Here is a 57,671-nt window from a genome sequence, read left to right on the forward strand (position 1 = left end):
GTGGGCCGCGACGGTTCCATGGATTGGCTATGCCTGCCCCGCTTCGATTCGCCCGCCGTGTTCGCCGGCCTGCTCGGCAGCGAGGAACACGGCTCATGGCGCGTCGCGCCGCTCTCCGGCGGCCCCGCGACACGCCGCCGGTATCGCGGCGACTCGCTGATCCTCGAATCGGAATGGGAGACCCCCAGGGGCACCGTTCGGGTGATCGATTTCATGCCGCCGGCCGACGCCCTGGTCGGCGCGCCGGTGGTGGTGCGGATCGTGGAGGGCGTGTCCGGCCAGGTGCCGGTGCGCTCGGAGCTGCGCATGCGCTTCCACTACGGCAAGGTCGTGCCCTGGGTACGCCGCGAGGCGGACGGCCGCACCGTCGCCGTCGCCGGGCCCGACGCGGTGTGGTTCGACAGCGACACCGAGACCTACGGGCGCGGGCTGACCACCTATTCGGACGTCACCCTCGGGGAGGGCGACCGGGTCACGTTCACCCTCACGTGGCATCCCTCGCACGTCGACGGCCCCCTGCGCACCGACGCGCTCGCGGCGCTGGCGGACACCGAGGCGTTCTGGGCCGACTGGATGACCCGCTGCACCTACCAGGGCCCGTGGCGCGAGCCGGTGGTGCGCTCGCTGATCACGCTCAAGGCGCTGACGTACGCCCCCACCGGCGGCATCGTCGCCGCGCCGACCACGTCGCTGCCCGAGGACGTGGGCGGCGTGCGCAACTGGGACTACCGCTACACGTGGCTGCGGGACGCGGCGATGACGCTGGGCGCGCTACTCAAGACCGGCTTCGTGGACGAGGCCAAGGCGTGGCGCGAGTGGCTGCTGCGGGCGGTGGCGGGCGACCCGGAGAACCTGCAGATCATGTACGGCGTGGGCGGCGAGCGCCGGCTCACCGAGTACGAGGCGACCTGGCTGCCCGGCTACGAGGGCTCGCACCCGGTACGGATCGGCAACGCCGCCGCCGAGCAGTTCCAGCTCGACGTCTACGGCGAGGTCATCGACGCGCTGCACCTGGGCCGGCAGGCCGGCATGGAGGGCAACGACCACGCGCACGCGCTCCAGCTCAAGCTGATGGACTACATGGAGCAGCACTGGCGCGACCCGGACGAGGGCATCTGGGAGGTGCGCGGGCCGCGCCGGCACTTCGTGCACTCCAAGGTGATGGCGTGGGTCGCGGTGGACCGCACCATCAAGATGCTGGTCGAGCAGCCCCAGGCATCCGACACCGACAAGATGCTGGAGCACCTGAAGGGTGTGCGCGAGGAGATCCACCGCGAGGTGTGCGCGTACGGCTACGACGCCGAGCGCAACACCTTCACCCAGTACTACGGCTCCACCGAGCTGGACGCCTCGCTGCTGCTTATCCCGCAGGTGGGCTTCCTGCCGCCGGAGGACAAGCGGGTGATCGGCACGATCGAGGCCATCCAGCGCGAGCTGACCGAGGACGGCTTCGTCCGCCGCTACCCCACCAACGGCTCCAGTGTCGGCCTGGACGGCCTGCCCGGCGACGAAGGCGCGTTCCTGGCCTGCTCGTTCTGGCTCGCCGACGACCTGGCCATGATCGGCCGGGTCGAGGAGGCGCGCGAGCTGTTCGAACGCCTGCTGGCGCTGCGCAACGACCTGGGCCTGCTCGCCGAGGAGTGGGACCCGCGCCTCCAGCGCCAGGTGGGCAACTTCCCGCAGGCGTTCAGTCACGTGCCACTGATCGACACCGCACTGCGACTGACCGCGATCATGCGCATCGAGCCGGAAACGGCTGTGGAATCCCGTTCGCCGTGTCCCAATCCGCGAACCGATGTCCAATCTATGGACGAGGGGACGCCGTAAGCGGAAACCCTGGTCAAACGCTCGTATCCGAACCCGAAGGCGGCTACGGGCCGAGGAAATGGACAGCGAAACGGGACGAAGACCAGTGGACAAGTGGCGGGACTCGCACGAAAGCCGCCGGTCAGGGAGATGCCGTTGGACAGCCCGCCGCGAAACCTGCAACGGCTGTGACGTCCAAAGTTGATGGCCTTGTTCGCGAAGCCTTCGGTGTGTGTCCGCGCGGAGCACGTCACCCCGCCCGACACCCGGGGACGGAACATGCGCCGCAGGGGTCCACCGTTCACGACACCGAACGCCGGTCCTCGATGCCGGTGCCCGCATGCCTGTTCCAGATCGTCATGGCGGGCTCCCGTCGGCTGCATCTCACAGGCACGGCAGACGCCCCCCGGGGCGCCTTCGCGTCATATCCGCAATCGTCACCCGTCCGTGTCCCGTACACGAGGAAACATTCGTGCCATCGCCTCTGAGGCCCCATCAACTCCGCGCCGTCGAAGACCTCTTGCGCACGCTGACCACACATCCCCGCGGGCTGTTGGCCATGCCCTGCGGCACCGGAAAGTCCCGCACCGCCGTAGCCGCGGCCGACCGCATCGCGTCCGTCCTCGACCCGCAAGACGCCCGCATCCTGATCGTCGTCCCCTACCTCACACTGGTCAGGCAACTCCTGGGCGAAGCGGCCGAAGCCGTCGGAGCCGACGAACTGGGCCGCGTCATTGCCGTCTGTTCCGACCCGCACATCCTCAGCCCTCTCGCTCGTGACGGCGGCATCCGCGGCCGCGTCACCTCCCGACCGGATGAACTCGTGGCCCTTCTCGCACCCCCGGGCCGGGCCACCGTCGCCTCCACCTACGACAGCCTTCCCACGCTGGCGGCCGCCCACCGACTGGGACTACGCCCCTGGACGGTCACCATCGCCGACGAGTCCCACCGCAGCGCCGGCCGCGAGAACAAGCCCTGGGCAATCATCCACGACGACGACACCATCGCCTCCCGACGCCGCATCTACGCCACCGCGACCCCCTGGATCGCCTCCGGCACCGGCATCGTCGGCATGGACGACGAGGAAGTCTTCGGCCCTCGCGCCCACACGCTGACCTCCGGCAAGGCCGTTGCCGAGAACCTCCTCGCCCCCTGCCGCACCCTGGTTCCCGTCATCACCGACGCAGCCCTCCGCGACGCCGCCAGCCGGGCCTCCGACGACGGGGCAACCTACTACCGCCTCGGCCCCGGCGCCGCGCTCGCCCCCGACATGCTCGCCAGCCAACTCGCCATCCTGCGTGCAGCCCACCAATACGGCATCCGCCGCCTGATCACCTACCACCCCTCCATCGCTCAGGCCCGCGCGTTCGCCACCACCCTCGAACAGGCGATACGCCTGCTCCCGCACGACGAACGGCCCACCGCACTGTGGGCCGGGCACATCGACAGCACCCAACCCCGCGCCGAACAACGCGCGACGCTGGACCGCCTGCGCACACCCACCGCGGACGACAGCACCCTGGTCGTCGTCGCCAATGTGCAGATGCTGCGCGAAGGCATCGATCTGCCGGCCGTCGACGCCGTCGCCCTCTTCGGCGCCTGGTCCTCCCACATCGCCGTCACGCAAGCCATCGGCCGCGCCCAGCGCCGAGGCGACCCCCGCGTTTCCAAGGTCGGGTACATCATCGTCCCCGCCGTTCTCGGACCCGACCAGGACCCGGCCGCCGCGCTCGAATCCACGCAGTGGTCGACGGTCGTACAGGTGTGTTCCGCACTGGCGGCCGCGGACGAGGACCTGGCGGCCGAGTTCATCGAGGCACGTCGCGCCCAGGGCAGCGCCCCCCACCCTAGCGCCCAGCCGCGTCTGTCCACCGGCGAGCCGCCGTCCTGGCTGCGTATCACCGGCGTGCCCGCCCCCGAGGACTTCGCCCGCGCGGTGACCGTGCGCGCCATCCACGCCTTCACCAGTTCCTGGGACGAACGCTACGGCGCCGCGCGCGCGTTCTTCCTCGAACACGGCCACCTGGCCCCGCCCGACGACCACGTCGCCCCCTCGGGCGTGCGACTGGGGGAATGGCTCAAACAACTCCGCCGGCCCCGCACGACCGTCACCGCGCATCGGCGCCGACTGCTGGACGCGATCGGCATGTGCTGGACGCCCCACGACCGTGACCGCGCCCGCCTCCTCGCGGACCTGTCCACCTTCCACGCCGAACACGGTCACGTGAACGTACCCCACGCATACGTGTGCCCCGGACCCGACGGACAGCGACTCGACAGCCGCGTCAACAAGCTGCGGACCCGAGGGCGCGCATCGGTTCCCGCCCCGTATGCCCGGCAACTGGAGTCACTGGGCTTCGAGTGGACACCCGCACAATCCCATCGCGCGCAATTCCTGGCCGACCTGCGCGCCTACAAGGACGAGCACGGCGACCTTCTCGTGCCCGTGGCCTACACCACCGGCGACCCGCCCCGGGCCCTGGGACAGCAGGTCAACAACGTGCGAACCCGGCACGCCCGCGGCGATCGGGTGGACCCCGAACTGGACGCCATGGGGTTCGTCTGGAACGACGCCGAAGCACGATGGCAGACGAAGCTCGCCGTTCTGAAAACCGACGGCACCGACCCGCAAGACATGTCCGCTCGGTACGCGACCGGCGACGGCATGGAAATCGGAAGGTGGTTGTGGGCGCAGCGCAAGGCGTACCGGGTCTGAGCGTGGTCGGTGTATTCGTGGATTGTCGGTGCGTCGTCGAGGACGACGCGAGGTTCTGCAGAGAAATGCGGCGAGGTCCGGTGACACGAATACGAACGCGTTCCGTGTGCCACCCGAGGCCGGCGCACACCGATCGACTCGCGCTCGTCGGCCCGGGGGAGGAAACACGGCACCACGGCGAGGCGTTGCGCGTACCGTTCGAGGATTCCGCGTCGCAGCAGGGGCGGATCGGCGACGCACGCGCCGGCGTGCCACGAGTTCGGTGATGGCTGCGATACGCGACGGCCGAAGAAGGAGCCTCCATCCTCGAAAGGGAACCGGCCGCCTTGCGGAACGGATCCGCAGAAATGGCCGACCTCGGGAAACCGCTGGGGAGGCGGACGTCACAACGTCGGCGAAATAACCAATACCGACATACTCCGCTGCGAACGCGACTGCGCCGCCCCTCGTCTTCGCCGCGGCACGGAACCCGGGAGGCCGTGTCGTCTCCCCATACCGGGAAGCGTTCTTCGGGGCGCCACGCGTACACAGGAAGGACAGGACAAGCACAGCACGGGTTGAGGCCCCCGATCGTTCACTCGATACCTTTCGGCACGATCGCCCCCACGGCCATGGGAACCGCTTCCCGAACGGCTGAGGGCGGCAACAGAAGCCCGCGCGCACCGAATCGACGCCCCGGTGGACACGGCTCGGCCTGTCCCAACATGAAGGTGCAACAGCCGGCGTCGACAACGATGTTCGGGCAGCGCCACGTCCGCCCGTGATCGCGACGCCGCCTCAAGCGACGCGTCCCCTCCATGGGCGTAATGGCCGGTGGCATGAGTACGAGCGGTGGGGCGGACGGTTCTTTCGATTCACCGAGAACGGGCGTTCGATCCACGCCCTACGGCTCGACACCGCCCGCGCAAGAAACCCGCTGCGAAGGGGTTGCGATCCGCCTTGCGCCAAGTGACGTTGCGCAATCCTCATGACAAGCGCCTGCGGATCCGATAGGAACATCCATGGAAAGGGCCTGTGGGTCAGGTCCGTTGTAGGATCTTCGAACTGCGAGACAAAGGGGACGGGTATGGCTCGCCGCGTGATTACAGAATTCGTCGACGACATCGACGGCAAGACGGGCGCAGGAGTCCAAACACACACGTTCGCGCTGGACGGTGTCCACTACGAGATCGACCTCGGGGAAGACACCTTTCAAACGCTGCTGGATCGGCTCGGTCCGTATTTCGGAGCCGCTCGGAAGATCGGATCGCGTTCGCACGCATCCGGCAAGAGGCCCCGTGCGGCGGCCTTGGGACCCAACCCGGCCGACGTGCGGGAATGGGCCAAGAAACACGGAATCGACGTCAACGCCCGGGGCCGCGTGCCCAACGACGTCATTCAGCAGTACCAGACCGAGAACTGACCGGATCGCACGGGAATCTCGATCTCGGGATCGGACCCGGGGCGTACAGCACCGCTTCACGCCTTGGGCCTCCCGGGAACACCTTCCGGAACCCAGCGGGTTGGCAACGAAGGGAACTCGCACGCTCCGGTCCCGCTTCGAGGGTTTCGGAGTTTGAGGCATCTGGTGGGTACCGACGACCTGACCGTGAGCGGTCAGGTATCCGAAAGCGACGTGGACTTTGCGGACCGTGGGCGAGGTGAGCGGGCGGCGCCGAGCGTTGTCGTCGCGCCGCCCGCTCGGCGGTCGTCAGAAGCGGACGCGATGAGGCGCCCGTTGACGGGCGGAAACCGCCGTTCCTGACGTTCACGTGAGCATCCGTTTTGCCGCAGACCGGAGTTGGGTGTCCATCGGTGTTTCGGTGGGCGGTGCGAAGATGTCGTCGGTCAGCACGCGACGGTCGGTGGTCGCCCACTGCAGGAGGCGCGGTCGCAGGCGGGACGGGTAGGGCCGCCCGATCGCCAGGAGGATTTCGAGCGTGGCCAGGGGAAGGGTTTCGGCGAGAGCGGTCAGCACCGGAACCGCTGCGGAGCGGTCGCCGGTGATGCGCCAGTGGGCTTCGGCGGCGCGCAGTCGCGTCCATTCGTGGCCGTTGTGGAGGAAGCCCTCGATCAGGGGGAGCAGCGGCGCGGCCGTCGGCCCCAGACGCCCCGCTTCCTCCAGGCACCGTGCGTCGTCCTCGAGGCGATGTGCCAACAGGTCGAGCGCCGGGGCCGGGTCGGCGCCGAGGCGGGCGGCGGCCACCGTTGCGGCGGAGGCGAGTTCGCCGGGGTTTCCGCGGGAGTTGAGGGCGAGCAGGCGGATCAGTTCGGCGTCGCGGATGCCCCAGTCGCCGAATCGTCGTACCAGCGCCACGGTGGGGCGTCGACGCAGCACGTTCTTGAGGTCCCCCAGGAGGGCGCGGGCGGCGTGGGGGGTCAAGGTGGCGAGGAGTTCGTCGGGACATGCGTTGCGGTGGCGCAGCGCGAGGCGTTGGTGGTCGAGGTCTTGGGTGCGGGTGGCGAGCGCGACCAGTGGCCTGGGCTCGGGGTCGGGGACGGTGGTGACCAGGCGTTCGTCGCCGAGGAGGCCGAGGGCGAGTTGGGCGAGTTCGGCCGTGGTGGTGTCGGCGAGCGCGTGCGGCATGAGGTTGTCGCCGAGCGAAGGGTCTGGGTCGATGGTCCCGGGAACCCAGGAGATGACGGCACAGAGGAGCTCGGACAGGTCCCAGGGCGTGGTCGGGTGGGGGAGGGCGGCGGCGAGGAGGGCGAGGGTGTCGTGCTCGCGGTCGCGCCAGTGGGTGGAGAGTTCGTGGGCTCGGCGTGCACCGCGGCCTTCGGCGTTGCCCTGCGCGATCCAGGCGCGGGCCACCGTCGCGGTGGCGTCCGGGTCGTGGGCCAGGACGGCGGCGACGCGGGAGTCGGTGTCGCCGATCCCGGGAAAGAACTCGAGCCGGTTGACCGCCAGTTCGCTGTCGCCCCCGGCTTCCGCCAGGACCGCGACCAGATCCGCCGGATACGGGGCCTGTTCCTGTTCCAGGAGCGCCAGGGCGGCGACTGCGCGGACGGCCGCGACCGGGTCGATGAGCGCTTCATGGAGGCGCCGCGTGCGGGCCGGCGGGTCGGGATCGATGCGGGTGAGGACGATCAGGGCCTCCGCGCGGACGGCGGGGGGTGCGTCCGTCGCGTAGGTCGCCGCAAGTTCGCGCGTCGCCGCCGGCAGGCTCTGCGCGCTCGCGCGGCGGGCCACGCGCACCGCGCTGCGGCGCACCCGCGGGTCGTCGTCGCCGAGCAGGTGCAACAGGCCGGCGACTTCCACCCCGACCGCCGCGTGCCCCTCTTCCTCGTCGCCGGCCCACGGCGTGGGGCCTTGGCCCCCCGCGCCCGCGAGCAACGCGAGCACACTCGCTCGTCCGTGAGGGGCCTGCACGGCGGCGTGGGCGAGGAAGGGCACGGCCGCCACGGTCGCCGGATACACCGTTCCCTGGTGCAACACATGGTTGAACAGCTCGCTCAGGGCCGTGTCGGCGCGATCCGCGTCGTCGCCGTACAGGGCCCGTATCCGGTCCGGGACGTCGGTGCCGTCCCCGTAGGCGTGGTACAGCGACTGCCAGTCGATCGTGTCGAGTTCCTCGGGTGATCTCACGCCGGCGAACAGTAGCGCCCCGGACCGCCATCCCAGGGCGCACGGATGACCGCAACGAAGAGGCGCGGTGCGGGCGTTGCCTCCAGGCCTGCGGAGCCTGATAACGGGACGCCTGGTGGCGCCGTTGTGGTCCGCAGGCGCCACGGCGAACCACAACGTGGGCCTGTTTGCCCGACAGCCTGGCCCGGACGACCCCATATCCGTACAGTGATTCTTGGCATACTCGGTGTGCCCGAATTGGGGAGGGCGTATGCGTTTCCAGGTTGTCATCGCGAACGAGAGCCAGGATCCGGACAAGACCGACCATCCCGGTCAGCCGTGGACACCCCCGCAGAATCCGCCGTCGCCCGACGGCACCACTCCGGACGGCTCCGGCAAGCACAAGAAGTGACCCTCGCCGCAAACCACTTGCGCCCCGGCCGAGCACGACTGCACCGCGCGCTCCTGGAGTCCGCGGCCATGCCCTCGGCCTGGTCGTCCGCATTCGAAGCGATCGACCGCGCTTGGTTTTTGCCCCGGGTGATGTGGCCCTTCGACATGACCGGCTCCGCCAGCACCGTCCGCGACCGTGACACGGACCCCGATGCCTGGTACGAGGCCGCCGACGCGAACGTCCCCATCACCACCCAGTGGGACGACGGCCGACACACCGGCCCCGCCCCCGGCCGCGTACCGACCTCCTCGGCGTCCATGCCCAGCGTCGTCGCGTCCATGCTCGGCGATCTCGACGCGCAGCCTGGCCACAACGTGTTGGAGATCGGCACCGGCACCGGCTGGAATGCCGCCCTGCTCACCCACCGCCTCGGCGCCGGCCACGTCACCACCGTCGAAATCGACCCGGCCGTCGCCGCCGACGCTGAAAAGGCCCTGCACACCCACGGCCTGCACCCCACCGTGATTACCGACGACGGCCTCCTCGGCCATCCGCCGTCGGCGCCCTACGATCGCATCATCGCCACCGCGGGCCTGCGCCGGGTTCCCCACGCGTGGGTGGAACAGACACGCCCGGGCGGAGTGATCGTCGCCCCGTGGGGGACCCCGATGACCAACGCCGACCACATCGTGCGCCTGATCGTCGCCGACGACGGTCGCAGCGCGTCGGGTCGGTTCACCACACCGGTCGAGTTCATGAAAATCCGCTCCCAGCGCCCGCGACACTTGGACCAGGCCGCGTACCTGCCCGACGGATTCCCCGGCGACGCCACCACGAGCACCACGACGCTGACCGCACGAAAAGCGGGTTTCGAGGATCCGCTTCGACATCCGGTCATGACGGCCGCCTCCCTGCTCGTTACCGACTGCGCGCTCCTGAGCGACCGTCGGGAGACGGCGGTCAGTGTCTGGCTGTACGGACTCACCGACCGCTCCTGGGCAGCCGCGATCCTGCACGACACGCATCCGAACGGCGTGGTGTACCAAAGCGGCCCTCGACGCCTGTGGGACGAGATCGAAGCCGCCCACCGCCGATGGACCACGATGGGCCGCCCGGCCTCCGACCGCTTCGGCCTCACCGTCGACGCCGACGGCGAACACCCGTGGCTCGACACCCCCACCAACCGACTTCACGGATAGCCATCGGCCGCAACGCGAACCGCCGCCGACCTCATCCCGTCGACGAACGAGGTCTACCGTCGGAGAACATCCCGCGGTTCCGTCGGAAGTCGAGGTCGCCGCACTGTCGGATCCTCTCCTTCGCGAGGTCCCGGCCAGCTTCCACTCGATCGAAGGTGGTCTGCTCCCGCCCGGAGCGCGCAAGAATCGGGTCACCCCGGCCCGCGAGATCTGGCTCCACGTCCTGGTCCGCGCACACGCGGAAAACGAATCCGACCACTGGCCGCCGTGCGGACACGCACCACTTGCGGAACCGTCTATATCGGCATCCTCAACGCACCACCCCGAGACAGGACCTACGGCAACTACCGCAGCCCGACCGCCTCCCTCTCACGATCAACGCCCGAAGCAACACCGCTTGATGAAGGTCCTCCGTCCGGTCAACTCCTGGTGCCGTTGCGGGAGACGTCGTCGAAAACGTGGAGGTCTCGGGCATGGCAGCGCTCGGGACAGCGGCCGAGTGGCGTCACCGAGTTCCACCCGTGCCGACAGCACGCTTCGTAAGACCGCAGAACCAAAACACAATCCGAATCGGACAGCATCCGTCCCGTTCCGAAACAACCCTCCGAATACGTACAACCGGCGCGTTGACGGCAAGCGTTCCGACCGATCGTCGTGTCGCGCGACACCGGACCACGGCGTACGGAATTCTGTGTGACATCGAGGACACACGCGAGCGCGACTCCCCTGCGACCGTGCGGGTCGGTCGCAGCGTCCGACGGCATGGTCGTGCCGGTTCGCCGGCGAAGGGAAACGGATCGGCGTGGAACGGATCGCCTGGGATGCCCTGTCGGTACGCACGCGCACGGCCGTGCACGCGCTGACCGGACGGATCCACTCGGCCCGGCCCGTGGAAGGAGGACACCACAGCGCGCTCGCGGTGCACCTGGACACCACAGACGGGCCGGTGTTTGTCAAAGGGATACGCGCAGACCACCCGCTGGCTTCGGCGCAACGACGCGAGGCACGAATCGGTGAGAGCCTGGCAGGTGTCGGGCCCCGGGTGCTATGGCAGTTGCTCGTCGACGGCTGGGATCTGGTGGGATTCGAGTTCGTGCACGGACGTCACGCCCAGTATCACGAGCACTCCCGTGACCTGAACCTGCTGGCCGACACGCTCACCGTCCTGGCGAACCTTCCCTTGCCGGCCGCCGAGGTGCCATCCGCAGCGACGCGGTGGGCGGTCCGCCCCGAAGACACGGACCTTCGTGCGGCATTACAGGGGCACACGCTGTGCCACGCCGACTTCAATCCGGAGAACATCCTCGTGACTCCGGACAGGCTCGTGCTGGTGGACTGGGGATGGGCGGTACGCGGACCGGCGTGGCTGGACCCGGCACTGGTTGTCATCCGTCTCATTGCCACCGGCGGCCAAACACCGCCAACCGCACAATCGTGGGCGATGCGGATGCCGGCGTGGCGTGGAGTGCCCGATCGAGTGATCACCGACTTTGCCAAGGCCGAGGCCCGGCTGTGGGACGACATCGCCGAGCGCCGCCCGGAGCCCTGGTCGCGCGCGCTGGCCGACGCCGCGCACGCCTGGGTTGCCCACCGTATGTCCTGAACAAGGCGAACAGGCAGCTCGGCCAACCGGCCGTTCGAGCCCGGCGGTTCAGGCGCCCTTCCCGCGCCGCAACCGCGGCGCCCGCCCCTGCCGAAACCTTCAGGCGGGCCCGACCCTTCGGGAGGGCATACGTCGGCCGCCGATTGAGGGAGAGGCTTCCTGCGGGAACCTGACCCGCGGAAACCACGGCGCGACCAGGCAGGTTGTTTGTGCAAAGCGTCACAACCGCGCGTTCGCATCGACGCGGCACCTTCCCACACACCGATCGCGTCGGCTCACCGTGCGTCGGCACTCGGCCGTCGCGGTTGTGTTGTCACTCCTCAGCGAGGGAACCCGCTGGCACACTCCCTCAGGACCACCCGGAGGGGAAGGTCTCGACCCGAACCCACGCCCACGGTCCGCCGAATCACTCCAAGAAGCGTTCGCGAAAGCCCGGATCACGGCGTCGGCCAGATGGATCTCCAAGAACGCCGTGACGCGGCTCTCGAATTCGTCCAGGGTCGCATCGGGATACGACTCCCACGTACGCGCGACAAGGTCGACGTGCTCGGACCAGGCCACGTCCAATTCGGAACGAGAAGCCTCGGCGCATGCGATGCGCCCCCGTCCCTGCGTCCGCGTAACCGCTCCGTGTAGCGGCGGGCGTGCGAGTCCACCGTCACGGAGTGCCGCAGGACGCGGTACGAGCAGTCCAGGCCGCGCGTCGCCACGTCGAGCAGAGCGACGATGTCCGACGGCGATCCCCGCTCGGGCGAGACCGTCGCCCGCAGCGCCCGGCAGCGCTCCTCCGACTCGGCCAGTACCTCCCATCGACGCAGTTGTACCGCCATGTGGCGCGCAGCCGACCCCATCACCTCCCGGTACCGTGCATCGACGACCCGGGACTCGGCGGGACGCAGGTCCACGACCCCCAGTCCGAAAACCTGACGACGAACGGCCCCGTAGGAAACCGACGAGCGGAGCCCCCCGTATGGCCGTGTACTTGCGGACATACGCGCGGACGTTGCCCACATTGACGATCCTCTGGCGCTCCTCGAGACGAAGACCCACCCGGGCGGCCAGCGCCTGGTGCAGCCCGGACTCGAAGCGCGAGGCCGCCACAAGCGCCGGATGCGGACCAAGCCCCGTAAGAGCGACCATCCTTGGCTGCGGCGAATCGATCGCCGCGACGAACGAGGCAGCAGCGTGGTGGCGTTGACCGGGCAGACACCGATCGTCGATCCACGTCGATTGCGCGAGCCGAACTCGGTGCGGCTCGTGCGCGGATGTCGAAACGCGGCGCCGTCCCGAACGTGGTGGGTGTGCGTCGGACGCGCAGGAGGCGGGATGGCCCAATGCCTTCCGTCGTGCCGGACGACGCCCTCACTTCGCCGATCGTCCGCGTTTGTATACGCGGGCGGCACTGAAGACGAGGGAGCCGGCTGCCGCAGGAGCCATTGCCTGGGGGATTACGCCGATGCGTCGCTGGGAGTCCAGATGGTCGCTCGTTCGATCATGGTGATGGCGCCCGGTACGTTACGCGTGGGATGGAGATTGAACACGCCCGTCGCGCACGTGGCAAGGGTCGCCGGCTCCACGCGCCAGTCAGTGCTCCAATCCGGCAGCGGTAGGGCCGCCGGAGCCCCGTCGGGTCCGATGAGCCGGGCGAGTTCCTCCAGCAGTCGGCGGCGCCACTGGCGTTTCATGGGGCCGACGTCGTTGTACCGGGCGTACTCCTGCCCGTGGGCGCTGTCGCGGACCCACCGACCGAAGAGCCGCATGACGATGGTGGCCGTGTGCTCGGCCGCGGCCAGAACGGCGGGCAGTTCGACGGCGGCGCGGGCCACGCGTCCTGCCGGGCCGGACAGGTCCCAGCCGTGGCGGCAGATCAGGAAGTCCTCGGAGAACGCGGACGTGTCCACCCCGTAATTTTGGGCGATGGTCGCGACCATTGACTGACGCAGGTTCCCGTGGCCGCCGTTGTCGTACACCCGGAACCGGATGTATCCGCATTCACGAACCATACGCAGCCGACCCTCGGCGTACGCCAACGTCATGCGCGGTCCGGACCAGTTCCGCACCGACTCTCGTGCCCAATCCTCCAGCATGGACAACGTCATTGGGAAACTCTCCGTCTCATGCGCGCCGTCCGGCGCAGGATCGACTGCAGTGGTGATGGTGTCGGCGGTGGAGCGCACCGGAGGAGCACAGGGAACGCGGCTGCCGCGTGTACCCCGCGTCGGCGGGCGGCCCGTAGGGACCGGTCTTCGACACGCGTCCGCTCCTCGGGCGAAAGGATCGTGCTGTTCGCTCAACCCAGAGCGGCGGAAGCCGCAGCGTTGTGCGGCCACGTGACGTGCGGCGGCCGGGGCGGGCCCGTTGCGGTGAAACCGCGACGCCGATGTACCCAGACACAGGTGTCGGGACCCGGTTGCCTGTCGGACCCTGCGGTTGTGCCCCTTCAGCAATGTTGCCGGGCAACGTGACATGGGGACACTGGTCTGCCCCCCTCCCGGCGCCCGGCGTCACGGGGAGGGGTGGGGTGGGCTTCGTCGGGCGCCCGCTTGCACACGGGCGCCCGACGAAGCCGTCACACCTGGGGGAGCAACGACAACCTCTCCAGCAACCGCAGGTGCTCCACGGCGCCGGGCGTTCCGGCGGGCGCGGCGAACAGAACGTCCTCGATCGCGGGATCGGTGACGATGGTCAGGTGCGCGCTGTGCCGGGTGAGCAGCACGCAAGCCCGACCGAGATCGGTGGCGAACGGACCGATGCCCCGATGCCCGATCAAGGGATGCAGCACCACAGTCGCGGGTCGTTCGGAACCCTGGAGTTGGTTCGCCGTGCCCACCACGACGCCGGGGTGGGCTTCCAAGAGTGCGCGGACGGCGGACGACTGGATCACATGCGGGCACACCACCGCGATGTCGGAAGCCTCCAGGGGGCGCGTGGGGTGCCCTTCGCGTTCCAGAACGTGTCCGTCGAGCAGTTCGTCAACTCGCCGCGCAACGGCTGCCGTCGCGCGGGGATCCGCACGCCCCGCCGAGGCAGAAACGGTGCGACGCACGACTTCGGGCAGAGCCTCACCGTCCGGTCGGCGAACGGCGGTGGGGGGACGGCGGGACGTGAAGGGTTGCTGCGGATAGAACACGGGTTGGATCAACGCCGTGGTGTCCGACCCCAGACGCCATGTATGAGGCAGATCCACTACGGTCGTGACTTCGGGAAACTTGCGCATCAGGACCTCGGGAGACGGCAGATGCGGCGCGTGCGGATCACGCTCCCAGCGGGCGGGAATCTGGGCGGTGACCATCGGCGGGATCTGCCCGGGATCCCCCACACACACGATCTGTTGGGCAAACGCTCCGAGGGGTTCGAGTTTGGCTGCGGACATCTGCCACGCTTCGTCGATCATCATCACGTCGCAGGCCATGGCGTCGGCGTTGCGGTACATCCAGCTTTCCGCCGTGGCCACGATGACGCCCCCGTTGCGGAACCGGGACGTGACGTGTCGGGCGGTGACCACCCGCAGCCCGGGTATACGGGGTGTTTCGGGATCGTCCTGTTTCCAGACGAGAACGACACGGTCGGTCAAGGCGGCCACTCGGGTGGCGAGTTCGATCGCCTGCATGCGGGTCTGTGCCGCGAGTCCGACCCGCAGGCCGGCACGGGTTCCCAGTGCGGCGGCGGCCAGTGAGACGAATCGGGTCTTCCCGGCTCCGGGGGGCGAACGGACGACCGTGGCCGGATCGCCGCTCCAGATCGCCTGCAAGGCCCGTGCCGTGTGCGGAACGTCCAGGAGTTCGTAACCGGCCCACGGCCGAAGAAGCGTTGCCGGCTCCGATTGCGGGATGACGGGCGTGGACGGCGGGGGTTCGCCCACGGCACCGGCGGGCTCACCGGAAGGTGAAACGTTGATCAACATGGGTGTTCCTGTAGGTCGGGGCGGGCTCCGCGAACACGGAGCCCGCCGATCACACGTCGGTGTCTGCTGCTGCCCAGACCACTTCCATGGGCACGTTCCGCCCGGCGCGCGAGGGAGGTTTCCGGGTCGTGAGCCAGGAACCGCGTCGCCGCAGACTCTCCGCGACGCGCCGGCCGTGTGCCTGCATGGCTGCGACCACGGGCGTGGGCATGACCGTGACCCGCGCGCCCGCGTGTTGCGCGGTGACGCGACTCGTCCGCAGGTTGAGGACAAGGCGACCCCTGCGGTTGCCGATGGACTCGATCGTGGCGGTGAACGCCGCTCGCGACGTGTCGCCGTCCGGAAGACCGATCCACCCCACGACACCCTGCCCCGGTCGCAGACGCGACTCCAGCCGATCGGACTCCAGGACGTGCCGCTCCACCTTGTTCTTCGTCTGCGCCGCAACGGGGGCGAGCGTGCCGTGCACCACGTCCCCGGAGTGGACGTACCGGGCACGGATCAGGGGATCGGCCATGAGACCGGATTCGAGAAGATCCGTCGCATCGCAGCGCAGACGCAGTTCGAGCGCGGCGGCCGATCGCGGGGCAACGGTCGGCAACCCGTCACCGAAGCGGGCGACGGCATCGTCCCAGGCAAACTGCTCGCCTTCCGCCATCACGCGCAGAACCGGCAAGGGAGTTCCCACGGTGACCTTGTCGTACAGATCGAACAACGCCTGCGCACCGGTGCCGTGCACCCGCAACCAGTCGAGCCACACACCCGGATCGTGATCGTGCTCGGGAGAGGTCCCGCACACCCAGCGCCGACCGCACGCACGCACCACGTCGACCACGGACACGCTGACCGGGAACTCCGCCTGCCGCTCCCACCAACGCACCACCATGTTCACGTCCGCGTCCTGGATACGCTGCGCCGCCAGGGTGCGCAGTGCTGCGGAACCGGCGGTCACCAGCGTGGGCGGCGCCGCACCGGGGCCGATCCCCAGATCGGACAGCACGGCGACCGCGCCTGCCGGTCGGACGTGCGCGTCCGCGCCACGTCCGACGATGCGCAGACCGGGGCGTCCCCCTCGCGGCTGGTAGGCCACGGCGATCGGGTCCGTGCCCCGCAGTACGGGCGCGTGGACCATGCGTGGCGCGGGTCGGCCCGTGCGTTGCGCGTGCAACCGCTGTGCGAGATCGAAGAGTTCCACCGTCATCGTGCGCCCTCCTGCTCGGACGGCGTGGTCGTCGCGACCACGGGGATCGATGGGGGGTTCGCGGAGCGGGCCCAGCCGTCCCGCAAGGCGTCGGTGATCGCCTCCGGGGTGTCGGCCGGCCCGCCGCTCGCTGCGGTTTCCGCGCGTGCCACATCGAGTCCCGTGCCGTGCAGGACGAGCGTGGCGTGAGCCCGGAGCGCAGATCGATCGCGCAAGCGCGTCATGCGGCCACCGCCTCACGGACACGCACGGTGCTCATCCATGGCGGAGGCTCCTCGTGTGATGCATGCTTGCCGATGAGCACCGCGATCACCCGCGCCGTCGTAGGGACTTCCGGCCACGGGGTGTGGCCGTCGGTGAGCACGACGATCACCTCCGGTCGTGACGGCAGTCCGGCGGCGGCTGCGATGCCCACCCTCATGTCCGTCCCGCCGCCGCCGACGAGTTTGACGCTCTCGCTTCCGGTATAGGTCTCGACATGCGCCTGCGCGTCACAGGAGACGACTGACATGCGGGTTCGGTCCACACCCACACTCGTGAAGATGCCGGCCGTCTCCGCCATCGCGGTGTCGAGTTCGGACTGACCCATCGAGCCCGACGTGTCCACGACCACGGCCACGGACAGGCGCGGCCCCCGCAGCGACGGACGAAGGAACTCGTCGTCCTGACAACGCCGCGACGGACGCCGACGATCGAAATCCGTGGCACCCTGGGCACGCGCGACCGTGGCACGGACCGATCCGGCCAAAATTTCCTGCCACGGCACCTGCGGCGGGGCCAACTCCCGCGACGCCCACCGCCGCAGGGAATCCGGCATCGTGCCGCGCGCTGTGCCGGAGAAGTACCGTTGCGCGGCGCGCGCAACGCTCGCGCGCACACTGCCCCGCTCGCACGGGCCCAACCCGGGCGCCCGCCCGGCCGTGGCTTCCCATATCGGGCCGGGCATTCCCGCGCCCGAACCGCAGCCACCACCGAGGCTCCCCGAGGTGCGGCCGGGCGTGCGCTGCACGAGTCGGGCGTAGTACTGCTCCTCGATTCCTCCTTCGGGCAGCCCGAGGCCGGCCGGGGTCACCACCTGATCCGGCAGGACGACGCCCGCCGCCAGCAGCCCCTCGTTGATCGCGGCGTCCGTGGCGAGGTTCCAACAGGCGCCGTCGAAGGGGTCCAACGCCCTCGCGCGGTCGTGGTGATTGCGCAACAGATGCCAGATCTCGTGCAGAAGCACACCTCCGACCATGGCCGCAGGCCACTTGTCCGGCCCGACAAGCAAATCGGGGTCCACGTACAGCCGCCACGCGGCATCGACCGCGAACGTTCCCAGCCCCTCCGCCGCGAGCGGTTTCAGGGCGTAGGCGGCCGATGCCGCGTACGGCTGCAATTCCAACGACACGAACCGCCCCGTCTCGTACGCCCTCGACTCGTCGGGTCCGAGCGCGCGAATCGTGCGGGGAATCACTGCTGCGCCCGAATGAGACCGGCGTCTTCGAGGACCTTCCCGAACGCACGCGCCGAACGAGGAATCGCCGTGCCCTGCGGACGGATCCGGATGAGATCCTGAACGGCCGAGGCCACAAGCGACGGCCGCACGTCTGCGGCGATCACGAACGGTCGCCATGCCTGTAGCCAGGCGGCCTTCGTATCCTGGCCCTGAGCCCAGGCGACCACGCCCCCGAGAATCGCGAACAACTGATCCTCGCGCAGCGCCTCCCAATCGACCGACGCGGGATCCGACAGGACCGTTTCGGTCTCCGGCAGGTCGCATTCCTTCAGCCACGTCAGGAAAGCCGAGCCCACTACCGCACCAACGAGTCCGTACACCACGGTGGTCAACGCCTCCGTGTCGTCGGGACGCAGGTGCGGAGCCACCTTCGTGAGCATTTCCCACGTGCGGGGCGACGGCCACGCCTTGCTTGCCTCCGCCGTCTGCTTCGGAAGCTGCATCAACGCGTTTCCTTGCCTCTTGATGTAGCCGGCCACCCATCCCGCCCACTCACGCTCGGACTCCCGAGAACCCCGCAGTGCCCGGGACGTGGGCGCCTGGAATCCGCCCAGCATTCCGCTGATCCATTCCTCGGTGTCGACGCAGTGCATCACGTGGAGGAACCGGTTCGACAAGGGTGCGCTCAGGGGCCACCCTCCGGACATGCTCGGGGGTTGGCCGCCGCCACGATCTGTACACCGTCAGGGAGTTCGTGGTCCCCGACCTTGCGGTCGAGAACGACACCGAGGAGCGCGGCTTGCACGGCCGGCGGTGCCGTCGTGATCTCGTCCAGCCCGAGAAGGTCGTCGGGCTTCAGGTCTGTTGCCCACCGGGGCGGCAACATGACCATGCCTTGCTCGGTGCGCAGGGGCAGGCCTGCGAAGTCACCCGGTTCGCGGACGGAGCCGATGACGATTTCGGCCCGCGCCTGCCGGGCGTTCGCCACGGCCCGCATCAGGGACGACTTCCCGATGCCGGGGTCTCCCCACAGCAGAACCGGCACGCCACCCATGTAGGCGGCGTCCAGAACGGTTGCAATGGTCTCAAGTCCCGGTGTGGGCAGGGTGGCTGCGTTTTCGGGCTCGTTCGTCACGGTGGTGCCTCTCCCTTGGGGGATGGGGCTGTTCAGGCCCCGCCGGGTGATCCCGGTGATTCGAAACTAGCCGCGACAGGCATGCTCCCGGAGCCCCGAAACCCCCTTCCCGCGACGGGCCGAGGCGGGCCGGCGCGGGGAAGGGGGCAGGGGGCGCGAGGACGGCGGATTCGTCGGGTACACCGGCCCGGAGAAGAACCCGGGGGCGGTTTCTCGGCGGCCGGTACGAGCCGATCGTGCGTGACGCGAACGGACGATCGGGGAAGGGACACGGCACCGAGGTCGGCAGAGTCGGGCGATTGCACCTGAGGAGCAGCCGACACGCGGGCCGACGGGCGACCTTCGACACATGAAGGCTGCGGAGAAACGAGCCCGAGCGGACCTCGTCAGCCCAACTCGCCACCACAGTGGGGGCACACCGACACAGCCTGCGCGGGCTCTGCCACCCGCCACTCGCCCCGATCGACGGGGGCGGGGCGATCGACGACCTGCTCGGGCAGGTGGGCCTCGACGACCCGGGCGTCGGACGGCGCCGCGGGCGCAGGGGTGTCGACCCCCGCCTCCTTCCGGGAACGCTCCGGTACGCCGCTTCTTGCCGCACGGGTGGCCGCGTCGAGAACGCCCGGCACCACCTCGCCGATCAACATGGCCTGGTCCACATCGTCCCGTCCGGCGCGTCGCAGGATTTCGTCGACAAGGGCCGGTAGTTGTGGCTTGAGGAGTGTGGACGCCGGTCCCGCGCTCGTGGCCGCGGCGATGCCGCGGATCTCTTCGATGGTCGTTGCGCCGGCGGCCGCGGCCAGGCGCTCGACGACCAGCGCGTAGTCCATGACACGTTGGACCTGACTCGATCCCACGTCCAAGAGAGCGGCGAGGGCCTTGCGCGACGACGCATAGCCGCACAGTCCGGGCCCGCCCCGCACCACCCACACCACGATGTCCGCATGCGTACGACGAAGTGCGAACCTCAAACGCTGCAACTCCTCGACGGCCGCCGAGGAGTCGTGGAAGCGGCCCACGGCCGCAAGAGGTTCGGGGGGCATCACCCGACCGGTCACGACCTGTTCGACTGGTGCCTGGGGCGACGTGTCGGTCACGAGCTGCTCCGGATTCGGTTCGACCGGGTCCTGCCCGCCGGGCTCCGACGAGCAAGCCCCCGCAACCGTTTCGCACGACCGGCATGGACTACCGATGACAATAGAACGTATATACATTATTGACTTCGGTGGATGTCACGACAGATTGTTCCCGCCACGGAATACGGACGTCCCCGTCGAATCCGCGGCCGCCACGGGCGGCCCAGGACGGAGGAATGCGGCGTGAACGCCGACAGCCGATACACAGCCCTGGCCCGCGCCGGCTGGGAAGCACGCAACCCGGACATCGCCCTGGACGACGCCTACTTCGAGGAAGTGGGACGACTCATCGATGCGGAAGTCCGCGCGACTGCGGCAGCCCTCGCGGCGGTGACACCGTTCACCGGACACGGCCAAGGCTCCCCGGGACACTTCGCCCGCCTCGCCCGACGAGCCGAAACCACGGTCCTCGACGGCCGCGACCCCACAGGCGAACTCGCACGATCCGCAACACCGCCGCGACCCCCCGACGGAGTCCCCCGCGCGCTGTACGCCACGGTCGTCGGCGGGGTGATCGAACTGTGACGACCCCCACGGAAATACTGGGCTTCGAACCGATCACCCGCGTCAGCGCCGAACAGGCCCGCGAAACACTCAAATGGTGGGACCCGAACGTCGTCAACGCCGAACGCCACGAAGTCGCCGCAGCCCTGCGCCGACTCAACTCCGTACTCCTCGCCGCAGACCCGACTACACAGACAGACACCATCCACGCGATGAGGCTCATCACGGAGATGCTCTGCGAACGAGCCGCGCTGCTCCCACGCGCCTCCGCATCGACCACGCCAGGCCCCGGCGAACGCTGCCCGGTCGGCGGATGGTCCAACGCAATATCGAGCCCCCTGCTCTTCTCCGTCGACAACGGCTGCGTGCGAGCCGACGGAAACTTCCTCGGATCACAGGAGGGCGTCACCGGACGCGCCCACGGCGGATCCATCGCCGCAAGCTTCGACGCCGTCATATCCGCCGGCCAGATCCACCTGGGATGGTTCGGATACACCCGACGCCTGACCGTGGAATACCTCGCTCCCGTCCCCCTGGGCCGGCGAGTCAACTTCCACGTCGCCGTCCGCGACATCGCCCAGGACGACCGCTCGGCCGTTCTCCACGCACACCTGCGCTCGGACGACCGCCTCCTGGCGCAGGCCACCGCAGACATCGTGCGTTCCGGACGATGGTGACGAGAACAGGCCCCAACGAGGACCCGACCCCACCGAGACATCGCCTGGTTCGCCACATCGCAACCACGCTGCGCACGCCCGTGAGACGGAACTCACGATGGCGAGCCCCCCACGATCGATCCCTGACCGCGATCCCCCTGGAGCGCTGCGAGAACGAGCCGTTCTTGCGCCGAATCGACGCCCTGGCCGCCGGCGTGGCTTCGCCGGCCGCCCGGCTCGGCCTGGTCCTCACCGCGATCGCACTCGTCCCCCTGGCGACCGGCCGTACCGTCGTCAGCGGGTGGATCGCCGCAGGTTGCGCCTTCACCGTTGCCGCGGCCGCGACCGTCGTTCGCTGGCGATGCGAAGCCCACCGTGGCGTCAGATGGGTCCCTACGGACACCGTCGAGTCCCTGACAGCCCTCACAGACCTCTACGACGCAGTGCTCGACGTCGGCGATGGTTTGGACCCCGACAACGCACAGGAGACACGGACCCGAGTCCGAGCGGCCCTGTCCGCGGGGCTTTCCGCGACTCGAATGATCCGAGCCCATCGAGAACGAGGTGACACGGCGGGAGCCGACCAGGCGCGCCGAGATCTCGACATGGCCGTGAAGGACGCCGAATCCGTGTGGCTGAGGTGCGCCGAACTCATCGCGACGGCGCCACCCGCAGAGCAACCTACCCCCCACCCGCCCCATTCGGGACGGCTCCAGGACAACGTCGATCGATAGGGAGAATCGTCAGCCCCCCGCAGGTGGGAGCGTCAATGCGACACCGGTGGGCGCAGATCCGTCGAGATGATGCCGATGTTCGCGCTCGCCATCGGATCAGTCGAGCGCGGTCGGCACACCACGGCTCGATACGCGGCGGCCCACGAGGCGGGGAGGCAGCGAGGTAACTGCCCGGACTTGTGCGGCATCGGATTTGGTGATGTCGTGCCCTGTCTTCCCGCCCCGGTAGCGGCTCCCCGCCCGCCGACATCGGCGTGCCCGGAGAGAAAGCGCCGTTGGGCCGCCTTCGCCCGCCGTGCTCTGGCATAGTCGGGCCATGGATCCCGAACTGGTCGCCTTAGCCTCGGCGGGCGGAACAGCATTGGCCGGCGTGATGGCCACCGACTCCTGGAACGCGGCACGGCAGATGGTGGCGCGGCTATTCTCGCGCCAGGGTCAGGACCGTGAAGCGGCGATCGAATCGCAACTCGACGGCAATCAGGCATTGGTCCTTGGTGCCGAGGACCCGGACCGGGCCCGCGCCGACCTGGCCCCGTTGTGGGAGACGGAGTTGTCCGCCCTGCTCGCGGCCCACCCGGAGGCCGAGGCCGATCTGCGTCGTCTGGTGGACCAACTCCAGGCCGCTTCGAGGAAATCCGGCCGGGCGTGGATGCAGACCAACACAGCCCGCGATAATTCCCGCCTATTCGCCGCGCAGGGCGGCAACGTCGTGGTACACGGAGCCGAGTCGCCGCAGCGCGAGCGATCGCCAACCGACGAGCCGGACGTCGGGCGGTGAGCGCTCCCGGGAAGACGCCCGGGCCGCGACAGGAAGTGCACGCCGTGGACGGATTCGCCTACGGCGTCATCGGCGCGGACCTGCACGTGCTCCCGGATCGCGGGCCGGTCTACCTGCTGTACCGGCACCGGCCGGAATCCCGGACGTCCGACCCCGCGTGGCTGATGCTTCAGCCCAGCCGGCTGCTCGACGCCCGGCACACGGTGGTCGGCTTCACCGGCCGACAACGCGAACTCGACGAACTGTCCGGGTGGCGAGACGGTTCGTCCTCCCGGATCTCCGCCTGTTGGCTGCACGCTCCGGGCGGGCAGGGCAAGACCCGGCTGGCGGAGGAGTTCGCCCGCCTCAGCGGCGAGGCCGGCTGGCGGGTGGTCACGGCAGCGCAGGGCCTCGGCGTGGTGCATCCTCGGCCGGGCAGTCAGGATCTCCGCCCGGACGGCTCGTCCGGTGTTCTCCTGGTGGTGGACTATGCCGACCGATGGCCGGTCTCGCACCTGACCTGGTTGTTCAGCAACGCCCTGCTCCACCACGAGATACCGACCCGGGTGTTGTTGATCGCGCGCTCCGCACACGGCTGGCCTGCGGTTCGCGCTGCGCTCGCCGCAGTCGGGGCGGAACTCGGCGATCGGCACCTGGCCCCCTTGCCGGACGATTCAGCGGCCCGACACCACATGTTCCGGGCCGCCCGAGACGCCTTCGCCGAACGCTACGGCGTCGACCCCCGCCGCGTACCGTACCCGGATCGGCTGGACGGATCGGACTTCGGCCTGACCCTGGCGCTGCACATGGCGGCCCTGGTGGCGGTCGACGCGGTGGTGCGGGACGCTCGCCCGCCCGAGGATCTGGCCGGCATGTCCGCGTATCTGCTCGATCGCGAACTCGGGCACTGGCGCGCGATGTACGAGAAGCGCGTGGAGGGGGTGGACTTCGCCACCTCGCCCGCCGAACTGGCCCGCATCGTGTTCACCGCCACCCTCACCGGCCCGGTCGGTCACTCCGACGGCGTGACCGTGGTGAGCGCGCTGGCCGCGAGCGAACATCCGCAGCGAGCCCTGGCCGACCACGCGATCTGCTATCCGAGTGCCGATCCGGGGCGCGGCGAGGTCCTCGAACCGCTGTATCCCGACCGGATCGCCGAGGATTTCCTGGCGCTGACCCTGCCCGGGCACGATCTGACCGCCTATCCGTCCGATCCATGGTGTGTGGGGACGCCCGCCCGGCTGTTGGCGGTCGAGCCGCGCCACACGGCTCGCGCCGTCACCTTCCTGACCGCCGCGGCAGCACGCTGGCCACACCTCGCACGGCGGCACCTGTACCCATTGCTGCGCAGCGATCCCACGCTCGGTGTCCGGGCGGGCAACGCGGCCCTGTCCGCCCTGGCGCAGTTGTCCGACGTCCCGGTCGACGTGCTGACCGCGGTGACGGAACGGTTCCCGGAGCATCGGGACATCGACCTCGATTCCGGTATCGCCTCCGTCACCGAACGCCTGATCGCCCACCGGCTCGCCGAGACGGACGACCCGGCGCAAACTGCGGAACTGCGCAATCTCCTCGCCCGACGACTTGCGTACGCCGGCCGCGGCGACGAGGCCGTCACCGCGGCCCGCAAGGCCGTGGAGGACTGCCGACGGCTTCCCAGGACGGTCCCGGCCTCTTCGATCTCCCTCGCAGTCTCCCTCACCAATCTCGCATCACACCTCGGCCACGACGGCCGGCCGTCCCCCGAAGCCGTGGAGCGAGCCTTGGAGGCGGTGGCACTTCTGGAGCGGCTGGTCACCGTCGGGCCGGAAGCCTTGCTGAAGGAACTCACCACCGCCCGTGCCGTGTTGAGCGTGGCGTACCAGGCCATGGGGCGACACGACAGCAACGTTCGTACCCTGTCGAAGCAAACGATCAGTTCGTATCGGGCACTGGTCGCAGTCGACCCGCGGCAATACGAGCCGTACCTCATGCACGCCCTGCACAACGTTGCCGTGCACCATCGCGAGGCCGGCCGGATTGCGGATGCGCTCGCATGCAGTGGCGAAGCGCTGGAGATCGCCGGCCGGCTGTCCGCGGCCGCTCCGGCCACCCACCTGCCGAGCCTGGCGCAGGAACTCTTCATTCACGGCAACCTGTTGATGGAGAGCGGTCGGGCCGACCTCGCCCTGCCCGTCGCCACGAAGGCCGTCGAGGTGATCCGGAGGATGCAGCGCAGCGACGTGCGCGCCCACGAGCCCGACCTGGCCCGAGCGCTCGACCTGCTCGGCAATTGTCGGCAGCTGGTAGGACAGGTCGACGAAGCCATCGAAGCGACGGAGGAGGCTGTTCGGATCGGCCGGCGGCTCGTGAGACGCGATACTCGCGCGCACGAGTGGTTCCTGGCCATGGTCCTGGACAATCTCGGCACTCGGCAGGCGGCCCACTCCATGTTGCGTCAGAAGGCGGGGTCGCCGGAGTCGATGGAGCACAGCGCGGAGGCAGTCACCATCCTACGCCGATTGGCCGACGCGACTCCGGAACGATTCGATCCCGAACTCGCCCGTGTGCTCAGCAATCTCGCCGTCCGGCAGATGGAAAACAGCCGAATGGACGACGCGCTCGAGACCATGCACGAAGCCTTGGCGCTGCGAGAGCGGCTGGTCGAGCGGAATCCGGCGGCCCACCGATTCCGACAGGGCTGGGACCTGGGGAACCTCGCACAGATCCTGCTCGAGAGCGGCGCGCCCGCGAACGAGTCGGCGCACGCGGCCGAGCGCGCGGTCACCATCTATCGGGACGCCGCACGGGAGAACCCGCGCGAGCACGAGTTGCAGCTCGCGAAAGTCCTCATGTTCCTGGCCTACGCCAGGGCACAAATCCCGGACGAAACGGACCACGCAAGGCAGCACGCGGCCGAGGCCATCGAGATCTGCCGCCGCCATCTGGACCGTCTTCCGAGGTTCGTCCAGCCTTTCCTGGTCGAAGCGCTGGCACTGCATAGGCAACTGGGCGGAGCAAGCGGGCACTGCGAAACCGCCGCAGTGGGTGTGTCGCTGGCACAGGCGGCCCTGGGAGGCGTCGTGTCGGTCACGCAGCCCGGCACCGGACGCGAGATTCGCCTACGGCTGCCGGCCGGTATCCGCTCCGGACAGCGGGTCAGACTCGACGGCCTGGAACTCACGGTCGCGGTACGCCCGCATCCCACGTTCCGGCGCGACGGCGACGATCTCCGAATCGGCATTCCCGTGACCTTGGCCGAGAGAGCAGCCGGCCTCGTGCTGCGGGTACCACTACTGGAAGGAGGCTCGGTCACAGTGCGTTTGCCGCCGGCCGCTCCCGTCGACCGTCTACTGCGGATACCCGGCCGCGGATGCCTACGCGCCGACGGGACCCGCGGGGACATGCTGCTCTCATTGGACACCACCCGCGACAATGTCGACGCCTCCACCCTCCGCGACTCGCTACTGGCATCGAATCCGTGGGGCGGATCCACGGAATGAGACAGATCGTCGTGCGCACGCCTTCGACGGCGTGTCACGGTCATGCGCTACTCGATACGGCAAGTTCAGGCCCACCGCGCCCGAACAGGGCTCCGTCTCGGGTTCGCGCCGGCTCGATGTGCTTTCGGGGGTGAGTCGCCTCGCCATGAGGTCACGCAGGTCGTGTTTCGGGCGGGCAGCCGATATCCAGGCCGCGGTTGCCGCGTTCGCTTCCGGTCACGGCACTACCTTCGGTTCCTTCTGTCCGCGACGTCGAGCCACGCCAGATTCTCACCCGGGCGCGCACCGTCGCGCAACGCAGCCACGATCTCCTGCCACGTGCCCGTCTGTTTCCACCTGCGGAGCCGTTGATAGGCGGCTTGCCCGCTGATGCCGAGATCCGCAGGTGCCAGGGCCCACCTGAGGTCCGCGGTGTATCTCCACGCGATGACGTCGAGGACCTCGCGCGCGTTGGAGGATCGTCCTTGTGTGTCCGGGACGTGAGGCCGTACCCGGGCCCATTGCGCCTTGGTCAGCCTCGGGGCACGCGACCGACCCGAGGACCCCGTCACGCTGCTGCGGTTGCGGTCGCCGCCTGTGATCTGGCTTGCGCTGAGGCGGACGCCTGCGTTCGAAATCTCCCGCAAGGCCGCCTCCGGGTCCCTGGGCGTACCTTTGGCGTACCGGCGGAACATTTCCTCGACGACAGGCGTCAGTGCGAGCCCCTCCCGCGCGGCGCGTGCCTCCGCTCTCGCCACGACATCCTCGGGGAGCCGGAAGATCTTGGACACTCGTCCGCCGGCCAGGTCGGCCATCGTGGTCGGCAGCAGGTCCTCGGACATGTCCGCATCGCTCGATTCCAGGCGCTTTCGGCGGTAGAGGCGGATCGCCTCCTCGTCGGAGACGGGGCCGCGGAGCGCCTTCTCGTCACCTCCTGCTGTCACGATGTGCCCCTTTCCGGGTCTGTGCACGAGCCATGCAGCATGCATGCTAGCGGGCGCCGTACACGCTTCGTATATATGAGATAGCGCTCATTCGCCCGATAAGGGTTGTTTCAATTCAGCCATGCCAGCGTCCACCACGGCGAACCCGCCACGGTGGCGCACGTCACCCAGACGCCGAAGGCGGCGAACCCGGTCGCGGCGACCACGCTTTCCGGTACCGATCCCGTCCGGCCCATCACCGGAAGGCAGATGCGACGGCGAGAGAAGGGCAGGAACAGCGGTACGCCACCGAGGGTGCACATGTCCCCCAGGATGTGGATCAGCATTCCGCCGCCGACCGCCCAGGTCATCCACCACCAATCGCCGCGGCACACGAACCCCCCGGCGCCCGTGACGACGGTCGCCTGCGCCACGAGAATCACGTCCCCGGCCGGCCGCCCCTTCCACGCGGCGAGGCCCAGCGTGAGCATGGCGACGTACGCCAACACGAACAGGATCGCGACCATACCGACCGTGCCCGTCTTCACCCGCAGCAGCCCCGTGACGGCACCGACGGCGACACACGCCATCAAGCAGTGAGTGCCCTTGCGATGTCCTCCGGCGAGCGCCGCCACAGCCCTCGCGAGATTGCCGGTGACCGGACCCAGGGTCCGTGCGAGCGTGGCCCGGGGGTGGTCCAGGTCCGGCAACAACGCTGCTCCCGAGGCTGCGAACGCGGACAAGGCCAACGACCCGCCCGACAGTTCCTGACCGAGTCGGTCAGCGAGCGAGGGCGCCGCGGCAAGCCACAGCGCCGCGCCCATCACGGCGTGAGTACGACCCATGCACACGGGCATTGCCTCCGGTCAGTGGTCCCAGACATGACGCGCGCTCCACTCGGACAACGCCTTCGACCAGCGTCGAAGATCGTCGATGCACGCGGCGGCGTCCCAGTGGTTCCCGGCGAGGAATCCGCCCACCACCAGGACGACCAGCAACCCGCCGACGATCTGGGCCACGACGAACCTCACGTCTCCTCCTCCGTGTGCGCCGGCCGCGCAGGCCGCCGACGGGGCGCGAACGTCGTGACCGGACGAACGCACCACGACCCCCGAGCACTTGCTCGTCCGCGCTTTAACACCCGTCCCCCCGCATTGCGTTCGTCCGCACGAAGGAACCGGCCCGCCCGGTCGAGCACCCCCGATGCGCCCATGGCGGCATGGCGCGCGTGAAGGTGTGCGCACGTTCGCTCGTCACCGTCCCCCACGCACTGGGTGGACCCGCGCTCCGACGTCGGCCGTCGAATGCGGGATGCCGCACGTTCATCGGTCCCCGGCCAGCGTCTCGGTGCTCCGCGGCAGGTACTTCTCAAGATCGGCGGCAGCATCAGGGTCGCCGAACCACACGTTCTGGATGGCGGTGAGAGGCAGACCGGGGGCTGCACGAAAGATCGCGCGGCCCTGGATGCGTCGTCCTGTGGCCGAGGTGACGGCGAGTGCGGGAGTACGCGTCTCGTCCAGGACCATGCGGCGCGTGACCACGTCCATCTCGCCGCAGGCGAGCCGGCCCCCGAACTGTGAACGCAGGGGCCCGCCCATGATCTCGGTATCCGGCCGCTGAATGCCCAACATCAGGAACACGCCCATGGCCGCGGCCTCGACGGCCAGGCGCTGGGAGATCGACAGGATCTGGTCCCGTGCCGCGTTCCGTTCCCGGATCCGCGGGTCCTTGCCCTTCTCCTTGGCCACCAAGGCCAGGAACTCGTCGATGATCACAAGCCGGGGGACGAAGACCTTTCCCGAAGGAAGGTTAGTGAACCGCACCACGCCGTGCCGACCCAACTCCAGCTTGCGACTCTGTACTTCCGCGTCGGCGCGCTCCAACAGGTCCCGTATCGCGAACACCGGTGACTGCTCCGGGTCCTCGAGGTCGAGACTGGCCACCGGTTCCACCAGGCCGACTCGTCCGTTCCACCGCAACCAGTGCGTCTTGAAGTCACCGATCTGCAGCTCCCAGCCGCGGGCAGCCGCCTGTGCGGCGATCGATTCCATCGCCGACGACTTGCCCGAGCGGGTCTGTCCGGCCACCAGAAGGTGCGGGGATTCGGTGTTCACATCGAATTCGACCCAACGCCCCGTGTCCAGATCGCGCCCCATCAGAAACAGCGACCACGTGGGCAGGACCAGGCCCTGCCACCGCACGTCCTCCGGATCTGCCGGCACGAAAGGCGTGAGGTCCACGTAGCCGCGACCGTCCCAGGACGCATGCCAACGCAACCCCGGGTCGTCGGCCGACGGCGGACACACCTTGTAGTTCCACTCGTCCAGGAGCGTGCGCCGCAGCCCCGCGTCGGTGACGTTCAAACCCGTGGGATACACCACCCGCACCGCCGCCGGTACACCCCCCGGCCTCCACGCACGCACGCGTATGTGCGTCCAAGGACCCATCGCCGGACGGTCCTTGCGAGGCTTGAAGTGCGCCGTGTACTTCAGAATGCCGGCGGCCGTCGCATACATGACCGCCACCCGGGCCCGCCGCGGCCGAGCCACCACCGCACCCCGCACCCACGCCAGTGCCGCCCAGGCCGCCATCGGCGCCGCGGCCCCGATGATCGTCCGCGACCTCGTCGATGTCCACACGGCCGCCACGAACAACAGCCACAGCGACCAGCGCCACCTCCGCGAGTCCTCGCGCAGCAGCAACCGCGCCCACTCCCGAAACATCAGACGGAACGGCTTCACGCCGCGCCCGGCCGGATCGAACACCTTGCGCGTCATCAGCCACCATCCGCCCGCGAGGACCCACGGTGCCCCCAGACACCCAATCAGGACGGGATGAGCCAGCAGATAGCGTCCCGTGTCCTGCGGGTGGGTGAACAGCCACACACACGCCCCGACGAGCACGGCACAGTACGTCAGGCGAACCGTCCGCCGCGCCACCGTCGCAACCCGTGAGCCGCGATCCTCCTCCGCCGGGACGACCGTCCTCAAACCCGCCACCACGGGTTCACCGCCCGGAACCGACGCGATCGCAGCATCCGCAGAAGGCGTCTCGCGTACGGACGGCAACGCCACGACCCGGGGCGTCTCGCCGTCTTTGTCCGCAGGCCAGCGCAACGTCCAGGCGAACCCTTCTGAAAGCACGGCATCGCTGTTCCAGGCCCGATGAAGCGTGCGCATCGCCGCGATCCCGGGAAGCCCCGGTGCCCGGGGGATCAATACGACTCCCGGGGCCGCGAGGTCCCATCCGGTGACCCGTAGCTCACCCGCGATTCCCGCGAAGTGGTCGCGACAACACGACCGCATCGCCCCGAGCATGCGCCTACGCTGCCTGCGGATCGGTTGCTCGCAGGCGATCAGGACGATTGGCGCTCCCCACAGCGCCACGCACGCCGGCCACCACAGGACACGGATCCACAGACCCACCACCAGAAACACCGCGAAGCACGCGGGCGCGACGAGAACACCGATCCTGCACCACGGCGAACGCCGTCTGTCCCTGGCTCGCCCCCACGCGGCCGCCACGAGAGTCGTCAACGGTTCACCAGGGACCGCGGCGGCGGAGCGAAGCCGCGCCCGACGCCACTGCCCCCACCCGAATCCGCCACCGATCCCGACCACGATCGTCACGACGAGAGGCCACGCGGGCGAGGTGGACGCGCCGGCCGTCGACAACTCCATGACGTCGGTCAGCGATCCTCGTTCGAGAGCGTCGTCGCCGGATCCCCCTGAACCCCGGAGCCCTGGATGCGCAGGCCGGTGGCTGCGGACCGGCCGAGGGAGGCACCAACGTCCTCGGCAGTGAGCTCGACGGACGTGCGCCGCTCCCCGTCCTTGGAATCGTAGGTGTGTGACTCCAGGCGGCCGCGCACCATGACGCCCATGCCCCGCCGCAGGCCCGACTCGCCGATGTTCTCCGCCAATCGACGCCAGGCCGAGCAGCGCAGGAACAGCGTCGCTCCGTCCTTCCAGGACCCTGAATCGCGATCGAAGTTGCGAGTGTTCGAGGCGACGGTGAAGGTCACCACGGCCACCCCACTTGTAGGAACTCCCGCGTGTTCCCTCGGCGAGCATTGCCCCAGGTGGCCGAAAGATCGAGGTCCACACCGGTTCAGCGTCGATGCGAGAGAGCTCGACGTTTCTTCAGGAATCCCGACGTTCTTCTGGTATCTATGACCGGTGATCAATATCAGTGAGCCGAGGCGCCCGTGACGCTGGCGGTAGTGCGATCGCTGGGGTCGGCCCGCCAGTTCGGATCGGCTCAGGACTACGACGACTTCGAGCAGGAGCTGGTGGACCAGTACGCGCTGGCGAGCGCGGCGACCGGTGTCACCGACGACCATGTCGCGAGCGAGCGGTCGGTGATCTTCGAGTTCGTGAAGTTCCTCGGCCGCCACGTGTGGACGACGGCCCCGAAGGATGCCGATCGGTTCCTGGCCCATCAGCGCAAGGATTTGGGCCGGGCCCGAAGTACCGTGCAGAGCAAAGCGTGGACGCTCGCACGCTTCTTCGACTTCCTCGTCGTCCGATACCAGGGCGACATCCACGCGCTGACCGGCCATGTCGTGGAACAGCCGATCGACGAGTTCAACCGACCGACGAAGGCCGAGTACGCCGGCGCCGTTCGAGTGCCACGCGGCGACGGCGAGGTCGACCTTCTGTTCTCGCGATGGCGAGAAGCGTTGCCCGAAGCCCGCAAGTTCCTGCCGGCGGCCCGCGACTACCTCGCGGCCTCGCTGTGGCGTCGGGTCGGGTTGCGGATCGGCGAGACCGTGCTGCTCGACATCCGGGACTGGCGTCCGGACCTCGGCGAACACGGCAAACTCCATGTGCGATTCGGCAAGGGCAGCATGGGGCGAGGCCCGAAGACCCGTCTGGTGCCCGCCATCAACGACGTGGACGCGCTCTTGGACTGGTGGCTCGTGGATGTTCGACACCAGTTCGGGGACGACTGGTCGGACCCCGACGCTCCCCTGCTGCCGAGCGAACGTCGGGACCGACACAGCGGAAGACCCATGCGCGCGGGTGACGACGCGCTCCGTTCGGGGCTCGCGGACGCGGTCGACCGGTGGCTTCCGGACTGGCAGGGAAGACTGACGCCTCATGTCCTGCGGCACTTCTGTGCCTCCTCGTTGTATGCCCGCGGCCTGGACCTGAAGGCCATTCAGGAGCTTCTGGGACACGAGTGGTTGTCCACGACGACCCGATACGTGCACGTTCACGACGATCACATCGAAAACGCCTGGGCCACCGCGAACTACCGCGTGGCCGAACGGCTGACGGGAAATGGGAAGTGAGCCGATGCGCTGGAACCTGCGGATGAAGGCCGCCGAGAACGGGATCTGGAAATCCACCGAGATGCGTCGACGCCTGGCAGAGGCGGGACTGGAGGTCAGCGCCGGGAAGATGTCGGCCCTGTGGACCGGAACACCGACCACGATCAGGCTCGACGACCTGGACGTGATCTGCCACGTCCTGGACTGTTCGCCGACCGATCTGCTCATCCGGGAGCCCGAGAAGGTCGCCGCCCTGCGGCCCGAAGTCCGAGCGACCGCGGACGGCGTCCCGTCCGGTGATCCCGGGTTCGTCCCACGGCTGGGACGCAACCGCACCCTCCCCCCGGCATGACCGCCCCGCGGCGATGCGAGGGATGCGGATCCAGACCCGTGGCGGCCCCCCGGTATCGGCACTGCTTGGACTGCCTGCCCGGCGGACCCCGAACGCCACCCCCGTGCCGAAAGTGCGGATCGATCAAGGACTACTACTCGTCGGGTCTGTGCCGTCGATGTCATCGCTTCGCACCCTCGATGATCGACAGTTGCGCCGACTGCCTGTGCTGGGGCACCACCCGTCACGACGGTTGGCTCTGCGAGGGATGTCGAGGCTGGCGCAAACGATTCAAGACGATCGGTGAATGCCCAAGCTGCCAAAGGGAGTTGGCGCTCAACGCTGACGGTTGGTGCCGCCTGTGCTGGCGCCAGGCGGCCTCCCAGCGGACCGGCCGAAGGAGCATCGGCGTCGTCGAGGCCAACGCCGACGGCCAGCAACTGTTCCTTGCCAACCTCTTTCGCCAGAAACGCCTCCCGCCCCAAACCCCCAGCACCGAGACGATGCCGAACGCCGGTCGATATCCCGTGATTCATCGGCAGGGCGTGCTCGTCGACCTCGTCCGCGACATCCTCGCCGGGCAACAGGCCGGATTCCCCGACCCACCGATCCCCGAACTGGCCCTGCTGCTCGAGCAGGCGGCCGCCGAACACGCGGCCCGTCACGGTTGGAGCAAGACTCGCCGCAACTCGGCGACCGCTGCCCTGCGAATACTGCTCGCGCTTCAGGACACCCCGGGCGCCCCCATCACGACCACCGAGATCGCCCGACTCACGGCGCTGTCGGCCAACGCCCGTCCCCTCGAGGAGATACTGGACGCGGTCGGCATGCTCGACGACGACAAGGAGTCCACGCTCGACGCGTGGTTCGCCCGTCAGAGTCGCGACCTGCCCGAGCCGATGGCCGGTGAATTGCGTACCTGGTTCGAGATCCTGCGCGACGGACGCACCACGCCACCACGGTTCCGACCCAAGAGCACGAACACGATTCGAGTGCGCACCCGCGCGCTCATACCCGTCCTGAAGTCCTGGGAGGCCGACGGCCATAGGTCGTTGCGGACGATCACCCGCAACCACGTCCAGGACGCGCTCCCGACCTCCGGCAGCCGCCGCGCTCTGACCGGCTCGGCACTTCGCTCGCTGTTCCGGGTGCTCAAGGCCCGCAAGGTGGTCTTCGTCAACCCGACCGTGCGCATCCGCACCGGCAAACCGGAAACCCGCCAGCCACTGCCCATGAGCCTGGCCGTCGTCCGCGAGGCGCTCGGCTCTCCCAACCCGGCCCGACAGGCCCTGGCCGCCCTCGTCGCCTTCCATGCACCCCGCAGCGGCGATATCCGGGCCCTGCGGCTGACCGACGTTCGCGACGGGCGAATGTACCTGCCAACCCACACGATCCTGCTTGCCGACGAAGCGCGGAACCTCGTCGGACGCTGGCTCGACCACCGAGCCACACACTGGCCCCGCACCCTGAATCCGCACCTCTTCATCAACACGTTCACCGCCGTGCGGACCGTGCCGGTCAGTCACGTCTGGATCAACAAGACCCTCGGCGTATCCGCCCAAGCCGTCAGAGAGGACCGCATCCTGCATGAGGCAGCGGCCACCTTCGGCGACCCCCGCCGCCTCTGCGACCTGTTCGGTCTCAGCATCCTTGCGGCCCGCAGATACACCGACACGGTGAACGGCCCGACGCTCGGTTCCGCAACCCAAGCCCCCAGATAGGGTCTTCACTGGCCCCCACCCGTGAGTTCCCCGGTGTCGAGGCTTCAGAATTCACGAACCCACGGGAGACCGGGGTGTAGCGAAGCTCCGGGTCCGCCGTGAGATTCCCTACGACCGTGATGATGGTTTCGCCCGCCACAGCAACTCCGTTCATCGGGACGCCGGGTGCGCCGAAACGGGCTGCGGATGAGGAGCACAGTCCGTCTCGGCGACACCGAACAGCCGTGGAGACCAATGGCGTTCGGTCCTCACCCGTGGCGCGTACCCGCGCCCGACCCATCGTATATACATAATTAGCTTGAATACAGGTGTCCTCGCACGGAATGGCCATCGACTCCCTCGTCCGAGTCGACTACGCCGCAGGCATCGTTCGGCAAGCAGCCATCGCTGCCGACCCGGGGCGACGTGCCAGCCGCGGAACACCAGCCCTTTGGTATGCGGGAGAACGGGGCAGGGGCAGCGACGGCCCGTTCTGGCGGCCGGTATCGCGGCCGCGCGGACGGTGGGGACCGCCGTGACCCGACACGAGCGACGCCGCGCAGCCGGCCGCGGGTCCCGAAGACAGTGCGGATTCGCGACGCCCGCCGGAGGTGATCAGCAGGCTGTCAACGGCGTCGGTCCCACAGATGGCCCCGAGGTCCGCGGTCGACGTCGTAGTGCTCCGCGAGTACACGGTCTGCGGCGATCTCCCAGGGCGACGAGCAGGCCAGCGCCTCCTCGCCCACGGAGCCGAGCAGCCCCAGTGCGCTCCCCGAGTCGCGGCGCGACGTGTCCTCGAGCGCGGTGTGCAAGACCTCTCGGGAGGCCCGCAACAAGCACCCCGGGCCCGCCGGGTCCTCGCCGAGGCGCGCCAGCGAAAGGGACGCGCCGGACGCTACTCGTGCGGCGTAGTCCAGGCACGCGTACGCGACGACAGCCTTTCGGCCCGGAACTTCGACAGGCCGATTCATCCGCAGCCATCCCGCGTCATTCACGTCCAGAAGGCGCAACGCCCTGAACGGATGGTCGACATCCTCGAAGGGATCCGCGTCGAGGGAGGACGTCCGGTACATGTCGACGAGGGTCTCGATGTCTCTGCGGATCCGCGTCGGTGCCGGCGGCTTCCACCCGGCGGCCGCGGCGGTGGCCGAGACCCTCGCGACGAGCAGTTCGCCCTGCACACCGAACCGAACACGCGAGAAGAGTTGGAACCACGTGGGAAATGCACACCCCGGCTCGCCGAGCCACCAGTGCAACAACCACAGCGACTCGGGTCGTTCGAGCCACGGGTCGGCTCCCTGTCGGGCCGACGGACCGTCGCCCGGGTCGTCCAGAAGCCAATGCCCCCGCTCCGTGACCTCGTACGACCCTCGCCCGCTGCTGCGAATGAGACCGAAAGCCGAGCTCCAGTACCGGAGCGCGGGCACCTGTGCCGGGCGTCCCACCCCCAACTCAGTGGTGGCCCGTGCCGCGAACGACCGCGCGAAGAGTCCCGGATTCTCCTGGAGCCGAACGTGCACCTTGCGGAGCCAACCGAATCGCAAGGGGTGGCCGCGATGGCCCGCGAAGACCTCGGCGCAATGGTCGAAGAGGGAAGGCAAACAAGCCTGTGGCGGACGTGTCACGGCGAACTCCTCGAGGAAGGCGAAGACCACCGGCCCCTGCAGCGCCGCGGCCGGTGCGGAGCTTCGGGGTGGCGGACGCGCATGGCACAACCCGGGTCCCGCGAACCGTCCCTTTCGGGGGGTTGCGTACAGGAGAGTGCCGGAAGGATGCGGCGGTGATCATGAACCGACGACGACCACCATGAGGCAGTTGGCCGTGCGGGTCAACAGCGGTGGTCCGCAGAGGGGATCACGTCCGTCCGGACGGCACCCCGCCGTCGGGAACGATCGACCGATTGCGCGCTCTGTTCATGCCGTCCGCAAAGGACGGGCGCCGCGACGACACCACGTCACGCCGGACACGATGCCTCACCCTTCGGCTCCGGCAACCGGTCAACGCGTGCGGGTCCGATGAGGCCACAAACGAGGCGCCCGACGCCTCAACCGGTCCAAACACAACGTGCCATCGCCGCGGCCGCCCCACGGTCGCTCGTCAACCCCAACGCTGCGTCCAGACCCGGTGCCGCATCGACCCCGGGCACCACGATGAGCAGCACGTCCTCCACCACGGGAGGTCGGGCCGCCGGCGCTGTGCCCGTGAAGAGCACGTGCTCTCCGAACAGCACCTCGTAACGGTCCTCGGTGATGTGTACCGCCACCAGCCGCGTTCCTGAGACGGTGAGGCCGTCGGCGTCGGCGCCGGTTGCGAAACCGTGGGCACACAGGAACTCGATGTCGTCGAGGTCGTGCACATCCTCACCCGCCAGAGCCGCGAGGTACATTCCCCAGCGACCCAGGACCCCGGAGGGCAGGGTCGCGATCACGAACTGTCCGGCATCGGCATCCTGTGCCTGGAAGCAGGTGTCGCGCGGCGCCAGCAGGACTCGTTCGGGCTCGTCGTTCACCGGCATGCTTCCTTCGATGGAACGCACGTTCAGGGGAACTGGAAACGGTAACCTCACGCCTCGGCCGGCGTCAATCGGTCGATGCGGACGCACGTGCGATGCCCTGCACCACATTGGCCAGGATCGGTGACATCGCCTTCCGGAGGGAAGTCGACACCAGGCGCCGATCCAACACACCGCCTTGGGCCAAGTGCGCGTCGTAGGGCAGGAGCGACGTCGACGCGCAGAACGAGTCGAGATACTCGCGGAGTTCCGGCAGCCGGGCACCTCGGGACGCGGAGCGCCGGATGACGACCGCGTCCGACCGCGACAGGAGTTCCTCGAAGCCGTTGTGCCGCAGCCATTTCACCGTGTCCGCCGCGGCAACCGCCCCGTCGACCCCTGTTCCAACGACCAGTGCCAAGTGGGACGCCGTGCACAGCGTCGCCTGGGTCAGGGCGTGCGTGAGATCACTGCACCCGTCGAGTACCAGGAACTGGTGGTACTCCTGCAGGACCTCGGTCACCCGCCGCAACTCCGCAGTGCTCAACGCTTCGGTGACCTCGGGGGCCCGCGGAGACGTCAGCACACCGAGGCGACTTGCCGTGTCCTGGAGAAAGGCCTCGACCTGCACCGCGGTCAACCTCCCGCGCTCGACGACCGCCTCCGCCAGGGACCGCACCGATGCGTCGGTCCGGTGGGGAAAACGGACCCCCAGGGAGCCACCGTTCGGATGGATGTCGACAGCCACCACCCGGCCGCTTCGCGCGAGCGCCAATTCCGTGCCCAGCAAGGCGCACAGCGTCGTACCACCGACGCCTCCCGCACAGGGCAGGATCAGCACCTGATGCGACCCCTCGACGCGGATATCGACGGCCGGACCGGCCGAACGTTCTGCGGCGCGCCGCCCCGGGCGCGTCTCCGAGCGGCGGGCGTACTTCCGAGACCGAGGCGGGGAGGTGTCCGACATGGCCGACGAGGATTGCCCGGCAAGCGGAGGCGGCACCCGCTCGGGCATCTCCGCATGATGGTCATCGGGTTCGGGCAACCGGTCCGGCGCCGGTTCCCCGGGAACGAAGAATGCTTTACGTCGTCGCGGCGGCAACGGCGGCCTCCTGGGAAAGCGGCCGAGTACGCGCGAGGACGCCCCGAAATGCAGAGCGCCCTCGCGCCACCTGTGCGGCTCCGACTGGTCCTGGGTTGCCTCAGTACACACCACCTTGGCACACGAAGACGCCGACGAGTAGTACGCGTTCCGGCAGCCGATATAAGGTTCCGGACCCGATTGCGACGGTCCGACGGCGCTATGGACCCACGGTGAGCCCCCAGGGCTTCGACGCCACAAGGTTGCGAGTGGACGACGAAGACCATCTGCGGAAGGCTGTGATCGGTTGCTATCAGCCCGCCGGGCGATGCCGACCTCAACCTCGACCCTGTCGGCGGGCTTGCGCGTGATGAGCAGCGCTCAGGCCTCGGGCCGATCGGCGCCAACGTGGTGAGTTTCGCCGTCCGGAGTGGTCACCCGCACCTCCGGTGCGGCCACGACACGGCCGAACCAGTCCGGCGCCACCAGATCCACGATCCTGCCGTTGGCATCCTTGATCATCGAGCTCTGCTTCTTCCGCGGTGCCGCCATCGTCATCTCCCTTGTCTTGCGGTCCCACGATCGTGGTGACCTACTCGGACTCGTCGGCGTCGACGAGCTGGACCACGGTTCGAGAACCCAGATGTCCCTGGTCGTCCACGTAGTCCACTTCTCGAACACCTGCGACCTTGTAGCTCATTGCCCGAGGCAGCAGGTGCCCGGTGTCCTGCGGCCTTGCGGTCGCGCCCTTGCCCATATACATGCCCCGTCTCGTCTGGATCTCGAACACCGGTCTGCGTCGCTCGTCCGCGCTGTCCTTGGACGACACCGCGTCGAGACTGTGACTGGTAGGCATATAGGTGTCCACATACACCTTCGACCCCACCGGAAACGCATGTCGGGTATATCCCGGCATATTGGGTGCCACTACCGTTCCCGGAATCTGCACCTCGGCGTACAGCAGATGGTCCTGGCCGACGGTTTCGGCGGTTTCGTATCGGCGAATCGCCGAATCCACCCTACGACACGTTGCCTGATCGGCGGGTGACAATGCGTTCACGTCGCTGGTCACCGCGTACAGCGCCGCGTTCAAACGGTTCAACTCCGTCACATCGTCGGCGAGTTCCCCGACTGCTCGAAGCTCCGTCTGAGGAGTCTTCGACAGCGCCTTGGCCTTGCGTCGGGCACGTTGCACGCGTTGGTTCTTCGACAGCGGAAGCCGAGGCAGCGTGTCGTCGGGGAAGTCGCGGCGGGCACGCGGCGACGACGCCGGAGTCGCAGTCTCGGGCAAGCTGCGCGACGCTCTGAGGGACGCCTCGACACCCAGGGGGAACTTGCCGCGTTGCTTCTGCGCTTCGCCGTAGGCGACCAGCTCCTCATCGTCCGTCCTCACCCGCTGACGATCGGCGTCGCGAATGACTCTGTCCTCATGCGGCATGCTGACGACACTCGCTCGATGACCTTCGGTCATGCCCGGAACGTCGATGGCCCCCAGTGTTGCCTTGCCCGAGGCCATGGGACCTCCCCTCGTCGGAACAGAAGCGACCATTGAAAATCGTATATACGAAATGTATACCTCCGCAGTCACCTCGAGATGCTTGCCGGCAGTTCGGCTCCCGAGGTGTCATGGAGCCGACAAAACGGCGAGACGCGTCGACCGTGAGCATCACGGCAGCGGCGCAGCGATCTGCGGCAGCACCCGTAGGGAAAGCTCCCACGACCACCGTCCCATCGATGGCCCCACGGGACTGGACGCCGTGAACCTCGCAGCGGGGTCGAACCCCAAAGAAGCAGACCCGCGCGACATCGACCCCGGCACCGCGAACCGTCGACATTCCGCGACCACCGCTCGTAGTTCGAGCGGACGCAGGATTCCTCGTTCGACGAGCAGACGGGCCAGCACGACATAAGGGACCGCCCGTAGACGATCGGGCGCTGACAACCTCAAGGACCACGGCGCTTCGCCGACTGTCCGTAACCGCGCTATGCCAACGAGGAGTCCGGCAAATACCCTCCGATGCAGTCGAGTTGCCCGCCATTTTCTCAGGGGCTCGCGCGCCATTCGGCGAGCTGACTGGCACACTGGCGTGGTCGTGTGTCATCTCAGGCATGGGGTACCCGTGAAGCGCATGATCCTTCTCGCATCCTGTCTGACGGCCGTGATGGCCGCAGCCGGCTGCGGAACCGAAAACGGCGACGCCGGCGCCCGCACCGCCAGCGCGGTCGAGGACGCGGGAACCAATACCGGAACCGGGACACCACTCAACGCAGGACTGCGCCTCGCCTTGCCCGACACCCTCGGTGCCGGCCAATACACCCGAGACGCCACCGCCCCACCGCCCATGACCAACGGTGAAGCCGTACAGGCCCTCATCACGGCCGGTGTCGGCAACCCGGTACTGATGAACGCGGTGTACAGGCCGGCCGGCGACACTGGGGGTGCCCTCCGCATCGACGGCGCGTACGGCGCCCTCTCGGACCCCGCGAAGGCCCGCGACACACTCCTCCAGATCCTGAGCAAGGAGGATCACAGCACGCCCGTCGAAAGGACCGCACGTACGATCCTGCCGGCGGGCGCCACCGAACCTCTGGTCTGTCAGATCGTCGTCGAGAAAAAGAGCACCCAAGCCGAGGTGCTCGCACCGGTATGTGCGTGGACCGACACCTCCACGACGGCTCGGGTCCTGCGGAGCGGCGGCACCGGTAACGAGATCATCGGCGCCCGCATCGACCTGGACGCCTACGCGGCGCAGGTGGACCGCATACGCACCGAAATCCGGGTCCGTTGACGACCCTCCGGCGTTCCGATTCGACTCACCCGTAAACACGGCAGACGCATCCTGCTGCGCACTCGATCGCAACCATCGGACCCGGACGCGCCCACCAAGTGATGCGGTGCACGAGTGGACGGAGGCGACAGACAGACGCACCACCGATGCCAGTTCGCTCAAACACACGACCCGCCACGACTGCAGAGCACGCCGAGAGTGAACGGTGCCATCGGGTTGACACCCACCCCCCTAACGCCGCTTGAGCGCCGAACGGGCAAGCCGCCGATGGCCCTTTGGATTTGCCAGCCGGAACGACAGGCCCGGCTCGCAGTAACGATCATGGGCCCACCATTCGCGTTGCAAGAGCCCCGTGGTTACCAGCTTGACGGCCGAGGGGCCCCTCGCCCGCACCCGGAGAATCCACCCCGACCTATCCGACGAACGAGCGCCGACACGAACAAAATCCGACCACACCGCGCTATCTCAGTACATGTGTCAACAACGCCTACTCGTCGACCGCGACTACGCCGGCGGGGTTCAGGCACCACCGCAAGCCAACACCCGCATGGCCGAACACCGTGTCACCGATCCGGACGCTGAACCGACAGCCCGCGCGGGGCGTGCCAGGTGTCGGGTCGGCTGTCTACCATTCGTTCGGATCCCGCGCCGCCAGCTACCGAGGAACCATGACGATCACGCTGAAACGTCTTCGCTGGAGCCCTGCCGCACTACGCCACCGTATTGAAAGCTCCTCGGAGGAAGCAGACGGACGACGACACAACCCGTCGACAGCAACGACATGCCCACCCGAGGGCCGAAGCCCTGGAAGCCAGGAGCGGCGTGCGCAGACACACACCGGTCGAAGGGACATGAGCAAGGCATCGGCCGACAGCGGCATGCATCCGCATCTGGAGATCGTCTCGCTGCGCTGTCGCAACGCGGTACACGCGCGTCACGTCGTCGAGGACTACCCGCCCGAGCCCGACCAGGAGTGGGTACTCTTCCGACGCGACAGAATAGTCTTTATCGCCTACACCGACAGCGCAGTTCCTATGGCCATCGCTGTGTGGGCTCACCACGAGGGACATGCCAGCGACGTGTACGCAGGCCAGGTTCTTCGCGATGTCGCCGGACCGCAGCGTCGGACGGCCCGTACAAGCTGAAGATTGCAGTTCTCCACACGACACAGTCGAACGCTCGGCGATCGCTCCCCCGGAGCCGAAGGCGACGATCACGCGGCTTGGTGATTCCCCGACACCGCAAGGCGCCGGCCTGACGAGCGGTGCCCCGGACGATCGCCTCCTTCACCTGCGACGGCGACCGCCCGAAGACGTCTTCCTCGCCAAGCCGAGTACGATCGGGAAGCCATTGATGCGGTTGATGGTGAGCACGGTGACGGAGCCGTCCTGGAGAGCGCGACTCAGCGGAACCAGCGGGCGCTGCGCCGCGATGGCGCTGCCCGACCCGGCCCGGCCAGGGCCCCGCCCGGGACCCGTCGCTGGTGCACGCAGCCGACACATGGGCCAACTCGCCTCGCACTCCGGCGGATCGTAATCCACCGCGGACTGCGTCGTTGTCCTTCGGACCGATGCTCCCATCGCAGCCGTGCGCGACGCTGCGAGGACCGCGGCCTCGGTACGCTCCGCCCATCGCGAAACCGAGCCGAGAAGCGCCGAGGCTGGGTTCTCAACGGGCCGCGGCCAGGCCGTCGTGGGCACACCGAATCGGATTCACGGATTCGCCGCCGCCGCGACGAACGTCCTTCCCCGGACTCGACGCTTGCGGGAGGGCCCTTGCCAGCCAGACAGGCCCAGCCGTGCCGCAGATGGCGCGCGGGTCAACCGCAGAATCTCTTCCGAGGTAGACCCGCTGATGCCCCCAGCGCCTACTGACAATGCCCTACGAACGAACGATGCGCAGCGCGTCTGCCGCGATTGGCAGCACCGAGGCAAATGCGCGGTCCGGTGGCAGACCGCGAAGTATCCGCGACATCTCCTCTACAGCCTCGGTCGACGATTGGCCGGCGACGTCGACCGCATGCTGGATGTGCAAAAGCCTCTGAACCACCTCGCCGCCAGCACGCAGCGTTCTCACGTACGAAGTTGCCAACACTGTGTCAGAAACGGTCACATAGTGCCGGCCTCGGGCGCGCGCAATACGTTCGGCGGCCGCGCTCAGAGTCCATCCAAGAGGGAAGATCCTTCGCACGCTCGGACGACCCCGCTCGTCTCGGAAACGCGATGGACATTCGCGTGCCGTGTCTACTACGAGAATCATCGTGACTTCCCATACACGTTCGAGTCCAAGTCGTACAAATTCCAGTACGAGTCCGGGCTCATCTCCGACTCGAGCGGCGGCCAATTTGTCGGCGAGCTCGATCACGGGGCGAAAGTACGGATCCGATATCTCCATCGGTGGCCTTTCGAAATATGCGGTCGGTCATATTTCGCCACGGTACCCGAGATTTCGACATCGCCCGTGAACCCCGCACCCTTCCCCGAGTCGGCCCGCAACGGGGAAGGGAATGGGCGGGAAGCCGGCGGAACCCCGTGAAGTCACCGCCGCGCCCCACCCGTTTGTTGTTTATTCTGCTTCGTGATCCCGTATGACCTTGGCAGATGCCACGCAGAGCACAATGAGAGCCAAGAAGAGGCCGGGGTCGGGCCGTTGTTCGAAATTCCCGAGAGCGACCGTGGCGGTGTCTATGGCGTCGGCGCTGCCCATGGCTCTCCACAAACCTTTCAGGAGGAGACCGGCCGAATCGAGCAATGCGAGCACCTCCTCCGCAGCCGAGATGTCATCAGGCGTGACGAAGTTCCAGCCACGACCGAGAGCAGTCGTCGTAGCGAGGCTGAAAGCGGTGTGATCCTGGAACTTTTCGCTCAATAGTTCGAAGGACGGAGAGCCGGCTGCCCGATATTCCGCCGGGCATGTTCTCCAAATCTCCAAGATCATGGCAATTGCGGTCCGTCCCAATCCATCCGGACCGGCCTCGCTCCATGTCTTCGACAGAAGAGACACTATGTCGCCCCGTCCTGTCGCGATCAGAAATTGATCCGCCGATGCAACCGCGCGTGCCCAATCCGGGTGTTCCACGTTCAAAATCGCCTCCCTGGCGAAAGCAGTGGACTCCATCGTATGGATTTCCCCGATGCCCATGGAGCGATCAGGAACCCTTCCCGGCGCCGGGCGGTTCGGGGGAGGGTATTCCGGTCGGTTGCACCGAAGAATCGGAACTAGAGTGGAATTCCTCGCGAGACACGGAAGTCAATCGCATCGCCCTATCCCTGCGCGAAATCCGCGCCCGTCGACGGAGGTTGCAGATGTCCGAAACCCCTCAAACCCAGCTCAAGACGTCCGGTGAACCGGATGTTCTGCGGAAACTCGTCGCAGAACTATGCGCGGTGCTAACGGACGTGCAAGAGATAGCCCACAAAACTTACGTCGGAGATATGCCCCAGGAGTCCGTTCGAGCTCTTGCTGGTCGTATCCTGCGCGTGATTGCGGACGACTCAACAGCCGGAGCCCGCCTCGTACCGGCACACTTCACGATACGCAATGCACAACGAGCGGACGCAGATACATTCGTGGGTCTTATCGGTCAGATCAACCCCGAATCCCCCAACCTTCCGCATGTGCGCCGGGCGATTGACAATCAAGAAGGAGTTTCACTCCGAGCGAACAACACACTGGCTCTAGTCGCCGTCGGCCGCCATGGGAAACCCATCGGGGCGCTCCTGGGCGGTATCCCCCAATGGTTGATAGAGGATCGTAGTTGCCCGCCTGCCTATCGGCTCCCGCTCATGACACGGGTCGCATACATCTCCTCCGTCTTCGTGACCCCGGCGTGCCGTGGGACAGGTGTGGGACGCGCGCTGATCGGACACGCCGAGACACTGTTCCATGCGGGGGGCCGAACGATCGTGACCCTCGTCCATTCGCCAGAACTCATCCCGTACTACAGAGCGCTGGGTTACACGGCGTTTACCACTTTCGCTGCACACCTGTCCAAAGACGCACTGCTACGGCTCGATTCCTCAGACGGGAGCCTGGTGGCCACCAAGGCACTCGACGAGAGTGTGGGCAGAGCCGTCATCTTCGGCCTCCCGGTCCCTGTGATCACCGGAATTCTCGAGAGCCTTCCCCCAAGCGCCTGGTACGACGGCGAGCGCTTGCGCTTCTGATCGACTCGTGCCCCGCGCCCCCTCCAACCACCCTGCGCGGGGCTGCGGGCCCCAGGCCCCTCATGAGCGCCACGAGCGTCGCGTGGCCAGCTGTGCCCTTCCCTCAGCCCAGGACGGTCCGGAGCGCGCGCAGACTCGAGGGAAGCTCCGGCGAACGCCTTGAGCCGCTGCCGGTCCGGTCGTGCCAAAGTAGGTCGATTCCGATCTTCGCTGAGCACTTCGGTCGGTTCCTGAGTGCGCCCCGTTCGGTACAGGAACCCCTCGTATGGTGACAAGCTCCGTCGTCCGTGCCCTCCCACTCCGCTCTGCAAGCGCCCGAGTAGAAGAAATCACCATTCGCAGACTGGGTTCGTCTCGCGATTTGCGCCGGGTCGACCGGTGCTCAAGGCGTGCGGTCGGCCTCGGTCTCGTGCGCCAATCCCAGTAGGTCACGGAAATCTCGGATTCATCTGTTGCGTTCACGGCAGCGGACCCGTCCTGCGAACTCTTTCCACGAGTTCCCTTCCCGGAATCAGGCGGTCCAGGGAAGGGATGCGTGGATAGATTGCGTGCGCCCGAATTCGCTATTTTCGATACGTGGCCAACGCGCCCAAAAGAATCTGGAGGATATTTCGTGAACGAAGACGAAGCATGGGCTTTCTCGATTCGCGCATCGGAATTGTTGGAGAAATGCACCAGCGGAGCCCGGCGGACGCGCATGCGGGATCGGGCGATACTTGCGCTCGGGGGGAGGGCATGGAGCCTTCCGCTCACGCTTGCGGTGATCGCCATGAACAAGTGCCCAATGGAATTGCGCGACGAGCTTGGCCATCCTGCGTCGCGGCTGTGGCGTCCGGCTGCGGAAGAGATGCCGAGTGCTTCCGTTATGGCGTCCCTGCTGATGCACGTTATTGATCATCCCAGGCCCGAAGAGGCTGCTGTCTGGGTTCGACAGGTGTTGGTTCATGCCGCCGCATTCGTAGATTCCACGTGGGAGTTTCTGACGGATCCCGAAGATCGTGAAAAAGTAGCGACGGCAGAATCGCGCTTTCGAGGACTCGCGGCGCAGCCGTATGGTATCGAGAACGTCACGACGCTTTACCTGGATTGCCTGGACGTGATCAACGGTTCTGCGACCGTTTGAGGTCCGCCCGAGCGGCCCATTCGTGCCGCTCGGGCGCTCATCCGAGAACCCAGAGGTTCCCGCGCCCGTTCCGGCGAGTTAGCCGACTCGCCTGGAGCAGGCGCCCCGGAATTCGCCGAAGGCCCCGGGAAACCACCCGCCTGCCGGCTCGGAGCGAATCGACTTCGATCGTGGGCCGGCACTCATCCCTTCCCCGTGGCTGCGGCGGGCCCGGGGGAGGGGTTCGGGGATGTCCGTCGGAGTGGGTGGGGATGTGTAAGTGGTGTCGCGGGCCGCCGGTGCCGTTCGCCCCGGGTGGTGGTCATCCCGGCTGCCCGTTGTGATGACGCTGTCGTGTCTGTGACCGCCCCTGGTGTTTTGTCACGAAGCGGCAAGGGCGGCGGTGTCCTAACAGATGCCGGGCCGCGGGTTCGGTGTGCGGGTGGTGCCGCTGCGTGGGTGGAGGTTTGGTCTGGGTGTGGTCCCGCTGTTGCTGTCGGGCGCTCGGGACGGTGCGGTCGACGACGGGACGGTGAGGGGGCAGTCGGGTGCTGGTTCGCTCCGGGCGGTGCCCGATCACCTCACCCGCTTTGCGGTAGCAGGTACCGGACCTTCGCCCTCGGGCGGTGAATGTCACATCGTCCGCCTTTCGATCGGTTGGGCACCCACACGTTCATGCGCATGCGGTGTTGTTCACATCTCCGGCGCGGACACCACCGCCCGTCGTCAACGCAGACGCCCACGCGGAGGACTGCGGCGGGTTCGTCTACGGGCCGCCCCCCATGCGGGGGCGCGGGTCTCTTTCACCAGGGAGTCCATGTTATGCCGATCTTTCTCGACCAGCCCGGTTATGGCTCTGCGGGGCCGGACGGCAAAGGGTGGAACAGGTTGTCGTTGAACGCCCACTCGACCGACGTCATCAGTGCGGTTGGCAACCGACCGATTTTCCGACGCTGTTCGAGTCGATGACCGGCCGTCAACGCTGGGGAGGGTATGAACGCTGTCACCGCCGGGCGCCGGGGCGGTGTGGGCAATGCCCGGTGCAGGCCCGTGTCCTGGCGCGGGAAAACGGTCTGGAATGGCCCCCGGGCGTCGCGGTGTTCCTCGCCCGCGTGCGGCCCCTGCTGCCGACGCCGGGAGCGCTGTGGGTGGATCCGGCCGCCGGCCGGAGCACGCTGGACCTGTACGTGTGGCCCGACGAGCGGACGGCGACCCCGGCGACGTGGCAGGAGGTTCGCCGCGCCCCCGGCGTCCACGTCGGCTGGGCGTGGCACGACGACGACGGCCAAGCGTTCTGGCTGACCCGCGACAACCCCGCCGCCGCGACGGCGGTCGTCCGCGAAACGTGGCTGGGCACCGGTACACGCCACGCCGTGTACGAAACGCCGGAAGGCCCCCGGCTGGCCCTGGTCCACTGCCACGGACCATGCAACCACGACGCAGACCACCTTCGGCACCTGGCCGCCGACCTTGCCGCATGCTCACCCGGGCCCGCCGCGGTGTTTCCCGACCGGCTGCCCGGCCTACACGGAATCGCCTTCACGTACGAAGAAGGCCGCAGCGCGCTGCGCCGCAATGACCACCTCACCACCGTCTCGTGGGATGTGCCGCTGCGTCGGTCCACGGCGGCCGCGCTGGTGGCACACGCCGTCCGAATGGCTGCAGCCGCGTGAATCGCTCTTCGAGATCGCCATCATCGTGCCTACCGGCCGCACGAGCATCGGCGGCCTGGCGGCGTCCCACGCCCTGCCTCCTGGGTTGCACCAGGCGCGGGTTGCGGTGCGATGTCGTGAGGTGCGGTGCCGCGTCGGGTCGGTACGGGGAGCTGCGTGGTGGCTCTCGGCGGCGACGGTGCGGCACACGAGTACGGCAACGCCCGTTGGCCCGACGTGTGAACCCGTCGACCCTGCCTGGGCGTTCGGTCCGGGCTCGCCTGCGCTGTCACGCCTCCCCGGGTGCCGTTGTCGCGGCGCCGGTTCGTCCGGGACGTGTGGGGAACGCACGGGCCGTCGACCGCCGCCGGTGAACGCTCGGCCTTCGCGGATCGTCGGGCCGGCGGCCCCGGTGACGCGGACGCATCCCCTCGGGAGACGGTGCGTCGGGTGCGAGGCCGGGGAGTATCCGCCTCGGCCCGGCCGCGCGTGTCCTGACCGGCGGGGGTCGTCCCCCGAGGATCGGCGCCGAGCATGTGTGTGAACACGGCACCCGGCGCGCCGACCCCCACATCGCACACTCGCGCACGACCAGGACACACGAACCACCCGGGGGACCCGCGTGTGGGTGACATGACGATCCGGCCGGGACCCGACGGGTCCTCTTGACAAGAAGGGCGCGGCTCGGGTCCGGACGATTGCTCCGGCTCGTCGCGACAGGAGCGCCGTGGTCGGCAGAGCTCTCGGTCGGACCGGGCCGACGGGAAGGGCCAACGGGCGTCTGGTGATCGGTGCCCGGCGCGCGTTCGAACGGGATTGGTCGCGCGCGGCCCTCACGGCAGACGCGGGGATGACCCATGTCATGCCGTTTACGCGCGCTCTGCGGAACGCGGCGCCCGACCGCGCTTCGTGCCGTCGGGCGTCGAACCCCCCCGTGAAGGCGGTGTGCAGGGTCGCGGTGCCGTCGAGATCCTTCAGCGTGAGTGCGGCGGCGCGGATCCGGCCGTGGCCGTCGGCGTGCAGGTGCGCTGCTCCGCCGTCCCAGCGCAGTGACGCCACCGCCGGTCGACTGCCGCATTCGATCCGGGCGTTCGGCCCCACGGTCTAGACCGCCTCGGCGAGGAAGTCGTCGAGAGCGGCGCGGGCCACCTCGGTGCGCCTAGCCAGGACCTCGTTCAACTCCCGCCGGGCCGGGACAACCTCCGCGCGGATGCGCGCGGCCATTGCCGCAAGGACCCGTCAGTGACCCCTCCAGTTGTCCCCAGTAGTCCGTAGGGTCCGCCCACACCAGCGAGGCGTTCGCGCGGGTCTCGACGACTGCGGGTCTGTCCGTCCGGGAGATCCGCACGTCGAGTTCGAGATCATCCGGCTCCTGGAGTATTGCGCGGTCGGCACAGCCCACCAGGTGGGGCCGCCATTGGTCCCGCAAGCCACTTCGGTGGGCCAAGGCGAGTCAGCACGGAGCGCCCTTGGGGTCCCTGGCGACGGTGGGGCAGGTGTCGGCGACATCCCGGGCCAGGTGCAGTGCCGCCCTCCAGACGAGGTCAGCCTCGCATGCGGTGACCAGGATCTCGGCGCACTCCCCGGCGTCATGGCACGCCGTCAGTCGCCGCGCGAGATCGACAGCGGATTTCCAATCGGGGCAATTTCCGTCCACGGTGATCTCCTGTCGAATGGCCGGCCGACCCGGTCCTTTGCAATCAATCTAGGGCGATTCGCGATTCTCATTCCCCGGGCGCGCCCCTTCCCGGAATCGGGCCGGTTCGGGGAGGGGTCCCGTCGTGCTCGAGGTGCGCGATTTCCGTTCTAGGGTTAATCGCGGTCGTCGACAAAGCTTCGATTTTACGATCGATATGCGACCGCTCAATCGGACATCTCATCACAGGGGATTGCACCGTATGCGCGGATTCTCGTTCACCATGCGTAAAGCCCACCCGACGGACGTCAACCAGTTCATGACTCTCATAGCGCTCGCGGACCCCGATCATCCGGATCCGTACGGCGAAGCCCGGGAATTCGTTCTCACTCGCCACGGCGCCCCCCTGGAAGGGGAGGGGCTTTTGGCTCTCGTTGCCGTGGACGAAACAGGGAAGCTTGTCGGTGCGCTGCTCGCTGGGATACCCAAGTGGGTGTTCACGCACGTCGGTATCCCGACCCAGTTCGAAATACCACTGTCTCGGAGAGTCGCGAACGTGCATGGCGTCGCGGTGCACCCCGAGTACCGCTACAAAGGCGTGGGGCGATCTCTCATTCGGCAGGCAGAGGAAGAGTTCAAGGCCGCCGGCTGGCGAGTCATGACCCTCGAACATCCGGCCCACCTTGACGACTACTACGCTCGCCTGGGGTACACCAACCACAACGCAATCGTCGTGAACCTGCCCAGCAGCCTCATTTCCGTGCGCATCGATGACACTCGTGTATCCGCCCGGTCACTGCACCCACGTGCGCGTCTGGCCAGCGTGTTCGGGATTCCCGGACCGGTGATCAACGGCCTGCTTCCGGGCACCGACATGCCCGAAAATGCATGGTTCGACGGACGCAGGCTCCGCTCCTAGCACCGCGATTCCCTTGGTAGTGCCGCTTCCAGAGATGTGGACTCTTCCGAAGCGGCATTACCACGCGGAACCGCACTCCCGCCGGCCGTGAACCGAGACGAGACACGTCGAGGTGCCGCGCCCACCGTCGCGCCTACACCGGCCGGACTCACGGCGCCGCCGCCAGCACGGCCACCCTTCCCCGGAGTCGACGTTTCCGGGGAAGGGACCTCGTCTCTCGGACAGGTGCAAGCCGTGCCATGGATGTACGGGCCAACCGTGGAGGCTCTTCCGTCGGTGGCCTGCTGATGTCCTCTGCCCGCCGAGGGACATTAGGTCGTGGGGTCGATGTCGCATCCGCATGTGACATTCCGTGGCGCTCCCGGGGGGTGCCCAATCGATAGGGGCACCCCCGGGAATTCGCGTCCGCTCGCGGGTCAGGGCGTGTGCGGGCCGTCCTCCGTATCGTCTGCGCCTTCCCACTCGGCCTTGCATTCGTCCGAGCAGAAGTGACCGCCGTTCTCGGCCGGTTCCGACTCGCAGTTCGAACATGGCCGGCCGCTGTACATCCACACATCGTGGCGGTCGGCATCGGTTTCGTGCCACCGGTCCTCATGGCTCATGGAAAAACCCCGAACTCATCCGTCGTATTCACGGTCAGTGGCCCCATGCTACAAACTCCAGGTTGCAACAGACTCCCCGTGGTTCCCTTCCCCGGATCGGGCGATCCGGGGAAGGGATGTTGTTGTTCTCGGGTGTCGTGATGGGGTCCTAGGGTGAATTTCGTTCTCGGGCCCGCCGCATTCCGATCCGGTCTTCCGTGCTTTGTTGCGCGGCCCGTCTGTCCGTAGGCGAGTGTTTCGGGAGTTCATGTCGTGTCTGAGGTTCTGCGCCCGAGTGCGCCGCTCGATATCCATCACGATGCGCTCGCGGTCCACCATCGGGAATTGATGTATCGGCGTCAGGAGCTCGGCGCCACACTAACCGCGTTGGCGCACGCGTTGCACAGGCATTCGGGATGGGTCCGTCGTACCCGAACCCGAACCGTGCGCTCACGCCCGGGGAAACGGCACTTCGGCTCGCGGTGTTGCGCCGTGTGATCGAGGGTGATGGGGGCAGCGGATGGTCGCGCCCCGACGTGAGCCGCGCGGATGCCGGAGTCGTCGTGTCTGTGGCTGCGCACGCGGGTGCCGGCGTTGGTAGCGCCATGCGTGAGGGTCTGGTCGTTCGAGAGGCGTGCGCGGGTGACGTCGACATGTTCGTGGAACTCATGATGCTGGCCGATCCCGATGTGGAGCCGGACGCGCTGTTGACGATCCGCCGTCTGATCAGTGCGTCCGGGTCGTGGTCGCTGCGTTCGCTCGGCCGGCTCGCCCTGGTCGCGGTGGACGCCGGGCATGTCGTCGGTGCTCTGTTGGCCGGCCCTCCGGAATGGCTGTACGACCATCCCGAGATGGTGCCGTGGCGTGCGTTCCTGGGGCAGCGGATCGCCACCGTGCTGGGCTTGCCCGTGCGTCCGGAGTCTCGCCGTTCCGGCGTGGGACGTGCTCTGATGGAACGGGCAGAAAACGATCTGCGCGCCGCCGGCCGGGGATTGGTGACCCTGTTCCATGCGTCCGATCTCGACGCCTACTACGCCGGGCGCGGCTATACGAGCCACGACATGTTTGCCGTGTGTCTGCCGGGCGGGCGCGTGCTCCTGCGGGACTACCCGAACGACCTGCGGGTGGCCGTGAAATCCCTCGAAACGGGCGTGCGGTCGATACCCATGGCTGGTGTCTCTGTGCCGGTGGTCACCGGTCTCGCGCCCGACACCACACCGCCTGTCGGTCTCCGATTCCCGAAGTGAGGCACTCGGCACCGCGACGTTTGCCAGTGGCCCGTTCGCGAAAACGCGCGACGGGTCACCGCCGGGCGTGCGCTTCGGCGCGAACGCGCTTGCGTACGTGTCGTTCTCCGCCCCGGTTGCCGTGCCGCCGTCAGGCGGGCGGGGGCCGTGACGCGGGCGTTCGCCTTCCGATCCCCCTCGGCCCGCGCGTCGGGCCCGCGCCGGCGGTTGGGAAGCGGCGCCCGGCCGGTGACGGGCGCGCCGAGTCCCTTCCCTGCGGCGGGCCGGTCCGGGGAAGGATTTCGGCCGGCAGGCCGGGTGTTCCGCGATCGTGGGGGCCTATTGGCCGTTCGGCGGCCACAATGGCGCGCATGCCGAAGAACGTGTACAGCAGGTGCGAACAGGCAGCCTAAGCACGGGGGTTGTGCAAGCAGCGCTGGTTGCGGGCGTCAGAGGAGGGCGTATTGCCGTCGGCGCGTAGGGGTCAGCCTCGAGTGATTCCCGACGAGGCGATCACGCGGGTGGTGGTTCTGGTGGAGGGCGGTGTGTCGGTCGCGGCCGCGACGACGCAGGAGAGGGTCGCTCGGAGCGCGTTCGATTCCCGTGTCGCGTCCTCGCCGGGGCTGCGTTCCCGTCTGGACGCGGCCCTGGCCGCACGGGCCGGGACACCGCCTCCGCAGGCGCTGCCACTCGCTCCGGCGCCACCGGCGGTGCCGGCGCGCCCGCCGGTGGAGGCGGTTTCGACGCCGGGTGGCCGGCGGATGTCGTATGTGGACCGCGACGGCCGCAGGTAGGTCCTGACGCGTCGGCAGGCGGACGTTCTTCGCGTCATCCGTGAGGAGATGCCCGTCCCCTACCATCCCGCATGGGATCGCCGGATCCTGGTCGGGTTCCGGGATCGGGGCCTGGTCGCCCTGCGCGAGGGCGACGACGGGACATGGACGGTGCCCGGCCTGACCGAGTTGGGCCACCGGGTGTTGCGACGGTGGCCGTTTGACGGGGGAACCGGCGTGTAGCGCCCGAGCGTCGTCGACGCGATGAGTCGGACAGCGGGTGGCTACCCGTGCCGGGCGCGGCCGCGGGATTGCGCGGGGGGCGTTGGGATGGTCGGCGGACACGGCGGGATTCCCGATGGGCCGGGCTCGCGAGTCACCAGTTCGCGAGTGTTTCCGACAGGGCCCCCAGGGCCACCCGGGCAACGGGAGCGAGAGCCACCTGTGCGATTGTGAATGGCTCGGTCCTGCCCCACTTTCGCGATCCCGATGGTTCGACCGCGGACACCGGATCCGGCTGCTGAGGCGGGACGTGTTGCCCGCAGTGGAATGCCACGAGCACCGCAATTCGGTCACGCACGCCCGGGAGCCTCGGCTTCCCAGGCGAGCAGGGCCGCCATCGTTGACCGCCCCGTGCTCATGGTCGGCGATCCGTACCCGACCGTGTTCGTTGGGGCGATCCCCGCTGCCCTCGGGCGAGACGTCCTCAGTCCTCCAATGCCTGATCCATGGCGTCGTACCACGCTTGTTGGGAAGGAAATACGCGCTGGCACGCGTCCGAGGCGGTGCAGCGCAACTGACCGGGCCCAAGGTCCGGGTCGCCAAGGTTGGGCCGGTATCCCTGGGCAGACATGTGAGCGCAGCCCCCGGCCTTGTGTATAGCCGCGATGCGGTCGCCGACGGCGCAGGCCTCGGCCATTTCCATGTCCACGTCGAGGCTGGCCTCATAGATGGCCTGCAATTCGTCCGCGCTGTTCTCGTCCGGATAGATCATCAGATCCTCTATTCGCTCGTTGGTTCCACAGGTTCTAGAACCAATATAGCGATTCTCGGAACCGCCAAATATCTGTGCTTCCCTTCCCTGGAGCAGGCAATCCAGGGAGGGGTTCGGGGGAGGATTCTTCCGTCCTTCGGGAAACTAGAATTAGTCCGTCAATTCAAATTCGAGCGAATGGCGGTTTTCGGTGACGGAGTCTCTGGGGCGTTTTTGGGAGAAATTCAGGGTGGATATCCCGGGTCTTCCTCTGGGTATTGTTGACGATCCGTCGGATGCGGTGGAAGCCTTGAAGAAGGCTCTCTTTTCGATCGAAAAGCGTCAGGGCGAACGGCGGGGGTGGGATCAGCCGCCGCGCCTGTTTACGGTGCATCTGGCCGATCGGCGTTCTCGGTCCATCGAGTTGCGTGTAGTTCCCCGACGCCTGTGGGTGTCATGGAGGAACGTGGCCGGTCGGCAGGAGGAAGCGAATCCGGCGGACTCGCTCAAACTGTTGGCGAGCCGCTGCGAGGACGTTCCGCCAGCGGTTACGCGGCTGCCCTATCTGGCGGCGCCGTTGGTGGCCGTGGCGTACATGAGTGAGGGCTGGGGGGTTCTGCGTCCGCCCACCTCGGTGGAGCAAGAGGCGATGGCGTTGGGCCTGCGGACCCTGCACAGGGCATCCGACCGTGTTGAGTTCCGGATATTGGACGCCGTGGACATCAACCAGGAAAAGGCAGGTGTTATCCGGGTACGGGGTGCCGACGCGACGGTGCATGGGCCCGGTAGCAGTCTCGGTACCGGCGGAGCTGTTTCTCACGCCCTGAGTCGGATTGTTCATGCTCTGCGTGAGCAGCAGGAGGTATTTCCGGCTTCGTAAGGCCATCGAGTGGAGTGCGCCGGGCCCCTATTTCGGGGTCCGGTGTGCGTGTTGTCGGGTCGGCGGGTGCCCCCTTCCCCGGGCCGCCGGGCGGGAACCCACCTTTCCTGGGAAGGGACTTCGGGGTGCGCGTGGACTGTTCGGGCCCCCCTTCTCGGTCGGCGAAGCGGGTCCCCGGGATTCGGTGAATCGTGCCGGTTGCCGGACGGTGGTGGGTCGGTGCCGACCCGGAGGAGGAGGGCGTGGGAGCGTTCTTGCCCCGACGAACTCGTCGTTTCCGTCCGGGCGTTCGGTGCGAGCTCGCCGTCGCGCCCCGGGGCGAGGTTCGTCGGCGCACCGCGGCCCGCTGCCGCCGTCCCGCCTCCCCGGGTGCCGTTGTCGCGGCGCCGGTTCGTCCGGGACGTGTGGGGAACGCACGGGCCGTCGACCGCCGCCGGTGAACGCTCGGCCTTCGCGGATCGTCGGGCCGGCGGCCCCGGTGACGCGGACGCATCCCCTCGGGAGACGGTGCGTCGGGTGCGAGGCCGGGGGAGTATCCGCCCCGGCCCGGCCGCGCGTGTCCTGACCGGCGGGGGTCGTCCCCCGAGGATCGGCGCCGAGCATGTGTGTGAACACGGCACCCGGCGCGCCGACCCCCACACCGCACACTCGCACACGACCCGGGACACACGAACCACCCGGAGATGTGCAACGCACGCGCCGGGCCGCATTCGTGTGCGCAACGGCACGCCGGCACGGCACGAAGTCCGTGTACGGCCGGGCCCCGTGCCCGGGGCCGGCCACACGACGTCAGAGCCGCCCGTGCTTGGAAGCGAACCCTCCTACCGTTCCCGGTAGTCCGTGTGGTCGGCCCACACCAGCGAGGCGTTCGAGCGGGTCTCGACGACCGCGCGTTTGTCCGCCCTGGAGATCCACACGTCCAGTTCGAGATCACCCGGGCCCTGGAGGATCGCGCGGTCAGCACAGCCCACCGGGTGGGTCTGCCACTCGTCCCCCAGATGGGCGGCGAGTCGGCGTGAGAAGTCGGGGCCGGAGCGGGCGGTGCGCACGAGGGTCTCCCGGGGGATCGACCGGCAGGGGCCGGGGTGGGTGGGGTCGGCGCCGGAGGGAGCGGTTGCTCCCTCCGGCCTTGGCACGGGCGCATGGTGAGGGCGTTCAGCGGGTCGGGATCACGCTGTAGTGGTGCACCTCGCGCAGGGACTCGGCGGGCGGCTTGTCGCTTCCGCCGGTGATCCGCGCGCGGTCCGGGCGGACGCGGTACTCCGTGCTGCCGCCCAGGCCGTCGGACACCGCCGCGATCAAGGTCCCGTCGTCGTCGATCGCGAAGGCGGCTTCGTCGTCGTTGTGTTCGGCCAGTGCCGTCACAAGCCGGCCGAGATCGGCGAGCGCTTCCCTCTGGGTGGAACCGACACCCCGAACGACTCCCAGGGAAGCCGTCCAGATCCCCATGGACTTGGACACGTCGATCGGAAGGGGCAGGCGATGGGTCACGATCGTCTCCGGGTTCGTCGATGTCGTGCGATGCGTCGTGGTCGGTCGGGGCGGGGAACCGGGCCCGTGGCGGCGCGGGGCGTCGCCGCCCCGTCGCCCCGGGCTCGGGGTCCGCCGGTGGGTGGCGTTCAGTTCCGGGTCGGGCAGTCGTGGTGGTGTGTGGAGGCGATCCCCGCCGTCGCGAGGTGTTCGCAGTCCGGGCACACCTCGTTGCGCAGGAACCGCCCGACCACGACGCGCAGCCACTCGGGCCATGCGGTGGGGCTGTCCACGAGGAGGGTGTCCTTGAGGTGGACCGCGCCGTCCTCGTTCGCGGTCTCGATCGTGTCGAGCAGCCCGTCGCGGAAGGTCAGGGTCAGCCGAGTGATCGCCAGGTGTCGGCCATGGACGTCCTCGGCCCACACTCCCGACACGGTGAGGTGCGTCGCGTGGAACTCGCCGGCCACGCGCGCGGTGACCGCGTCGGCCCGTTCGCCTGCGGGCACGGCGTTCGCGTCGCGTTCGGCCCGCGCGCGGTCGATCGTGTCCAGCGCCGTCACGCACAGGTCCCTGATCGCGCCCACCAGGGCGTGATCCTCGCCGAGCAGCCCCATCACGGACGCCACTTGCCGCTCGGCCGCCTCCGGGTCGCGTCGCCCGTCCGTCAGGCGGTCCCACACGACCTGTGTCAGGATCTGCGCCCCGTCCTCCCGGCGTCCGGCCCCGAGTAGATGCGCGACGTCCGCGCGCGGTGCGCCGCCGTGTCGGCGGGTGGCCCGCTCGGCCCCACTCCCGGGCCCGGTCCGGCCCCTCCCGCCGGCCGCGTGTGCGAGCGGGGCCGGGGCCGATCGGCGACCGAGCGCCCGCAGGAGGCGAACGAGTCCATGGGGACGCAGCCGCCGGGGCACGTCGGGGACACCGGCGGGATGCGCGGGCGCGGCCACGCCGAGGGACACGGTGTCGAGCGTCGTCGGCCGCTCACTCGCCGGCACCAGCAGGCGCAGCGACGGGCCGCCCCGCACGTCGAACAGGGCCGGGGGGCAAGCGCGCGCGACCCTCACGAGCAGCAGGTACGCCAACCGCCATTGTCCACTCGCGCCCAGAGCGTCGAATGCCCCGGTGGTGAGGGTCGAGCGTTCCCTGGGGCTCCCGCCCGCCGCGATCCGTTCCGCCCATTCGAGGGCGTCCGCCCATTCCGGGTCCGACTCGTCCATACCCATCGCCTCCGATCAGAACACGCGGCCGATTCCCGGTCCGTCGAATTCAACGATAGGGAATTCGAGGCCGGCCGATTCGCGGCCGGTTCCCTTCCCGGTGCGAGTGGTGCGGGGGAGGGGTGCGCCGGTTTCCGCGCGCACCGGTTTCACCGGTCCGTACGGAAACCGAAGTTTTATCCGATGCCCCGAATGGTGTCCGACGCCTCCAGACAAAGAAGGACGGTCGACTTGATCAGCGGCAGGTTTTCGCGGATGCGGTGGAACATCAGGATCAGCGCGGAATCACGGACGTCCGGAT

The 57,671-nt window shown here is 68.3% G+C and carries 47 protein-coding genes and 2 pseudogenes (2 of these 49 cut by a window edge); 22 read left to right on the plus strand and 27 right to left on the minus strand.

Annotated features, from left to right (window positions below):
* The 3 genes and pseudogenes from B4N89_RS46030 to B4N89_RS46040 form a co-directional block, all read left to right on the plus strand.
* Positions 1-1,731 (plus strand): annotated as a pseudogene (locus tag B4N89_RS46030) (glycoside hydrolase family 15 protein) (its annotated part extends 57 nt beyond the left edge of the window); the annotation flags it as partial.
* 547 nt (positions 1,732-2,278) lie between these two features.
* Positions 2,279-4,522: a DEAD/DEAH box helicase gene (locus tag B4N89_RS46035; protein ID WP_161501064.1), complete on the plus strand. Its 2,244-nt coding sequence runs from the start codon at positions 2,279-2,281 to the stop codon at positions 4,520-4,522.
* 1,066 nt (positions 4,523-5,588) lie between these two features.
* Complete coding sequence (locus B4N89_RS46040) at positions 5,589-5,924, plus strand: histone-like nucleoid-structuring protein Lsr2 (RefSeq protein ID WP_078982678.1); 336 nt, start codon at positions 5,589-5,591, stop codon at positions 5,922-5,924.
* Between the two features lie 345 nt (positions 5,925-6,269).
* Here B4N89_RS46040 and B4N89_RS46045 read toward each other — a convergent pair whose 3' ends face one another.
* The gene (locus B4N89_RS46045; protein WP_078982679.1) at positions 6,270-8,087 is read right to left on the minus strand and encodes a hypothetical protein; all 1,818 of its coding nucleotides are present in this window, start codon (positions 8,085-8,087) and stop codon (positions 6,270-6,272) included.
* Positions 8,088-8,337: 250 nt separating this feature from the next.
* Here B4N89_RS46045 and B4N89_RS51065 point away from each other — a divergent pair, with 250 nt between their 5' ends.
* From B4N89_RS51065 to B4N89_RS46055, 3 genes are all read left to right on the plus strand, one after another.
* Positions 8,338-8,478 (plus strand): hypothetical protein, encoded by a 141-nt coding sequence (locus B4N89_RS51065; RefSeq protein ID WP_201261204.1) that lies wholly within the window; start codon positions 8,338-8,340, stop codon positions 8,476-8,478.
* A gap of 68 nt (positions 8,479-8,546) precedes the next feature.
* Positions 8,547-9,659 carry a methyltransferase domain-containing protein gene (locus B4N89_RS46050; protein WP_078982737.1) on the plus strand — a complete coding sequence of 371 codons (1,113 nt, stop codon included), beginning with the start codon at positions 8,547-8,549 and terminating at the stop codon, positions 9,657-9,659.
* 802 nt (positions 9,660-10,461) lie between these two features.
* Positions 10,462-11,262 (plus strand): phosphotransferase, encoded by an 801-nt coding sequence (locus B4N89_RS46055; RefSeq protein WP_235619382.1) that lies wholly within the window; start codon positions 10,462-10,464, stop codon positions 11,260-11,262.
* Between the two features lie 1,448 nt (positions 11,263-12,710).
* Here B4N89_RS46055 and B4N89_RS46060 read toward each other — a convergent pair.
* The 8 genes from B4N89_RS46060 to B4N89_RS50480 form a co-directional block, all read right to left on the minus strand.
* On the minus strand, positions 12,711-13,361 hold the full coding sequence (locus B4N89_RS46060; protein WP_143658407.1) for a hypothetical protein: 651 nt from the start codon (positions 13,359-13,361) through the stop codon (positions 12,711-12,713).
* A 470-nt stretch (positions 13,362-13,831) separates the two neighbouring features.
* A complete protein-coding gene (locus B4N89_RS46065; protein WP_078982682.1) occupies positions 13,832-15,166 on the minus strand; it encodes an AAA family ATPase in 1,335 nt (444 codons plus the stop codon).
* Positions 15,167-15,215: 49 nt separating this feature from the next.
* Complete coding sequence (locus B4N89_RS46070; RefSeq protein ID WP_078982683.1) at positions 15,216-16,367, minus strand: hypothetical protein; 1,152 nt, start codon at positions 16,365-16,367, stop codon at positions 15,216-15,218.
* On the minus strand, positions 16,364-16,591 hold the full coding sequence (locus B4N89_RS49390) for a hypothetical protein (protein ID WP_143658409.1): 228 nt from the start codon (positions 16,589-16,591) through the stop codon (positions 16,364-16,366). Before B4N89_RS49390 ends, B4N89_RS46070 begins: the two co-directional genes overlap by 4 nt.
* Positions 16,588-17,757: a DUF2201 family putative metallopeptidase gene (locus tag B4N89_RS46075; RefSeq protein ID WP_161501065.1), complete on the minus strand. Its 1,170-nt coding sequence runs from the start codon at positions 17,755-17,757 to the stop codon at positions 16,588-16,590. The genes B4N89_RS49390 and B4N89_RS46075 overlap by 4 nt, the downstream gene beginning before the upstream one ends.
* 62 nt (positions 17,758-17,819) lie before the next feature.
* Entirely contained in the window at positions 17,820-18,308 is a 489-nt protein-coding gene (locus B4N89_RS50475) for a hypothetical protein (RefSeq protein ID WP_161501066.1), read from the minus strand.
* A 182-nt stretch (positions 18,309-18,490) separates the two neighbouring features.
* On the minus strand, positions 18,491-18,940 hold the full coding sequence (locus tag B4N89_RS46080) for an AAA family ATPase (RefSeq protein WP_143658413.1): 450 nt from the start codon (positions 18,938-18,940) through the stop codon (positions 18,491-18,493).
* A gap of 386 nt (positions 18,941-19,326) precedes the next feature.
* Positions 19,327-20,037: a hypothetical protein gene (locus B4N89_RS50480; RefSeq protein ID WP_078982686.1), complete on the minus strand. Its 711-nt coding sequence runs from the start codon at positions 20,035-20,037 to the stop codon at positions 19,327-19,329.
* A 222-nt stretch (positions 20,038-20,259) separates the two neighbouring features.
* Between B4N89_RS50480 and B4N89_RS46090 the strand changes: the two genes are divergently transcribed.
* The 4 genes from B4N89_RS46090 (at position 20,260) to B4N89_RS46110 (ending at position 26,209) form a co-directional block, all read left to right on the plus strand.
* A complete protein-coding gene (locus tag B4N89_RS46090; RefSeq protein ID WP_078982687.1) occupies positions 20,260-20,601 on the plus strand; it encodes a hypothetical protein in 342 nt (113 codons plus the stop codon).
* Complete coding sequence (locus tag B4N89_RS46095; RefSeq protein ID WP_078982688.1) at positions 20,598-21,257, plus strand: PaaI family thioesterase; 660 nt, start codon at positions 20,598-20,600, stop codon at positions 21,255-21,257. The genes B4N89_RS46090 and B4N89_RS46095 overlap by 4 nt, the downstream gene beginning before the upstream one ends.
* A gap of 1,029 nt (positions 21,258-22,286) precedes the next feature.
* Complete coding sequence (locus B4N89_RS46105) at positions 22,287-22,748, plus strand: hypothetical protein (RefSeq protein ID WP_143658415.1); 462 nt, start codon at positions 22,287-22,289, stop codon at positions 22,746-22,748.
* A gap of 44 nt (positions 22,749-22,792) precedes the next feature.
* Positions 22,793-26,209 carry a DnaJ C-terminal domain-containing protein gene (locus tag B4N89_RS46110; protein ID WP_143658418.1) on the plus strand — a complete coding sequence of 1,139 codons (3,417 nt, stop codon included), beginning with the start codon at positions 22,793-22,795 and terminating at the stop codon, positions 26,207-26,209.
* Between the two features lie 224 nt (positions 26,210-26,433).
* Here B4N89_RS46110 and B4N89_RS46115 read toward each other — a convergent pair whose 3' ends face one another.
* The 5 genes from B4N89_RS46115 to ssb form a co-directional block, all read right to left on the minus strand.
* A complete protein-coding gene (locus tag B4N89_RS46115; protein ID WP_161501067.1) occupies positions 26,434-27,132 on the minus strand; it encodes a transposase in 699 nt (232 codons plus the stop codon).
* 110 nt (positions 27,133-27,242) lie between these two features.
* Complete coding sequence (locus B4N89_RS46120; protein WP_078982693.1) at positions 27,243-27,968, minus strand: metal-dependent hydrolase; 726 nt, start codon at positions 27,966-27,968, stop codon at positions 27,243-27,245.
* 9 nt (positions 27,969-27,977) lie between these two features.
* The gene (locus B4N89_RS50485) at positions 27,978-28,142 is read right to left on the minus strand and encodes a hypothetical protein (protein ID WP_161501069.1); all 165 of its coding nucleotides are present in this window, start codon (positions 28,140-28,142) and stop codon (positions 27,978-27,980) included.
* Between the two features lie 291 nt (positions 28,143-28,433).
* Positions 28,434-30,740, minus strand: coding sequence for a hypothetical protein (locus tag B4N89_RS46125; RefSeq protein ID WP_143658420.1), 2,307 nt, complete (start codon positions 30,738-30,740; stop codon positions 28,434-28,436).
* A gap of 59 nt (positions 30,741-30,799) precedes the next feature.
* Entirely contained in the window at positions 30,800-31,453 is a 654-nt protein-coding gene (gene ssb, locus B4N89_RS52900; protein ID WP_078982695.1) for a single-stranded DNA-binding protein, read from the minus strand.
* Here ssb and B4N89_RS46135 point away from each other — a divergent pair.
* From B4N89_RS46135 to B4N89_RS46145, 3 genes are all read left to right on the plus strand, one after another.
* A complete protein-coding gene (locus tag B4N89_RS46135) occupies positions 31,334-32,407 on the plus strand; it encodes a tyrosine-type recombinase/integrase (RefSeq protein ID WP_235619383.1) in 1,074 nt (357 codons plus the stop codon). The two genes, ssb and B4N89_RS46135, sit on opposite strands and share 120 nt — an antisense overlap.
* Positions 32,408-32,411: 4 nt before the next feature.
* Positions 32,412-32,738: a helix-turn-helix domain-containing protein gene (locus B4N89_RS46140; RefSeq protein ID WP_078982697.1), complete on the plus strand. Its 327-nt coding sequence runs from the start codon at positions 32,412-32,414 to the stop codon at positions 32,736-32,738.
* A 308-nt stretch (positions 32,739-33,046) separates the two neighbouring features.
* Positions 33,047-34,438 (plus strand): hypothetical protein, encoded by a 1,392-nt coding sequence (locus B4N89_RS46145; protein WP_078982698.1) that lies wholly within the window; start codon positions 33,047-33,049, stop codon positions 34,436-34,438.
* A 31-nt stretch (positions 34,439-34,469) separates the two neighbouring features.
* Here the strand turns inward: B4N89_RS46145 and B4N89_RS53670 are convergent.
* The 6 genes and pseudogenes from B4N89_RS53670 to B4N89_RS46175 all read right to left on the minus strand — a co-directional run.
* Positions 34,470-34,577: pseudogene (locus B4N89_RS53670) on the minus strand (single-stranded DNA-binding protein); the annotation flags it as partial.
* A gap of 466 nt (positions 34,578-35,043) precedes the next feature.
* Entirely contained in the window at positions 35,044-36,072 is a 1,029-nt protein-coding gene (locus B4N89_RS46155; RefSeq protein ID WP_321170764.1) for a DUF4007 family protein, read from the minus strand.
* A 389-nt stretch (positions 36,073-36,461) separates the two neighbouring features.
* Complete coding sequence (locus tag B4N89_RS46160; RefSeq protein ID WP_143658421.1) at positions 36,462-36,926, minus strand: hypothetical protein; 465 nt, start codon at positions 36,924-36,926, stop codon at positions 36,462-36,464.
* A gap of 70 nt (positions 36,927-36,996) precedes the next feature.
* Positions 36,997-37,923 carry a hypothetical protein gene (locus B4N89_RS46165; protein WP_143658423.1) on the minus strand — a complete coding sequence of 309 codons (927 nt, stop codon included), beginning with the start codon at positions 37,921-37,923 and terminating at the stop codon, positions 36,997-36,999.
* A 447-nt stretch (positions 37,924-38,370) separates the two neighbouring features.
* Positions 38,371-38,547, minus strand: coding sequence for a hypothetical protein (locus B4N89_RS50490; RefSeq protein ID WP_161501071.1), 177 nt, complete (start codon positions 38,545-38,547; stop codon positions 38,371-38,373).
* A 34-nt stretch (positions 38,548-38,581) separates the two neighbouring features.
* Positions 38,582-39,505 carry a hypothetical protein gene (locus B4N89_RS46175; protein WP_143658425.1) on the minus strand — a complete coding sequence of 308 codons (924 nt, stop codon included), beginning with the start codon at positions 39,503-39,505 and terminating at the stop codon, positions 38,582-38,584.
* Between the two features lie 604 nt (positions 39,506-40,109).
* Between B4N89_RS46175 and B4N89_RS46180 the strand changes: the two genes are divergently transcribed.
* Positions 40,110-40,778 carry a hypothetical protein gene (locus tag B4N89_RS46180; RefSeq protein ID WP_143658427.1) on the plus strand — a complete coding sequence of 223 codons (669 nt, stop codon included), beginning with the start codon at positions 40,110-40,112 and terminating at the stop codon, positions 40,776-40,778.
* Positions 40,779-41,629: 851 nt separating this feature from the next.
* Positions 41,630-41,923: a hypothetical protein gene (locus tag B4N89_RS46185; RefSeq protein ID WP_078982705.1), complete on the plus strand. Its 294-nt coding sequence runs from the start codon at positions 41,630-41,632 to the stop codon at positions 41,921-41,923.
* A gap of 736 nt (positions 41,924-42,659) precedes the next feature.
* Here B4N89_RS46185 and B4N89_RS49395 read toward each other — a convergent pair.
* Both B4N89_RS49395 and B4N89_RS50495 read right to left on the minus strand, forming a co-directional pair.
* Positions 42,660-43,142: a hypothetical protein gene (locus B4N89_RS49395; protein ID WP_143658429.1), complete on the minus strand. Its 483-nt coding sequence runs from the start codon at positions 43,140-43,142 to the stop codon at positions 42,660-42,662.
* Between the two features lie 201 nt (positions 43,143-43,343).
* Positions 43,344-43,919: a hypothetical protein gene (locus B4N89_RS50495; RefSeq protein ID WP_161501072.1), complete on the minus strand. Its 576-nt coding sequence runs from the start codon at positions 43,917-43,919 to the stop codon at positions 43,344-43,346.
* Positions 43,920-44,083: 164 nt separating this feature from the next.
* Here B4N89_RS50495 and B4N89_RS46195 point away from each other — a divergent pair, with 164 nt between their 5' ends.
* From B4N89_RS46195 to B4N89_RS50500, 6 genes are all read left to right on the plus strand, one after another.
* Positions 44,084-44,944 carry a GNAT family N-acetyltransferase gene (locus B4N89_RS46195; RefSeq protein WP_161501073.1) on the plus strand — a complete coding sequence of 287 codons (861 nt, stop codon included), beginning with the start codon at positions 44,084-44,086 and terminating at the stop codon, positions 44,942-44,944.
* Positions 44,945-45,557: 613 nt separating this feature from the next.
* Positions 45,558-46,067 (plus strand): hypothetical protein, encoded by a 510-nt coding sequence (locus B4N89_RS49400; protein WP_143658431.1) that lies wholly within the window; start codon positions 45,558-45,560, stop codon positions 46,065-46,067.
* Positions 46,068-47,086: 1,019 nt separating this feature from the next.
* A complete protein-coding gene (locus tag B4N89_RS46200; protein WP_078982708.1) occupies positions 47,087-47,719 on the plus strand; it encodes a hypothetical protein in 633 nt (210 codons plus the stop codon).
* Positions 47,720-49,479: 1,760 nt separating this feature from the next.
* On the plus strand, positions 49,480-50,253 hold the full coding sequence (locus tag B4N89_RS46210; RefSeq protein WP_143658433.1) for a GNAT family N-acetyltransferase: 774 nt from the start codon (positions 49,480-49,482) through the stop codon (positions 50,251-50,253).
* Between the two features lie 997 nt (positions 50,254-51,250).
* A complete protein-coding gene (locus B4N89_RS46220; RefSeq protein WP_078982712.1) occupies positions 51,251-52,081 on the plus strand; it encodes a GNAT family N-acetyltransferase in 831 nt (276 codons plus the stop codon).
* A gap of 821 nt (positions 52,082-52,902) precedes the next feature.
* Complete coding sequence (locus B4N89_RS50500; protein ID WP_161501074.1) at positions 52,903-53,076, plus strand: hypothetical protein; 174 nt, start codon at positions 52,903-52,905, stop codon at positions 53,074-53,076.
* Positions 53,077-53,539: 463 nt separating this feature from the next.
* Here B4N89_RS50500 and B4N89_RS46230 read toward each other — a convergent pair whose 3' ends face one another.
* Positions 53,540-53,827, minus strand: a complete 288-nt coding sequence (locus tag B4N89_RS46230; RefSeq protein ID WP_078982714.1) for a hypothetical protein — start codon at positions 53,825-53,827, stop codon at positions 53,540-53,542.
* Between the two features lie 190 nt (positions 53,828-54,017).
* On the opposite strand from B4N89_RS46230, the gene B4N89_RS49405 reads away from it, so the two are divergent.
* Positions 54,018-54,686, plus strand: a complete 669-nt coding sequence (locus B4N89_RS49405; RefSeq protein ID WP_143658434.1) for a hypothetical protein — start codon at positions 54,018-54,020, stop codon at positions 54,684-54,686.
* 821 nt (positions 54,687-55,507) lie between these two features.
* Here the strand turns inward: B4N89_RS49405 and B4N89_RS46240 are convergent.
* From B4N89_RS46240 to B4N89_RS48595, 4 genes are all read right to left on the minus strand, one after another.
* Positions 55,508-55,822, minus strand: coding sequence for a hypothetical protein (locus tag B4N89_RS46240; protein ID WP_143658436.1), 315 nt, complete (start codon positions 55,820-55,822; stop codon positions 55,508-55,510).
* A 19-nt stretch (positions 55,823-55,841) separates the two neighbouring features.
* Positions 55,842-56,177 carry a hypothetical protein gene (locus B4N89_RS46245; RefSeq protein ID WP_078982717.1) on the minus strand — a complete coding sequence of 112 codons (336 nt, stop codon included), beginning with the start codon at positions 56,175-56,177 and terminating at the stop codon, positions 55,842-55,844.
* A gap of 128 nt (positions 56,178-56,305) precedes the next feature.
* Positions 56,306-57,370 (minus strand): hypothetical protein, encoded by a 1,065-nt coding sequence (locus B4N89_RS46250; protein ID WP_078982718.1) that lies wholly within the window; start codon positions 57,368-57,370, stop codon positions 56,306-56,308.
* A 176-nt stretch (positions 57,371-57,546) separates the two neighbouring features.
* On the minus strand, positions 57,547-57,671 hold the end of the coding sequence (locus B4N89_RS48595; protein WP_143658438.1) for a hypothetical protein. It continues 391 nt past the right edge of the window; the window shows 125 of its 516 coding nt (coding positions 392-516); the start codon falls outside the window, past its right edge — the gene reads right to left on this strand; its stop codon occupies positions 57,547-57,549.

The sequence above is a fragment of the Embleya scabrispora genome (assembly GCF_002024165.1).
GTDB lineage: Bacteria > Actinomycetota > Actinomycetes > Streptomycetales > Streptomycetaceae > Embleya > Embleya scabrispora_A.

Excerpts from the sequence above, each read along its gene's own strand:
- B4N89_RS46040 (WP_078982678.1), top strand. The coding sequence starts at position 5,589 with ATGGCTCGCCGCGTGATTACAGAATTCGTCGACGACATCGACGGCAAG.
- B4N89_RS51065 (WP_201261204.1), top strand. The coding sequence starts at position 8,338 with ATGCGTTTCCAGGTTGTCATCGCGAACGAGAGCCAGGATCCGGACAAG.
- B4N89_RS46050 (WP_078982737.1), top strand. The coding sequence starts at position 8,547 with ATGCCCTCGGCCTGGTCGTCCGCATTCGAAGCGATCGACCGCGCTTGG.
- B4N89_RS46060 (WP_143658407.1), bottom strand. The coding sequence starts at position 13,361 with ATGACGTTGTCCATGCTGGAGGATTGGGCACGAGAGTCGGTGCGGAAC.
- B4N89_RS46065 (WP_078982682.1), bottom strand. The coding sequence starts at position 15,166 with ATGTTGATCAACGTTTCACCTTCCGGTGAGCCCGCCGGTGCCGTGGGC.
- B4N89_RS46070 (WP_078982683.1), bottom strand. The coding sequence starts at position 16,367 with ATGACGGTGGAACTCTTCGATCTCGCACAGCGGTTGCACGCGCAACGC.
- B4N89_RS49390 (WP_143658409.1), bottom strand. The coding sequence starts at position 16,591 with ATGACGCGCTTGCGCGATCGATCTGCGCTCCGGGCTCACGCCACGCTC.
- B4N89_RS50475 (WP_161501066.1), bottom strand. The coding sequence starts at position 18,308 with ATGCAGCTTCCGAAGCAGACGGCGGAGGCAAGCAAGGCGTGGCCGTCG.
- B4N89_RS46105 (WP_143658415.1), top strand. The coding sequence starts at position 22,287 with ATGGATCCCGAACTGGTCGCCTTAGCCTCGGCGGGCGGAACAGCATTG.
- B4N89_RS46120 (WP_078982693.1), bottom strand. The coding sequence starts at position 27,968 with ATGCCCGTGTGCATGGGTCGTACTCACGCCGTGATGGGCGCGGCGCTG.
- ssb (WP_078982695.1), bottom strand. The coding sequence starts at position 31,453 with ATGGTCGTCGGTGACACCGGTCGCCGCGCTCGCCAGCGCGTACTGGTC.
- B4N89_RS46140 (WP_078982697.1), top strand. The coding sequence starts at position 32,412 with ATGCGCTGGAACCTGCGGATGAAGGCCGCCGAGAACGGGATCTGGAAA.
- B4N89_RS46165 (WP_143658423.1), bottom strand. The coding sequence starts at position 37,923 with ATGCCCGAGCGGGTGCCGCCTCCGCTTGCCGGGCAATCCTCGTCGGCC.
- B4N89_RS50490 (WP_161501071.1), bottom strand. The coding sequence starts at position 38,547 with ATGACGATGGCGGCACCGCGGAAGAAGCAGAGCTCGATGATCAAGGAT.
- B4N89_RS46175 (WP_143658425.1), bottom strand. The coding sequence starts at position 39,505 with ATGGCCTCGGGCAAGGCAACACTGGGGGCCATCGACGTTCCGGGCATG.
- B4N89_RS46185 (WP_078982705.1), top strand. The coding sequence starts at position 41,630 with ATGAGCAAGGCATCGGCCGACAGCGGCATGCATCCGCATCTGGAGATC.
- B4N89_RS50495 (WP_161501072.1), bottom strand. The coding sequence starts at position 43,919 with ATGGGCATCGGGGAAATCCATACGATGGAGTCCACTGCTTTCGCCAGG.
- B4N89_RS46195 (WP_161501073.1), top strand. The coding sequence starts at position 44,084 with ATGTCCGAAACCCCTCAAACCCAGCTCAAGACGTCCGGTGAACCGGAT.
- B4N89_RS46220 (WP_078982712.1), top strand. The coding sequence starts at position 51,251 with ATGGGTCCGTCGTACCCGAACCCGAACCGTGCGCTCACGCCCGGGGAA.
- B4N89_RS50500 (WP_161501074.1), top strand. The coding sequence starts at position 52,903 with ATGCCCGTCCCCTACCATCCCGCATGGGATCGCCGGATCCTGGTCGGG.
- B4N89_RS46230 (WP_078982714.1), bottom strand. The coding sequence starts at position 53,827 with ATGATCTATCCGGACGAGAACAGCGCGGACGAATTGCAGGCCATCTAT.
- B4N89_RS46250 (WP_078982718.1), bottom strand. The coding sequence starts at position 57,370 with ATGGACGAGTCGGACCCGGAATGGGCGGACGCCCTCGAATGGGCGGAA.